At 73.2% G+C, this 57,066-nt stretch carries 49 protein-coding genes and 2 pseudogenes (1 of these 51 only partly in view); 31 read left to right on the top strand and 20 right to left on the bottom strand.

What is annotated here, in order from left to right; genetic code table 11:
* Nucleotides 1–556, bottom strand: the beginning of a protein-coding gene (locus ACI2LW_RS31070) for an N-6 DNA methylase (protein WP_404734582.1). Its footprint begins 1,436 nt before the window's first position; 556 of the gene's 1,992 nt are visible here — the first part of the coding sequence; the start codon lies at nt 554–556; the stop codon falls past the left edge of the window.
* A complete protein-coding gene (locus ACI2LW_RS31065; protein ID WP_404734581.1) occupies nt 553–2,757 on the bottom strand; it encodes an N-6 DNA methylase in 2,205 nt (734 codons plus the stop codon). The genes ACI2LW_RS31070 and ACI2LW_RS31065 overlap by 4 nt, the downstream gene beginning before the upstream one ends.
* A 332-nt stretch (nt 2,758–3,089) precedes the next feature.
* On the opposite strand from ACI2LW_RS31065, the gene ACI2LW_RS31060 reads away from it, so the two are divergent.
* Nucleotides 3,090–3,683: a hypothetical protein gene (locus ACI2LW_RS31060; RefSeq protein ID WP_404734580.1), complete on the top strand. Its 594-nt coding sequence runs from the start codon at nt 3,090–3,092 to the stop codon at nt 3,681–3,683.
* A 246-nt stretch (nt 3,684–3,929) separates the two neighbouring features.
* The gene (locus ACI2LW_RS31055) at nt 3,930–5,606 is read left to right on the top strand and encodes an RNase H family protein (RefSeq protein ID WP_404734579.1); all 1,677 of its coding nucleotides are present in this window, start codon (nt 3,930–3,932) and stop codon (nt 5,604–5,606) included.
* A gap of 63 nt (nt 5,607–5,669) precedes the next feature.
* On the opposite strand, the gene paaE is transcribed toward ACI2LW_RS31055, so the two are convergent.
* From paaE to paaA, 5 genes are all read right to left on the bottom strand, one after another.
* Complete coding sequence (gene paaE, locus ACI2LW_RS31050; protein WP_404734578.1) at nt 5,670–6,800, bottom strand: 1,2-phenylacetyl-CoA epoxidase subunit PaaE; 1,131 nt, start codon at nt 6,798–6,800, stop codon at nt 5,670–5,672.
* 4 nt (nt 6,801–6,804) lie between these two features.
* Nucleotides 6,805–7,332: a 1,2-phenylacetyl-CoA epoxidase subunit PaaD gene (gene paaD / locus ACI2LW_RS31045; RefSeq protein WP_404734577.1), complete on the bottom strand. Its 528-nt coding sequence runs from the start codon at nt 7,330–7,332 to the stop codon at nt 6,805–6,807.
* The gene (gene paaC / locus ACI2LW_RS31040) at nt 7,326–8,195 is read right to left on the bottom strand and encodes a 1,2-phenylacetyl-CoA epoxidase subunit PaaC (RefSeq protein ID WP_404734576.1); all 870 of its coding nucleotides are present in this window, start codon (nt 8,193–8,195) and stop codon (nt 7,326–7,328) included. The genes paaD and paaC overlap by 7 nt, the downstream gene beginning before the upstream one ends.
* A gap of 9 nt (nt 8,196–8,204) precedes the next feature.
* Entirely contained in the window at nt 8,205–8,471 is a 267-nt protein-coding gene (paaB, locus tag ACI2LW_RS31035) for a 1,2-phenylacetyl-CoA epoxidase subunit PaaB (protein ID WP_404734588.1), read from the bottom strand.
* Nucleotides 8,472–8,656: 185 nt separating this feature from the next.
* A complete protein-coding gene (gene paaA / locus ACI2LW_RS31030; RefSeq protein WP_404734575.1) occupies nt 8,657–9,643 on the bottom strand; it encodes a 1,2-phenylacetyl-CoA epoxidase subunit PaaA in 987 nt (328 codons plus the stop codon).
* A gap of 272 nt (nt 9,644–9,915) precedes the next feature.
* Here paaA and paaI point away from each other — a divergent pair, with 272 nt between their 5' ends.
* From paaI to ACI2LW_RS31005, 5 genes are all read left to right on the top strand, one after another.
* Complete coding sequence (gene paaI / locus ACI2LW_RS31025; RefSeq protein ID WP_404734574.1) at nt 9,916–10,314, top strand: hydroxyphenylacetyl-CoA thioesterase PaaI; 399 nt, start codon at nt 9,916–9,918, stop codon at nt 10,312–10,314.
* Entirely contained in the window at nt 10,314–11,732 is a 1,419-nt protein-coding gene (gene paaK, locus ACI2LW_RS31020; RefSeq protein WP_404734573.1) for a phenylacetate--CoA ligase PaaK, read from the top strand. The genes paaI and paaK overlap by 1 nt, the downstream gene beginning before the upstream one ends.
* Before the next feature lie 222 nt (nt 11,733–11,954).
* The gene (locus ACI2LW_RS31015) at nt 11,955–12,920 is read left to right on the top strand and encodes a DUF1152 domain-containing protein (RefSeq protein WP_404734572.1); all 966 of its coding nucleotides are present in this window, start codon (nt 11,955–11,957) and stop codon (nt 12,918–12,920) included.
* Between the two features lie 47 nt (nt 12,921–12,967).
* Nucleotides 12,968–13,813, top strand: coding sequence for a hypothetical protein (locus ACI2LW_RS31010; RefSeq protein WP_404734571.1), 846 nt, complete (start codon nt 12,968–12,970; stop codon nt 13,811–13,813).
* Nucleotides 13,814–13,839: 26 nt separating this feature from the next.
* A complete protein-coding gene (locus ACI2LW_RS31005; RefSeq protein ID WP_404734570.1) occupies nt 13,840–14,280 on the top strand; it encodes a hypothetical protein in 441 nt (146 codons plus the stop codon).
* 71 nt (nt 14,281–14,351) lie between these two features.
* Here the strand turns inward: ACI2LW_RS31005 and ACI2LW_RS31000 are convergent, their stop codons facing one another.
* Nucleotides 14,352–15,746 carry a serine/threonine-protein kinase gene (locus ACI2LW_RS31000; RefSeq protein WP_404734569.1) on the bottom strand — a complete coding sequence of 465 codons (1,395 nt, stop codon included), beginning with the start codon at nt 15,744–15,746 and terminating at the stop codon, nt 14,352–14,354.
* A 664-nt stretch (nt 15,747–16,410) separates the two neighbouring features.
* Between ACI2LW_RS31000 and fusA the strand changes: the two genes are divergently transcribed.
* A complete protein-coding gene (gene fusA / locus ACI2LW_RS30995; RefSeq protein WP_404734568.1) occupies nt 16,411–18,546 on the top strand; it encodes an elongation factor G in 2,136 nt (711 codons plus the stop codon).
* A 277-nt stretch (nt 18,547–18,823) separates the two neighbouring features.
* Here fusA and ACI2LW_RS30990 read toward each other — a convergent pair whose 3' ends face one another.
* A complete protein-coding gene (locus ACI2LW_RS30990) occupies nt 18,824–20,689 on the bottom strand; it encodes a coagulation factor 5/8 type domain-containing protein (protein WP_404734567.1) in 1,866 nt (621 codons plus the stop codon).
* A 502-nt stretch (nt 20,690–21,191) separates the two neighbouring features.
* Between ACI2LW_RS30990 and ACI2LW_RS30985 the strand changes: the two genes are divergently transcribed.
* From ACI2LW_RS30985 to ACI2LW_RS30970, 4 genes are all read left to right on the top strand, one after another.
* Nucleotides 21,192–22,508, top strand: coding sequence for an ABC transporter substrate-binding protein (locus ACI2LW_RS30985; protein WP_404734566.1), 1,317 nt, complete (start codon nt 21,192–21,194; stop codon nt 22,506–22,508).
* A gap of 14 nt (nt 22,509–22,522) precedes the next feature.
* Nucleotides 22,523–23,533 (top strand): carbohydrate ABC transporter permease, encoded by a 1,011-nt coding sequence (locus ACI2LW_RS30980; RefSeq protein WP_404734565.1) that lies wholly within the window; start codon nt 22,523–22,525, stop codon nt 23,531–23,533.
* Between the two features lie 112 nt (nt 23,534–23,645).
* Nucleotides 23,646–24,485: a carbohydrate ABC transporter permease gene (locus tag ACI2LW_RS30975; protein WP_404734587.1), complete on the top strand. Its 840-nt coding sequence runs from the start codon at nt 23,646–23,648 to the stop codon at nt 24,483–24,485.
* A 32-nt stretch (nt 24,486–24,517) separates the two neighbouring features.
* Nucleotides 24,518–25,882 carry a GH1 family beta-glucosidase gene (locus ACI2LW_RS30970; protein ID WP_404734564.1) on the top strand — a complete coding sequence of 455 codons (1,365 nt, stop codon included), beginning with the start codon at nt 24,518–24,520 and terminating at the stop codon, nt 25,880–25,882.
* A gap of 123 nt (nt 25,883–26,005) precedes the next feature.
* Here ACI2LW_RS30970 and ACI2LW_RS30965 read toward each other — a convergent pair whose 3' ends face one another.
* Both ACI2LW_RS30965 and ctaD read right to left on the bottom strand, forming a co-directional pair.
* Entirely contained in the window at nt 26,006–26,575 is a 570-nt protein-coding gene (locus ACI2LW_RS30965; protein WP_404734563.1) for a hypothetical protein, read from the bottom strand.
* Between the two features lie 6 nt (nt 26,576–26,581).
* Nucleotides 26,582–28,231, bottom strand: coding sequence for a cytochrome c oxidase subunit I (ctaD, locus tag ACI2LW_RS30960; protein WP_404734586.1), 1,650 nt, complete (start codon nt 28,229–28,231; stop codon nt 26,582–26,584).
* Nucleotides 28,232–28,919: 688 nt separating this feature from the next.
* On the opposite strand from ctaD, the gene ACI2LW_RS30955 reads away from it, so the two are divergent.
* From ACI2LW_RS30955 to ACI2LW_RS30930, 6 genes are all read left to right on the top strand, one after another.
* Complete coding sequence (locus ACI2LW_RS30955) at nt 28,920–30,287, top strand: Ig-like domain-containing protein (protein WP_404734562.1); 1,368 nt, start codon at nt 28,920–28,922, stop codon at nt 30,285–30,287.
* Between the two features lie 295 nt (nt 30,288–30,582).
* On the top strand, nt 30,583–31,764 hold the full coding sequence (locus ACI2LW_RS30950) for a helix-turn-helix domain-containing protein (RefSeq protein ID WP_404734561.1): 1,182 nt from the start codon (nt 30,583–30,585) through the stop codon (nt 31,762–31,764).
* Nucleotides 31,761–32,306, top strand: coding sequence for a hypothetical protein (locus tag ACI2LW_RS30945; protein WP_404734560.1), 546 nt, complete (start codon nt 31,761–31,763; stop codon nt 32,304–32,306). Before ACI2LW_RS30950 ends, ACI2LW_RS30945 begins: the two co-directional genes overlap by 4 nt.
* A 156-nt stretch (nt 32,307–32,462) precedes the next feature.
* Complete coding sequence (locus ACI2LW_RS30940; RefSeq protein WP_404734559.1) at nt 32,463–32,825, top strand: hypothetical protein; 363 nt, start codon at nt 32,463–32,465, stop codon at nt 32,823–32,825.
* Complete coding sequence (locus ACI2LW_RS30935; RefSeq protein ID WP_404734558.1) at nt 32,822–33,106, top strand: hypothetical protein; 285 nt, start codon at nt 32,822–32,824, stop codon at nt 33,104–33,106. The genes ACI2LW_RS30940 and ACI2LW_RS30935 overlap by 4 nt, the downstream gene beginning before the upstream one ends.
* Nucleotides 33,107–33,108: 2 nt before the next feature.
* A complete protein-coding gene (locus tag ACI2LW_RS30930; protein WP_404734557.1) occupies nt 33,109–33,672 on the top strand; it encodes a hypothetical protein in 564 nt (187 codons plus the stop codon).
* Between the two features lie 130 nt (nt 33,673–33,802).
* On the opposite strand, the gene ACI2LW_RS30925 is transcribed toward ACI2LW_RS30930, so the two are convergent.
* Nucleotides 33,803–34,615, bottom strand: a complete 813-nt coding sequence (locus ACI2LW_RS30925) for a CDP-alcohol phosphatidyltransferase family protein (protein ID WP_404734556.1) — start codon at nt 34,613–34,615, stop codon at nt 33,803–33,805.
* A gap of 108 nt (nt 34,616–34,723) precedes the next feature.
* Between ACI2LW_RS30925 and ACI2LW_RS30920 the strand changes: the two genes are divergently transcribed.
* The 5 genes and pseudogenes from ACI2LW_RS30920 to ACI2LW_RS30900 form a co-directional block, all read left to right on the top strand.
* The gene (locus ACI2LW_RS30920; RefSeq protein WP_404734555.1) at nt 34,724–35,719 is read left to right on the top strand and encodes a zinc-binding alcohol dehydrogenase; all 996 of its coding nucleotides are present in this window, start codon (nt 34,724–34,726) and stop codon (nt 35,717–35,719) included.
* Between the two features lie 232 nt (nt 35,720–35,951).
* On the top strand, nt 35,952–36,350 hold the full coding sequence (locus ACI2LW_RS30915) for a 6-pyruvoyl trahydropterin synthase family protein (RefSeq protein WP_404734554.1): 399 nt from the start codon (nt 35,952–35,954) through the stop codon (nt 36,348–36,350).
* Nucleotides 36,347–37,546, top strand: a complete 1,200-nt coding sequence (locus ACI2LW_RS30910; RefSeq protein ID WP_404734553.1) for a glycosyltransferase family 4 protein — start codon at nt 36,347–36,349, stop codon at nt 37,544–37,546. The genes ACI2LW_RS30915 and ACI2LW_RS30910 overlap by 4 nt, the downstream gene beginning before the upstream one ends.
* Nucleotides 37,547–37,791: 245 nt before the next feature.
* A complete protein-coding gene (locus tag ACI2LW_RS30905) occupies nt 37,792–38,778 on the top strand; it encodes a methyltransferase domain-containing protein (protein WP_404734585.1) in 987 nt (328 codons plus the stop codon).
* 56 nt (nt 38,779–38,834) lie between these two features.
* A pseudogene (locus ACI2LW_RS30900) lies at nt 38,835–39,995 on the top strand (YbhN family protein); the annotation flags it as partial.
* A gap of 311 nt (nt 39,996–40,306) precedes the next feature.
* Here ACI2LW_RS30900 and ACI2LW_RS30895 read toward each other — a convergent pair.
* On the bottom strand, nt 40,307–41,110 hold the full coding sequence (locus ACI2LW_RS30895; protein ID WP_404734552.1) for a creatininase family protein: 804 nt from the start codon (nt 41,108–41,110) through the stop codon (nt 40,307–40,309).
* Nucleotides 41,111–41,148: 38 nt separating this feature from the next.
* On the opposite strand from ACI2LW_RS30895, the gene ribA reads away from it, so the two are divergent.
* A complete protein-coding gene (ribA, locus tag ACI2LW_RS30890) occupies nt 41,149–41,808 on the top strand; it encodes a GTP cyclohydrolase II (protein WP_404734551.1) in 660 nt (219 codons plus the stop codon).
* A 236-nt stretch (nt 41,809–42,044) separates the two neighbouring features.
* Entirely contained in the window at nt 42,045–43,109 is a 1,065-nt protein-coding gene (locus ACI2LW_RS30885) for a saccharopine dehydrogenase (RefSeq protein ID WP_404734550.1), read from the top strand.
* Between the two features lie 85 nt (nt 43,110–43,194).
* Here ACI2LW_RS30885 and ACI2LW_RS30880 read toward each other — a convergent pair whose 3' ends face one another.
* The 3 genes from ACI2LW_RS30880 to ACI2LW_RS30870 all read right to left on the bottom strand — a co-directional run bounded on the left by ACI2LW_RS30880 (nt 43,195) and on the right by ACI2LW_RS30870 (nt 46,802).
* A complete protein-coding gene (locus tag ACI2LW_RS30880) occupies nt 43,195–44,424 on the bottom strand; it encodes a serine hydrolase domain-containing protein (protein ID WP_404734549.1) in 1,230 nt (409 codons plus the stop codon).
* Nucleotides 44,425–44,787: 363 nt separating this feature from the next.
* A complete protein-coding gene (locus ACI2LW_RS30875) occupies nt 44,788–46,188 on the bottom strand; it encodes an MFS transporter (protein WP_404734548.1) in 1,401 nt (466 codons plus the stop codon).
* A complete protein-coding gene (locus tag ACI2LW_RS30870; protein WP_404734547.1) occupies nt 46,185–46,802 on the bottom strand; it encodes a TetR/AcrR family transcriptional regulator in 618 nt (205 codons plus the stop codon). The genes ACI2LW_RS30875 and ACI2LW_RS30870 overlap by 4 nt, the downstream gene beginning before the upstream one ends.
* A 100-nt stretch (nt 46,803–46,902) precedes the next feature.
* Here ACI2LW_RS30870 and ACI2LW_RS30865 point away from each other — a divergent pair, with 100 nt between their 5' ends.
* From ACI2LW_RS30865 to ACI2LW_RS30845, 5 genes are all read left to right on the top strand, one after another.
* A complete protein-coding gene (locus tag ACI2LW_RS30865; RefSeq protein ID WP_404734546.1) occupies nt 46,903–47,391 on the top strand; it encodes a TIGR03618 family F420-dependent PPOX class oxidoreductase in 489 nt (162 codons plus the stop codon).
* Nucleotides 47,392–47,772: 381 nt separating this feature from the next.
* Entirely contained in the window at nt 47,773–49,263 is a 1,491-nt protein-coding gene (locus tag ACI2LW_RS30860) for a glycosyltransferase (RefSeq protein ID WP_404734545.1), read from the top strand.
* Nucleotides 49,264–49,371: 108 nt separating this feature from the next.
* Nucleotides 49,372–49,749 (top strand): DUF2267 domain-containing protein, encoded by a 378-nt coding sequence (locus ACI2LW_RS30855; RefSeq protein ID WP_404734544.1) that lies wholly within the window; start codon nt 49,372–49,374, stop codon nt 49,747–49,749.
* Between the two features lie 9 nt (nt 49,750–49,758).
* Entirely contained in the window at nt 49,759–51,966 is a 2,208-nt protein-coding gene (locus tag ACI2LW_RS30850; RefSeq protein ID WP_404734543.1) for a glycogen debranching N-terminal domain-containing protein, read from the top strand.
* Nucleotides 51,963–53,054, top strand: a complete 1,092-nt coding sequence (locus ACI2LW_RS30845; protein ID WP_404734542.1) for a glycosyltransferase family 4 protein — start codon at nt 51,963–51,965, stop codon at nt 53,052–53,054. Before ACI2LW_RS30850 ends, ACI2LW_RS30845 begins: the two co-directional genes overlap by 4 nt.
* Here ACI2LW_RS30845 and ACI2LW_RS30840 read toward each other — a convergent pair.
* Nucleotides 53,051–54,196, bottom strand: coding sequence for an NAD(P)-dependent oxidoreductase (locus ACI2LW_RS30840; protein WP_404734541.1), 1,146 nt, complete (start codon nt 54,194–54,196; stop codon nt 53,051–53,053). The two genes, ACI2LW_RS30845 and ACI2LW_RS30840, sit on opposite strands and share 4 nt — an antisense overlap.
* Between ACI2LW_RS30840 and ACI2LW_RS30835 the strand changes: the two genes are divergently transcribed.
* Complete coding sequence (locus ACI2LW_RS30835) at nt 54,089–54,712, top strand: TetR/AcrR family transcriptional regulator (protein ID WP_404734540.1); 624 nt, start codon at nt 54,089–54,091, stop codon at nt 54,710–54,712. The two genes, ACI2LW_RS30840 and ACI2LW_RS30835, sit on opposite strands and share 108 nt — an antisense overlap.
* A gap of 45 nt (nt 54,713–54,757) precedes the next feature.
* On the opposite strand, the gene ACI2LW_RS30830 is transcribed toward ACI2LW_RS30835, so the two are convergent.
* The 3 genes and pseudogenes from ACI2LW_RS30830 to ACI2LW_RS30820 form a co-directional block, all read right to left on the bottom strand.
* Nucleotides 54,758–55,423, bottom strand: coding sequence for a TetR/AcrR family transcriptional regulator (locus ACI2LW_RS30830; protein WP_404734539.1), 666 nt, complete (start codon nt 55,421–55,423; stop codon nt 54,758–54,760).
* 182 nt (nt 55,424–55,605) lie between these two features.
* Nucleotides 55,606–56,490, bottom strand: a complete 885-nt coding sequence (gene gnd, locus ACI2LW_RS30825; RefSeq protein WP_404734584.1) for a phosphogluconate dehydrogenase (NAD(+)-dependent, decarboxylating) — start codon at nt 56,488–56,490, stop codon at nt 55,606–55,608.
* A 15-nt stretch (nt 56,491–56,505) separates the two neighbouring features.
* Nucleotides 56,506–57,066, bottom strand: a pseudogene (locus ACI2LW_RS30820) (glucose-6-phosphate isomerase); the annotation flags it as partial.

Below are 57,066 nucleotides of genomic sequence, written 5' to 3'. Positions count from 1 at the left end.
GGATGACCTCACGCGGCGTGAAGTGCTCACCGGCCGTCTCGTTGGACTGCTCGGAGAAGCGGCGGATCAACTCCTCGAAGATGTAACCCATGTTGTGGTTGGGCACGACCTCGGGACGCAGGTCCAGGTCGGTGAACTTGCCGATGACCTGGTAGAGCAGCCCGGCGCCGTCCAGCCGCTTGATCTGCTGGGCGAACTCGAAGCGGTCCAGCACGCCGCGGGCGTTGTCGGAGAACGCGCCCACGTACACCGCGAGGTTCTTCGCCGCGTTCTGCGGGTCCGCGGCGATCTTCTTCAGGGTGAGCGTGGACGTGTTGTAGAAGGCGTGGCCGGAAGCCTTGCGGAGGAACTTGTCCGCGACGATGTCCTGGCCCTCGAACTTCGCCAGGGTCTCCGTGACCTTCTCGCGCGTGGGTTCCAGCACGCACTCCAGTCGCCGCAGCACCGTGAACGGCAGGATGACCTTGCCGTAGTCGGACTGCTTGTAGTCCCCCCGCAGGAGATCGGCGACGGACCACGCGTGGTTCGCCAACTCCGTGTGCTTGCTGCTGTTCAAGACTTCTTCCGCTTCCCTTCCGGGGCCGGTACGGGTGACTGTGAGTGAGGTGGGCGGGGATGATCCCCGGCAGGCTCCGGCACCAGTTGCCCGCCCGTGAGCCCCCGGCTCACGAGCCGTGCCGTCTCCTCGGCCAAGTCCCGCGCGCGCCGCGCCTGTTCACGCAGCGCCTCCACATGCCGGAAGGCCTCGCCGTACCGGCGCTGCTCCTCCAGCGGCAGCAACGGTACGCGCAGCCGCCCCGGGCTGAGGTGGAGTGACGAGCTGCCGGTCGAGGCGCCGGCCAGGTTGGCCTCGGAGCTGAGGAAGCCGAGGAGGAACCAGGGGTCCAGCCGTGCCGGGTCCGGACGGAACAGGTGGACGCCCGCGCCGAGCAGGGCGCCGGCCTCCGCCTCGCCCGCGACCCGGGCCACGGGGCCGGTGCCGCTGATCAGGTTGCGGACCAGGACGTCGCCCGCGGCGATCTCCGGCATCTGCTCCGCCTGCACATCCAGGGCCTGCCCTGTCGGCCCGGTCCCGCGGGCTATGTCGCCGCCCGTCAGAACGGGCGGGCGTTCCCCGCCGCCGGCCCCCGCCTCCGCGTCCTCCGCCTCGGCGGCCATCGCCCGAGGCGAGACCGGAACCGCGCGCAGGACCTTCAGCGCCCCGCCCCGGGCCAGGTCCGCGACCGTGGCCGTACGCCACTCGCGGGCCGAAGCGCCCGCCGCGTCCCACGAGGCCGTGCCGACCAGGTCGGTCACCGTCCGCACCGCCGCCGCCAGTCCTTCGCGGGCCGCCGCGGCCTCGCGGGCCAGGTCCTGCGGGTCGATGTCCGCCTGCGAGGCGCGCACGTGCCGGGCCGGGGTCACGTCGACGACCTCGTCGAGCAGGTCCACCACGCTCACCGCCCGCGCCACACCGGCCCGCGCCTCGAACCCGTCCGGGTCGGCGGAGTACGCCGTCCACGCGGAGAGGATCTGCTCGGTCACCCGTGCCCAGTCCACCGAACCCGAACGGCTACCGCCGCGTCCCGGCGCCGACGGCTCGCCCGCCGTGTCGACGAAGAGCACCGACTGGTACGCCGGGCGCGTCGGCTCCGGGCGTTGCAGCACCCACACCTGAAGGCCGATGTGGAGCGGGATCGCCGCCCCGGGCGGCAGGGCCGCCACCGCGCGCAGCGCGCCGCTGCGGATCAGCTCGGCGCGGATGCGGCGGCCGGAGGAGCGGGACGCCGTGGCCGGCGGGAGGAGCAGTACGGCGTGGCCGCCCGGTTCCAGGTGGGCCAGCGCGTGCTGCACCCAGGCCAGTTCGGACTCGGCGCGCGGCGGGAAACCGTACGCCCAGCGCGAGTCGTAGGCCAGTTCGTCGTGGCCCCAGTCCCGGTCGCCGTAGGGCGGGTTGCACAGTACGGCGTCGGCGGTGAGGTCGGGGAAGGCGTCGGCGCGCAGGCTGTCGCCCGTGCGCACGGTGACGTCCGTGCCCTCCCCGGCCGTCAGGGTCAGGCCGACCGCGGTGCGCCGGGCCTGGACGGGAAGGCTGTCCTGCCCGTACAGCTCGCGCGCGCCGCGCGCCGCCGCGGCCGTCAGCAGGGTGCCGCTGCCGCAGGCGGGGTCGAGGACGCGGGCGGGGGAGCCCGGGACCAGGCGGGCCAGCAGGTCGGCGAGCGGGGCCGGGGTGCGGTAGGCGCCGCTGGCGGCGCTGTCCTCCAGTTCCCTCTCCGCCAGTACGCCCAGCGCCGTCTGCGCGCTCTCGTCGCGGACGCACAGCAGCAGGGCGCGCAGGACCGCGGTGTCGGGGGCGGTGAACCGGACGGGTTCCGTGTCCGGCACCACGTCCGCGACCCCGGCCGCCGCGTCGTTGGCCTGCTTCACCAGGTCGGCGTCGGGCAGCGCGAGCAGCCGGGTCAGGTCCTCGGCGGGGCGGCGGGCCGCCGCCAGGACGAGTACGAGCAGGTCGGACGCGCCGGCGCCGGCCTGCTCACGCAGGCGCAGGGTGGTGCGCAGCTCCCCGCTGGGCGTGGCCGCCGTGTGCTGGCCGCGCGAGGCGAGCCAGGCGCGGACCTCCTCCAGGTCGTACAGCGGGCTGCTGTCCGTACCCCCCGAGGGGGCGGGGAAGTCGTCGTGCCGGCGACGCCAGTTGCTGACGGTGGCGCGCGTGACGCCCGCGATGCGGGAGATCTCGGCGGCTGTCACCTGAGCGAGTGGTGGGGGTGGCTGCGGCATGAATGAGTCCTGGCTCCGATGGTCGGCGTGGTCACACCCTACAGCGCGAGTCAACTCCTGAAAACTGTTGGACAGTGCTTTCACGGTCATGCTTTTATGGAGGCGCTTCCGAAGGTGAGCGGTCTCCCCGGCGTGAAGCGCTGCTTCGCATGCCGCAGCCATGTCCCGTGTCCGTGGTCCCGTGTCCGTGCACGCCCGGTTCCGCGTCCTGCCCGATCCCGATCCCGATCCCCGGCCACTTCCGCGTAATGCCGGGGGATGTGCGGGCTCTCTCTCCCGTCTCACGTCGTCCTCCCTCCTTGTCCACTCGTGTCCACAGAAGGAACGAACTCATGAGCCACCCGACCATCACCGGCAGAACCGTCATCGCCGTGGCCGCGGCAATCGTGGGCTGCTGCTCCCTGTCCGCCTGCTCCGGCATCGGCGGCCGGCAGACGGACACCGCGCCGCCGGACGCCGCCGTCACCGCCTCGCAGGACACCAAGAACAGCGACGACGCGCAGGACACGCAGGACGACTCCGACAGCGACACCTTCACCGTCGCCCTGGACAAGACCGCCACGTGGAACAACGGCGTCAAGGCGCACCTGAGCGGTTTCCGCCGGGGCACCTCCGGCGAGTACGCCAGCCCCTCCCGCAAGGCCTATCTGGCCTTCTCCGTGACCCTGCAGAACGGCTCCAAGTCCTCGGTCGACCTGAGCATGGTCAGCCTGTCCTGCCCGGACGGCGCGGAGGAGGTCTTCGACACGGACGCCGGCTTCAGTGGCACGCCGGACACCCACCTGCTGCCGGGCAAGTCGCAGACCTGGAAGGCGGCCTGCGTGTTCCCCAGGACGGCCAGGGACGCCCAGATCGAGATCATGCCGACCGACACCTCCGGATCGGGCTGGTACCGCACGGCCATCTTCACCGGCCAGGTGCGGTAGCGCGGACCGCGGACGGGCCCCCGCCGTGCCCGCCGTGCCCCGCCGTCGTCTCCGCACGGCCGTGGCTCATGCCCGCGGCCGGCATCGGGCGCACCCCGGTGCCGGCCCCACGGCCTCGCCCCGTCCCGTCCTGCCCCGTCCCGTCCCGCCCCGTCCCGTCCCGTCCTGCCCCGTCCCGCCCGGCCGGGCCCCATCACACGCCATGTGCGGCCCCGCTCTCCATCCCTCGCGACCCGGGAGGCCCTTGTGACGATCACCGAGCACACCGAGCACGCCGAGCACACCGAACTGGTCCGTCGCTTCGCCGACGACTTCACCGCCCTGCAGGAGGCCGTCCTCGCGCGAATGAACGGACTGTGCGCTCCGGAGACCGCCGCCGCCCTGGAACACGCCTCGCTCGCCGGTCCCATCACCATCGCCCTCGCCCACGCCGACGTCCTCGCCCGCGGAGCCGTCCGGCGCGCGGAGCTCTCGGCTCAGCCCCCCGAGCGGCTGCGCCGGCTGCGCGCGCACGCGCGCACCGTGCGCCGGGCCCGGTCACAGGCGGAGTCCGCGTACAAGGAGCGGCGTTCCGATCGCCTCAAGAACCGCGCCAGGCCGGCCGACACGCTGGAACTGAGGGTGGCGCGCAGGGCGTTCCCGGCAGCCTTCGCCGAGGCGCTGCGCCAGGAACTCCGCGACAGGGGGCTGCCGGACGGCACACCGCAGGCGCCGGAGGGCGAACTGGCCCGGTGGGCCTGGGACCGCGGAGCGGTGAGCGACGAACTGCCGGCACCCGTGCGCGAACTGCTGGACTGCGACGACGACACGTTCGTCCAGGCCCTGCTGCGCGATGCCCGGGAGGAAGAGAACCCGTACCTCCCGCACGACGCGGTGGTCGAACGGTGGAGCCGCCATGCCCGTGCCGCGCTGGCCTGGGGCCGCTACGCCATCGGCCGGACCGAACGCGCCGTACTCGCCTGCGCCCTTCCCGCACGGCGCACCCGGCTCGACGCGCTGGACGACGCCTACCAGGACGCCGCGATCCTCGCCGCCCGCTCACGCGAAGCCGTGCTCCGGGTCACGGACCTCCACGACCGGATGAGGGCCTGCCTGACCACGGGGCCCGCCGCGGAGCTCATCGCACAGTGCCGCGCCGCCGCCCTGGCGCGCTTCGCCGGCACCGAACCCGAGTCGTGGCGGCGTGTGCGTGAGCTGACCGTGACGCACCAGGCGCACTGCCCCGAACGGGCCGACGGCTGCCCGCACTGTCACGGTGCTCTCGCCGCCCTCCTCGCCGCTGCGCCTCCCGCCGATCCGGGCGACGACCCTGGCGACGACGGGGACGGCGATCACCCGGCGGCCGTGGATCCGGCGGCCGTGGATCCGGCCGACGCCGATCGCTACGCACTGCTCGCCGACCTGCCCGACACCGCCGTCGTGGCGGTCGCCGACGCCGCGGTCGGGGAGGAGTCCGCACTGTGCGGCTACGGCTGGGCCGCCGAGGACGGGACCACCGGATACGGCGACTCCCTGGCCTCGAGCAGCGGTGAGGCCGAGGTCATCGGTATCTGCGCCGCCGCCCTCGGCCTCCTCGAGCACCATCAGGACGCACCCGTGGTTCTCCTCTGCGACAGCGTCCAGGCGGTCGACGCGGTCGGCACGGTCCTGCGCTCCGCCGACCCGGCAGCCGCGCACCGCACCCTCCTGTTCCCGGAGAGCCGGCGGCTGATGGAACGCCTGCTGTGCCACCGCCACCGGGTTCAGGTCCGCTGGCTGAAGGGGCACATCGGGCACGACCTGAACGAAACCGCCGACGCCCTCGCCCGCCTCGCCCTCCGCCGCGCCGGCGGCCGCATCTCCGCCCCGGCCGCCCGCAAGGAGGAGGCACGCATCCTGCGCGCGCTCGACCCCGGGACCCGCCGCTTCCGGGCCGCCGCGTGAGCCCGTGGCCCGATCCACGATCGTGGCCCTCGTCGCGCACGCGGCCCCGGCGGCAGCGCCCCCTCAGCTGTCGAAGTCGACCGTCAGCGTCTCGGAGACGGGGTAGCTCTGGCAGGTGAGGACGTAGCCCGCGTCCACCTCGGCCGGTTCCAGAGCGTAGTTGCGGCGCATGTCCGCCTCGCCCTCGGTGATGTGGGCGCGGCAGGTGCCGCAGACGCCGCCCTTGCAGGCGAAGGGCAGGTCGGGGCGGACCCGGGAGGCGGCGTCGAGGATGGTGGTGCCGCGCGGGAGCGCGGAGGTGGTGGAGCGGCCGTCCAGGACGACGGTGACCTCGCTGACCGGTCCGTCGGCGCGCGGCTCCTCGTGGCGTACGGTCACGGGCTCCTCGCCGGCGAAGAACAGCTCCTGGTGGACGCGTTCCGCGGGCACGCCCAGTCCGGCCAGCACCCGGCGGGCGTCGAGGACCATGCCGTGCGGGCCGCACAGCCACCAGTGGTCGGCGTCGGTGACGTCGACCAGCGCGTCGACGAGCGCGGCCAGGCGCTCGGCGTCCAGGCGGCCGGTCAGCAGCTCGGCCTCGCGCGGTTCGCGGGACAGCACGTGCGCGAGCTGGAACCGGGCGGGGTGCAGGTCCTTCAGGTCGGCCAGCTCGTCGGCGAACATCACGGAGCCGGTGCGCCGGTTGCCGTAGAAGAGGGTGACCCGGGAGCGGTCGTCGGCGGCGAGGACCGACTCGGCGATGGAGAGCATCGGCGTGATGCCGGAGCCGGCCGCGATCAGCACATGGTGGCCGGGCGTGCTCAGGTCGGGGGTGAAGGCGCCGGTCGGGGCCATCACCTCCACGGTGTCGCCGGGCCGCACCTCGTGCACCAGCCAGGAGGAGAACAGGCCGCCGGGGACCGCGCGGACGCCGATCCGGGGCCGGGACCCCACGGGGGAGCAGATGGAGTACGAGCGCCGCTCGTCCCGGCCGTCCACCAGGCGCCGCAGGGTGAGCGACTGGCCGGGCGCGAAGGCGAACTCCGCGGCCAGTTCGTCGGGCACGTCGAAGCTCACCGCGACCGCGTCCTCGCACAGCCGGTCCACGGCCGCCACCCGCAGGGTGTGGAAGGCCGGGCGGCGGCGCGGGCGCCGGACCGCGGCGGGCGCGGCGTCGGCGCGGGCGGTTCCGGCGGGGGCCAACACGTCCTCCATCGGATCAGATCTCCTTGACGTACTCGAACGGTTCGCGGCAGGCCCGGCAGCGCCACAGCGCCTTGCAGGAGGTGGCGCCGAAGCGGGAGGTCTCCTCCGTGTCCGTGGCGCCGCAGCGCGGGCACGGCACCACGCGCCGGGTGGGGGACAGCACCAGCGGCACGGGCCCGGGCGCCGGGCGCGGCGCGGGCCCCGGGGGCGCGATGCCGTGCTCGGCGAGCTTGCGGCGGCCCTCGGCGGTGATCCAGTCGGTGGTCCACGGCGGGTCGAGGACCGTGCGCACCCGTACGTCCCGGTAGCCGGCGTCCTTCAGCCGGGCGGCCACCTCGGCCCGCATCTCCGCCATGGCCGGGCACCCGGAGTAGGTCGGCGTGAGGTCGGCGACGACCGTGCCGTCGTCCGTCACCGTCACCTCGCGCAGCACACCGAGGTCGGCGAGGGTGAGCATGGGCAGCTCCGGGTCGGGCACCTGCTCGGCGATGCGCCGGGCCCGCCGGGTGTCGGTGTCGGTGTCGGTGAGGGCGGTCACCATGTCGCCTCCGGGTGGGCGCGGGCCACGCTCTGCAGCTCCGCCAGCAGCGGGGCGAGGTGCTCGGTGTGCTCGCCGGCGCGTCCGGAGCCGGAGCCGACGCCGACGCCGGAGCCGATGCCGGAGCCGGCCGCCGCCGCGGGCACCTGGGGCAGCGGCAGGCCCGCGGCCCCGGCGACCTGCTCCAGCACGGCGAGCACGTTCTCCCTCGCGTCGTGGGCGGCGAACAGCTCGCCCAGGTACGGCGTCACCCGCTCCAGTCCGGCCCGCATCCGGCGGTGGGACTCCTCGGTGCCGTCGCCGAGCCGCACCACCCACTCGGCCGCGTACTGCCGGTGGTAGGTCAGTTCCTTCACGCCCTTGGCGGCGACGGCGGCGAGCACCGGGTCGGGACTGGCGGCCAGCCGCTCGAAGTGGTCCAGGCGCCAGGCCGAGAGCACCAGCAGCCGCGCCATGGAGAACGCGAAGTCCTCGTTGGGCAGTTCGGCCAGGTGTACGTTGCGGAAGTCGTCCGCGTCGCGGAAGTAGGCGTAGGCGTCCTCGCCGCGGCCGGTGCCGTCGACCTGGCCGCAGCGGGCGTACAGCAGCCGGGCCTGGCCCAGCAGGTCCAGCCCGATGTTGGCGAGGGCCACCTCCTCCTCCAGCTCCGGCGCGCGGGTGGTCCACTCGGCCAGCCGCTGGGCCGTCACGAGGGCGTCGTCGCCGAGCGCCAGACAGCACGCGGCCAGCTCCGCCCGGTCGACGCCGTCCGGCACCTCGGTGCTCACACCGTGCAGCGGGTCCTCGAAGCCGGTCCCGAACGCCCAGCGGGCGTCGCTGTCGTCGTGTCCCTCGGCCAGGGACAGGAAGACGTGATCGTCGCTCATGGCCCGCTCCTAGATGTGGGGGACGTCGTCGGGGATGTCGTAGAAGGTGGGGTGCCGGTAGACCTTGTCGGCGCTGGGGTCGAAGAAGGGGTCCTTCTCGTCGCGGGTGGAGGCGGTGATGTGCTCCGAGCGCACCACCCAGATGCTCACGCCCTCGTTGCGCCGGGTGTACAGGTCGCGGGCGTGGGTGAGCGCCATCCGGTCGTCGGCGGCGTGCAGGGAGCCGACGTGGACGTGGTTGAGTCCGCGCTTGCCGCGCACGAAGACCTCGTACAGCGGCCAGCCGTCCCTCTTCGCCGGCGTGCCGGTCGTGTGCGTGTGCGTGTGCGTGCCGGTCGTCTCCGTCGGCGTGCCGCTGGTGTCCTTCGGCGTGCCGGTCGTGTGCGTGTGCGTGCCGGTCGTCTCCGTCGGCGTGCCGCTCGTGTCCGTGTGCGCGTCGTTCGTGTTCGTGTGCGCGTCGCTCATGCCGCTGCTCCCTTCCCGGCCCGGGCGGCCTGCTTGGCGGCGTGCGCGGCCGCGGCCTCGCGCACCCAGGCGCCCTCCTCGTGCGCGGCCCGGCGCCGCTCCACACGTTCGGCGTTGCACGGCCCTTCGCCGCTGATCACCCGCTTGAACTCGGCCCAGTCGGGGGTGCCGAAGTCGTGCCGGCCGCGCTCCTCGTTCCAGCGCAGCTCGGGGTCGGGCAGGGTGACGCCGAGCTTCTTTGCCTGCGGCACGGTCATGTCGACGAAGCGCTGGCGCAGCTCGTCGTTGCTGTGCCGCTTGATCTTCCAGGCCATGGACTGCGCCGAGTTGGGGGAGTCGTCGTCGGGCGGACCGAACATCATCAGCGAGGGCCACCACCAGCGGTTCACCGCGTCCTGGACCATCTCGCGCTGGCCGTCGGTGCCGTGCATCATGGTCATCAGCAGCTCGTAGCCCTGCCGCTGGTGGAAGGACTCCTCCTTGCAGATGCGGACCATGGCGCGCGCGTACGGGCCGTAGGAGCTGCGGCACAGGGGGACCTGGTTGCAGATGGCGGCGCCGTCCACGAACCAGCCGATCACGCCGACGTCGGCGAAGGTCAGGGTCGGGTAGTTGAAGATCGACGAGTACTTCTGGCGCCCCTCGATCAGCCGCTCGGTGAGGTCCGTGCGCTCCGCGCCCAGCGTCTCGGCCGCGGAGTACAGGTACAGCCCGTGGCCGGCCTCGTCCTGGACCTTGGCGAACAGGATCGCCTTGCGGCGCAGGGACGGCGCGCGGGTGATCCAGTCGCCCTCCGGCTGCATGCCGATGATCTCCGAGTGCGCGTGCTGCGCGATCTGCCGGATCAGCGTCCTGCGGTAGCCCTCGGGCATCCAGTCCCTCGGCTCGATCCGCTGGTCGCGCGCGATCGTCTCGTCGAAGCGCTCCTGGAGCGCGGGCGGCGCCGCGTCCACCGCGGGCGATCCGGCCTGCCGTGCAGTCATTCCCACCACCTGTCCCAACCGACCGTTCGTTCGGTTGCATGATATGACGAGTCCCCCCGATTGGGGAAGTCAAGGCGGCGATCAAAGGCGAGGCGCCGAGGGGCCTCCCGGAGGGCCGTCAGGTCTCTTGACAAGCCTCTTCGAGCCTCTTGACACGGGTGGAAGCGGCCTGGATTACTTGGCCTCTGCATACAACCGAATGGTCGGTCGGGGCATTCATGTCGGATACACCTGTACGGGCCCGTCCTGCTGCGGAGGGCCCGGTCGAAACGATGTTCAGCGCGGACGCGGCGTCCCGCCGGCTGGGCATCGAGCTTGTGGAACACGGCGAGGGGACGGCCGTGCTGCGCATGAGCGTGACCGCGGCCATGGTCAACGGCCACGGGATCGCCCACGGCGGCTACCTCTTCCTCTTCGCCGACACCGCCTTCGCGTGCGCCTGCAACAGCCACGGCCCGGTGACCGTGGCCGCCGGGGCGGACATCGACTTCGTCGCCCCGGTGCACGAGGGCGACGTACTGACCGCCGTCGCCCGGGAGCGGACCCGGTTCGGACGCAGCGGCATCTACGACGTGACGGTGACGCGCGGCGGCGAGGTCGTCGCGGAGTTCCGCGGCCGCAGCCGCACGCTCAGGGGCGGTACGTCCGCCGGTACATCCAAGGAGTCGTGATGAACACGGAACAGCCGACGACGACGCCGGCCGCCGGGACTGCCGAGGCCACCGGGGCGGCGGGGACTACCGGGACTGCCAGGACCGCTGCTGGGGCCGCCGGGGCCGCCCGCCGGGCGGAACCCTGCCCCGGGGACCTGCTGGACGCCGCCGAGAACCTGTCGCGCGAGGAGCTGCTCGACCTGCAGCTGAGCCGGCTCAGGGCGACGCTGCGGCACGCCTACGACAACGTGGAGCCGTACCGGAAGAAGCTCGACGAGGCCGGTCTCGCGCCGGAGGACTGCCGCACGCCGGCCGACCTCGCCCGCTTCCCCTTCACCACGAAGGCCGATCTGCGGGACACCTACCCTTTCGGCATGTTCGCCGTCCCCATGTCCGACGTCCGTCGCATCCACGCCTCCAGCGGGACCACCGGCCGCCCCACCGTCGTCGGCTACACGGAGAACGACCTGTCCAACTGGTCGGACCTGATGGCCCGTTCGATCCGCGCCGCCGGCGGGCGCCCGGGCCACAAGGTGCACATCAGCTACGGCTACGGCCTGTTCACCGGCGGACTCGGGGCGCACTACGGCGCCGAGCGGGCCGGGTGCACCGTCATCCCCGCCTCGGGAGGCATGACGGCCCGTCAGGTCCAGATCATCCAGGACTTCCGGCCCGAGATCATCATGATCACCCCGTCCTACATGCTCACCCTGCTCGACGAGTTCGAGCGGCAGGGCGTCGACCCCCGCTCCACCTCGCTGCGGGTCGGCATCTTCGGGGCCGAGCCGTGGACGGAGGAGATGCGCCGCGAGATCGAGGAGCGCATGGACATCGACGCCGTCGACATCTACGGCCTGTCCGAGGTGATGGGACCGGGCGTCGCCCAGGAGTGCGTGGAGACCAAGGACGGCCTGCACGTGTGGGAGGACCACTTCTACCCGGAGATCGTCGACCCGATCACGGGTGAGGCGCTGCCCGACGGCGAGACCGGCGAACTCGTCCTCACCTCGCTCACCAAGGAGGCGCTGCCGATCATCCGGTACCGCACCCGCGACCTGACCCGGCTGCTGCCCGGCACGGCCCGCCCGGCCTTCCGTCGCATCGAGAAGATCACCGGCCGCAGCGACGACATGATCATCCTGCGCGGGGTGAACGTCTTCCCCAGCCAGATCGAGGAGATCGTCGTCCGCACGCCCGGCGTGGCCCCGCACTTCCAGATCCAGTTGAGCCGCAAGGGCCGTATGGACCACATAACGCTCCTCGTCGAGGCGCGTCCCGGCAGCGGCCCCGAGCAGCGCGAGGCCGCCGCGCAGACGATCGCCCGAGGGGTCAAGGACGGCGTCGGGGTGAGCGTGGAGGTCCGGATCGTGGACCCGGAAACCCTGGAGCGCTCCCTCGGCAAACTCCGCCGGGTGAAGGACCTGCGCACGTCCTGAGCGGGGGCGACCGGGGGACAGGGTGACGGCCGGAGGGCCGGGTGAGCGGGTGACGGCTGGAGGGCCGGGTGAGCGGGTGACGGCTGGAGGGCCGGGTGACCGGGTGAGCGGGTGACGGCCGGAGGGCCGACGGTCGCGTACGAGCACCGCCGGGCAGCACCGCCGGGCAGCACCGCCGGGCCTCCGGCCCGGTCACCGAGCGGGAGTTGTTAAAGTCCGGCGGTGTTCTCCCTCCGTGAGCCCGCCTTCTTCGCCCGACTGCGCGAGGCGCGCCGAATCCTCGTGGCCGGCGCGGGCGGAGGCTTCGACGTCTACGCCGGGCTGCCCCTGGCCCTCGCCCTGCGGTCGGCCGGCGCCGAAGTCCACCTCGCCAACCTCTCCTTCTCCGACCTGTACGGCCTCGGCCCCGACTCCTGGGTCGCGGAGGACGTCGCCGCCGTACGGCCGGACACGCCGCTGCGCGGCGACTACTTCCCCGAGCGCTCCCTCGCCCGCTGGCTCAACTCGCGGGAACTGCCCGACACCGTGTACGCCTTCCCCCTCACCGGCGTCCGGCCGCTGCGCGCCGCCTACCGCGCCCTGCTGGAACACCTGGGCGGCGTGGACGCGGTGGTGCTGGTGGACGGCGGCACCGACATCCTGATGCGCGGGGACGAGTCCGGGCTCGGCACCCCGGAGGAGGACATGGCGAGCCTCGCGGCGGTCGCCGGCCTCGAGGAGGTCCCGCAACGCCTCGTGGCCTGCCTGGGCTTCGGGGTGGACGCCCACCACGGCGTGAACCACTCCCTCGTACTGGAGAACCTGGCCGCCCTGGACCGCGCCGGCGGCTGGCTGGGCGCGTTCTCCCTGCCCCGGGAGAGCCCCGAGGGCGCCGCCTACCTCGACGCGGTGGCCCACGCCCAGAGCAGCCACGCGAGCCGTCCGAGCATCGTGCACGGGTCCGTGGCCGCCGCCGTCAGGGGCGAGTTCGGCGACGTACGGTTCACCGAGCGGACCCGCGGCAGCGAACTGTTCGTCAACCCGCTGATGACGCTGTACTTCTGCGTCGACCTGCCCGCCCTGTCCCGCGCGAACCTCTTCCTGGACCGGCTGGAGGACACGGTCCTGATGCGCCAGATCAGCTCGGCCATCACCGGTTTCCAGGACGAACTGCCCCGCCGGCGGCCGCCCCGGACCTACCCGCACTGATCGCCGGACCATGGAGCAACGGGGGTCCGGTGCCTCATCCTTGGGGCATGGTCTCCTTCAGCCACACGGTGGTCCTCGAACCCGTTCCGCGGCCATGGCTCGTCGGCGCCCTGTCCGCGGTCCGCGCCGAACTGGAGGAACTCCGGCCCGACGGACAGCGGTTGCTGTTACCGGACGGCCGGCCGGTCCCGGACGTCCGGCTCGTCCGCGGACGGCATCTGAACCCCGGCGCCGCGTACGCCGTCCAGGCCGTCCATGCCGGTTATGCCGGCCATGCCGTCCCGGACGAGGAGGACGGCAAGGAGGCCGTACGGGACCCGGGCGCGCCGGCACCGCTCGCGCACCCGGACGCGTCGGCGCGGATCACGGTCAAGGAGTGGAACCGGCACCGCGGTGTCCGGCTCGCGCTGGCCGTCACCGAGGACGAGTTCGCCGTCGATCTGAACGCGGCGCTGAAGACCCTGGACCGCCCGGAACTGCTGGAGCTCAGCGGCCGGGCCCGCTCCGAGGACGTACCGCTCGGCCTGTCCCGGCTGCGAGGCCGGGCGGCACTGCGGCTGGACGACTGGTGGTCCGCCGCGCACACCGGACACACCTCGCCCTCCGTCCCGCTGACGGCGCGGGCGGACCACTTCCTGCTCCGGGGGGAGATACGGGCCGCACCGCGTCCGGCCGCCGGGAACGGTCCCCGCTGGGAGGTGCGGGTCATCGTCACCGTGCGCGGCCGGTCGCTGCTGCGCCCCCTCGTCGCCGTCGTCCTCCGCGTGACGGCGGGCCGCCTCCGCCGGGCCGTCACCGGCGCCCTGGACACCGCGGCCGGCGAGTGGAACCGGACGGTGCCCCGCCTGGTCGCCATGGACGCGGACCAGCTGCGGAACGCCCTGCGCCGCTGACAGAGGCGACCGGTACCGTCCCAGCCGTGGCAGAGGAACGAGGAAGCGGCAGTCGCCGGATGCCGCGGTGCGAGGGAGCCGACCGCCTCGTCACCGCCCTCGCCCCGACCTTCGCGCCACCCGGCCGCGCCAGGACGGCGGACGGTGCCGGGCAGCCGGACGGCACCGGCGAGGCCGCGGGACGCCACGGCGAGTACGCCCGCCTCGCACGCTGGCTGGAACCCCGGACCCGCGAGTACCGGGAACTCCTGCACCGCTCGGGCATGCACAGCGTGCAGGAGCGCATGCACGCGACCGGCACCCCACCGGTCGCCGCCATCGTCATCACCCGGGAACTCCTCGGCCCGGCCCACCACAGCCTGGACGACGCCCGCGGGGTGGTCCTCGCCGACCCGGTGTGGGACCGGCTGTCCGGCCTGTACGCACGCACCAGCGGCTGGCTGGACGACGCGCTGAAGGCTCTGTGAGTGAAGGAGGACCGGAGCCACCGCCGGGCCACCGGAGACTTGGGCCGCCAGCCCGGTACAGCCGGTGGCCCTCACCGGCCCCCGTGGACGAACCGCCCCACCACGGCCGTCAGTTGCTGCGTCCAGTCGTCCAGCTCGTCCTCGTCGTGGGTGGTGACGCGGCACGACCGGGTGCCGCCGTCCCGCAGATGGACGGTGACGGTCAGGGCCGGACGCCGGCCCGCCGTGGCGGTGTGCGTGACGGCGTGGACGGCGTACCAAGGAAAGTCGGTGGGGCGGCCGTTGACGCCGAAGGAGACGCCGTGCGCGTCGGCGACGACGGCGTTCTTGTGGTCCATCGCCAGGAACTCCTGCCCCTCGGCCGCCGTCCCGGGCGGCGGCCCGAACCCCTGCTGCGGGGGCATGGGCGGAGCGACCGGGTGGGGCGGGTACGGGGAGGGCGCGGACACCGTCGGCAGGGCCGCCGCGGCGGCGTACGGCGGGGGAGTGGCGGAATGGGGACCCGCAGCCCCCGCCGGCCCCGCAGCCCCGGTCGCAGAGGGAACTGCAGGGCCGGTCGCCGCCGGAGTCGCCGGGGCCGTGGGGGCGTTCGGCGAAGGAGTCCCGGGGCCGTGCGCAGGGGTCGTCGGCACGGCGGGGGCGTACGCGGTCGGCGTGTACGCGGGCGGTGCGGGCGGCGCGGCGGCACCTGGCTCCAACGGGGCGAGCAGATCCAGCAGTTGGGCCGCGCTGGGCCGCTGCCCGGCGTCCTTGGCCATGCACGCGGCCACGATCGGCCGCAGCGCCGCCGGGACCGCCGACAGGTCGGCCTCGTGATGGACCGACCGGTACATCATCATCATGGGCGTGCCCTCGCCGAAGGCGCTGCCGCCCGCCGCGGCGACGAGGACGGCGCCCAGCGCGAAGATGTCCGCGGCGGCGGTGACCGGAAGCCCCTCCGCCTGTTCCGGCGCGAGGAACCCGGGGGTGCCGAGGGCGACCCCCGTGACCGTGAGCCCGGAGCCCTCCAGCGCCCTGGCGATGCCGAAGTCCACGACCCGGGGGCCGTCGTCCGCCATGATGATGTTGCCCGGCTTGAGGTCGCGGTGGACCAGGCCGCAGTCGTGGATGGCCTGCAGCGCCTCGGCCAGCGCGAGCCCCAGCCCACGCAGGGCGTTCTCGTCCATCGGTCCGTGCGCGGTGAGCAGTTCGGCGAGGTTGGGGCCGGGCACGTAGGCCGTGGCGAGCCAGGGCGTCGGGGCGTCCGGGTCGGCGTCGACCACGGGCGCGGTGTGGAAGCCGCCCACCGTGCGCGCGGCGGTGATCTCGGCGCGGAACCGTTCACGGAACCCGGCGTCCCGGGCCAGTTCCGGCTTGGCGACCTTCACGGCCACGCTCCGCCCGCCCCGCGACCGCGCGAGATAGACGGTGCCCATCCCGCCCTCGCCCAGCACCCGTTCGATCGTGTAGGCGCCGATCTGCTGCACCCGAACCCTCCCCCTGCGCATCGTCCCGGGCCACCTTAGAGCAGCAGCGGACCCGGCGGTGCACCATGTCCTGACCGGCGGGCGGTACGAGAGCGCCGAGCCGTCGGCGGGCTGGAGCCCGGAGCCCGGGGGCCGGGGGCCGGGGGCCGGGACCCAGGGGCCGGGCCAGTACCGGCACCACCACCCGCCCCGGTGGCACGGCCGGGCGCCGGGCCCGCCCCGCGTTTAATCGGTACCGGCCCGCCCCCACCCTTCCCTACACTCACCACGTCTCGCGCGCCGCCCGGATCGGGGCGGCGCGCTCCGTGACCAGTCGAGGGGAGCCCGGCCGTGCGTGATCGCGGTGCCGTCGTCGTTCCCCCTTCCCGGTCCGAGGTGATCCTGGTGTCCCCGGTGCTCCGGTGCCCGCCGCGCGGCCGGCACCGGATGCCCGCGTAGAGGATCCGACCCGACTCGACTCGATCGCCGTTGCAAGGCCGTCGACCGCGGCCCGCGTTCGTCCTGTCCTCCTCCTGTCCTCCTCCGCGGGGAATCGCGCTGCCCTTTTCCGGACCACCGGTCACCAAGCACTCGGTCACCAAGCACTCGGTCACCAAGCACTCGGTCACCGAGCGCTCGGTCGCCGGACGGCCGGATTACCCGATCGAACCGAAAGGCCCGGGCCGTGCGCGGCAACGACACCCCTCGCCCCAACACCCTCGCGACCATCCGCAACCTCGGCATCCTCGCCCATGTCGACGCCGGCAAGACGACGCTCACCGAGCGGATCCTCTACGCCGCCGGAACCACTCACAAGCGCGGCGAGGTGCACGACGGCACCACCGTCACCGACTTCGACCCCCAGGAGCGCGACCGGGGCATCACCATCTTCGCCGCGGCCGTCACCTGCGCCTGGGACGGACACCGGATCAACCTCATCGACACCCCCGGGCACGTCGACTTCGCCGACGAGGTGGAGCGTTCGCTGCGCGTACTGGACGGCGCGGTCGCCGTGTTCGACGCCGTGGCCGGCGTCGAACCGCAGAGCGAGTCGGTGTGGCGGCAGGCCGACCGGCACGGGGTGCCGCGGATCGCGTTCGTCAACAAGATGGACCGGGCCGGCGCCGACCTCGACGCCGCCGTGGCCTCCCTGCGCGAGCGGCTGCACCCTGCCCCGCTGGTCGTGCAGTTGCCCATCGGCGCGGAGGACGGCTTCACCGGCGTGGTCGACCTGGTGCGCATGCGGACGCTGGTCTGGCCCGACGGCGGCGACACCGTCGAGACCGGCCCCGTGCCCGACGGCGGCCTGCGCGACGAGGCCCTGCGCCGGCGCCGGCTCCTCGAAGAGGCGGTCGCGGAACGGCATCCGGCCGCGCTGGAGGAGTTCTGCGAGCGCGAGACGGTCACCGCCGACACCCTCGCCCGCGCCCTGCGCGACCTGACGCACAGCGGCGACGGCGTCGTCGTACTGTGCGGCTCGGCCTACCGCAACCGCGGCATCGAGCCGTTGCTGGACGCCGTCGTGGCGTACCTGCCCTCGCCGCTCGACGTCCCCGCGGTGCGCGGCGAGACGTACGACGGCACGCGGCAGGAGCGGGCCGCCGATCCGCGAGCACCGCTGGCCGCGCTGGCGTTCAAGGTGCACGCCACCCCCACGGGGCGGCTCACCCATCTGCGGGTGTACTCGGGCACCATCGAGAAAGGAGACACCGTGTGGGACGCGACCGCGCGCCGCACCGAGCGCGTCGCGCGGATCCTGCGGGTCCAGGCGGACCGGCGGACACCGCTCGACCGTGCGGTCGCCGGTGACATCGTGGCCGTCGTCGGGCCGAAGTCGGTCCGCGCGGGGGCCACCCTGTGCGATCCCGCCGCGCCGGTCGTCCTCGAACCGCCGGGCAGCGCCGAACCGGTGGTGTCGGTCGCCGTCGAGGCACGTCGCGGCACCGACACCGACCGGCTGGCCGCGGCCCTCGCCCGGCTCGCCGAGGAGGACCCCTCGCTGGTGGTGCGGACGGACCCGGAGACGGGGCAGACCGTGCTGTCGGGCCGGGGCGAACTGCACCTTGAGGTGGCCACGGAACGGCTGCGGCTCGACCACGGGCTCGAGGTGAACGTCGGCCGGCCGCGCGTCGCCCTGCGCGAGACGGTCGTCCGCGGGGTGTCCGGTGCGGTGTACCGGCACGTCAAACAGGACGGCGGGGCGGGGCAGTTCGCCCACGTCGTCCTCGACGTGGAACCGCTGAGCGCCGCCGAGCCGGGCGGTTCCGCGCACGGTGACGGGGAGGAGGGTGACGGCTTCGTCTTCCGGTCGGCCGTCGTCGGCGGGCGCGTGCCGCAGGAGTACGTGCGCGCCGTGGCGGCCGGCTGCCGGGACGCCCTGGCCGACGGTCCGCTCGGCGGTCATCCGGTGACCGGGCTGCGGGTGACGCTGACCGACGGCGCCACCCATGTGAAGGACTCCTCCGAGATGGCCTTCCGCACGGCGGGACGGCTCGGTCTGCGCCAGGCGCTGCGCGCCTGCGCGATGCGTCTGCTCGAGCCGGTCGCCGAGGTCACGGTGACCGTGCCCGAGGACGCCGTGGGCGCCGTGCTCGGCGACCTGGCCGCACGGCGCGGCCGGGTCACGGGACAGGCCGTCCGCGCGGGAACGGCGGTGGTCACCGCCACCGTCCCGGTGGCCGAGCTGTTCGGCTACGCCGGCCGTCTGCGCGGCCGGACCCACGGCCGGGGCACCTTCACCACCCGCCCCGCGGGCCACGCCCCGGCCCCGGAGGGCCCGACGGGCCGGGTCGAGGGCCGCACCGGCCTCGCGACCCGGTGAACCGAGCGGGCCCCGCGAGCCGGGCGGGCCTCGCGAGCCGGTGAGCCGCACCGGCGTCGCGGCCCCGTGAGCCGAGCCGGCTCCCCTCCCCGCGCACGGGGAGGGGAGCCGGCGCTCCGGCCGGCGCGCACCGGGGAGGCGTCCGCGCTCCGGCCGGCGTTCGCCGGGTTCCGCGTCCTCCCCCTGCCAGACGTACGACAGACGTACGACAGACGTACGACAGGCGTACGACAGGCGTACGACTACCAGGGGGAGGACTGCGCGAGTCGGTGTGACGTCAGGGGTACGACACCACCGTCGAAGGCGTCGTCGACGTGCCCGACGTCGGCGTCCCCGTCTCGTTGATCACGTGCTCGTACTGCCCGTTGCCGCCCAGCGAGACCACCAGCAGGTCGTGGAAGCGCACGCCCGGCCGGCGCGGTGCCGAGAAGCCGTGGTGCTGCACGATCGCCGGATCGACGTTGTAGTAGCAGTAGCTGCCCAGGCCCCAGCCCTCGTGGGCGGTGACGCGGTCGCCGACCTTGTAGGCGGCGTAGCCCTTGACCCGGCCGTTGCGGATCGCGGCCTGGTTCGGGGCGTCGTAGGCCTTCTCGTTCTGGAAGAAAATGGTGCGGCCCCGCTCGCCGTACCACTGCACGTCGTACTTGTTGAAGTGCTCCACGAACAGGCCGGTGCACAGCACGTCGTCGCCGTTGACGACGAGGCCGTGGTCGGCCCGGTTGGTCTCCCAGCCGACGCCCGTGCCGTGGTCGGCGCGCCAGATCCAGGTGTGGTCGACGATGGTGTGCCGGCTGTTGATCACCATGCTCGTGGTGGCCCGCCCGGCGCCCGCCCCGCCGATGCGGACGAACACGTCCTGCACCGTGGTCGGGTCGGCCGCGTGGCTGCGCCAGGCACCGGGCGGGCCGACCTCCAGCAGGGTGGCGGAGTTGACCGGTCCGGCGTCGATCAGGAATCCGGCCAGGCGTACGCCGTCGACGTCGGCGACCTTCATCACCGTGGTGCCGCCCTCGGGGACCAGGGTGGCGTAACCCAGGCCCAGGACCACGGTGTGGGGCCGGTTGACCCGGATCGGCCGGTCCACGGGGTAGATCCCCGGGGTGAGCAGGAGATGGAGTCCCCGCGCGAGGGCCCGGTTGAAGGTGGCGGCGGTGTCCCCGGGCCGGGCCACGTAGAAGCGCGACAACGGCAGGGACGTACCCCTCGGTGTGCCGTTGCCCCAGGTGACCCCGCGGGCGTGGGTGCGCTTGTGCGGCAGGAAGACGCGGAACTCGCCCCGGGCGCCCAGGTGCAGGAACGGCTTCTCGCGCGAGACCGGGGTGGTGTCGAGCGTGGTGTACGGGGGGCTCGGGAAGCTCTGGGCGGGGGCGCCCCGGACGCCCGAGAAGACCATGTTCCACACGCCGTTGAGCCAGCTGCCGATCGAGCTGTCGCGGGTGTACCACTGCTGCTGCGAGTACGGGCCGACCTGGCCGTCGATCCGGCTGTCGGCGATGTAGCCGCCGCTCGCCCAGCCGTAGCCGGACGGCGCGAGGTCGAGACCGCCGCGCACGTGCATCCGGCGGAACGGCGCCGCCTGGGCGACGGCCCAGCGGTTGGTGCCGCTCGCCGGGACCAGGGCGAGGTTCTCGGCCGAACGCCAGAAGTTCTGCGTGGCGTTGCCGCCGAACCAGCCCGCGTCGACCGTGACGTCGCCGTGGATGGTCGTGTCGTCGGGGCTCAGACCGAGGCCGGCAACGGACGTGTAGAAGCCGATCTGCGCGTTCAGTCCGTGATAGGTGCCGGGCTTGAACAGCAGGGCGTGGCGGCCGGTGCCGAACTGCGCCGACTCCTGGCGGGCGAAGACCTCGTCCAGCTTCGCCTGGATGCCGGGCGTGGACGGGTCGAAGACCAGGACGTTCGGGCCGAGGTCGCCGCCGCCGCACAGGGGCCGCGACCCGGGCCCCCTGCTGACCGCGGAGGAGTCGGCTCGCGGGGCAGGGGCGGAGGCGGCTCGTGGGGCAGGGGCGGAGGCGGCTCGTGAGGCCGCCGACGCCTGCGGCGCGGACAGGCCGGCCAGCAGGGGAGCGGCCGCCGCGGCGGCGCCGAGTACGGCTCTGCGGCCCACACTGGGCTCGGGGGACTCCGGGGAGACTGGGGGCATGCGGCGGCTCTCCTGGTTCGGGAAGTGAACGGGGTGGGGTCTGAGAGCGCTCTCTCGCCGGTGAATGCTTCATCCGTGTGAACGAAGCGTCAAGAGGTGCGGCACGGATTCCGCCGACGCGCGCCAGTGCTCTGATGGGCCGTCAGTTCCACTGCGCCGCATGGGAGATGGGTTGGCCGTCGCCCGCGGGTGCGTGAACGGGTTGCCGAGACCCAACCGTTGCACACCGTTGCCGTACCCCTCCGTCGGGCGTTCGCCGCAGGTCACCGGGCGCGCGGCCGCGGTGTGCCGGGGGTCGCGGAACCGCCGTGGTCCCGGGGTGCGGATTCACCCGTGCCGGATCCCTTGACGGGTCCTCCGCGGAGGGTTTAACTCACGTCCTAAATTAAGCCATGAGGTGCTTCGGGAACCGAAGGGGCCGGGCGCGCGGCGCGCGTCCCGCCGGCCGGCGTCCGGGGCTTTCCTCGGGGTTCTCCACTCCCGGAAAGGGACACCAGGAGCCATGCGCAGCATCCGAGCCGCGGCCGTAGGCGCCGTCGCCATGTCTCTCGCCCTTGCCGCCTCGGCCTGCGGAGGCGGTTCGCCGACGGGCGGCGGGGACAACGCCTCACCGAAGACCCTCACCTACTGGGCCTCCAACCAGGGCGCGAGCATCGAGGTCGACAAGAAGGTCCTGCAGCCCGAACTCGACAAGTTCCAGAAGCAGACGGGCATCAAGGTCAAGCTGGAGGTCGTGCCCTGGTCGGACCTGCTGAACCGGATCCTCACCGCCACCACCTCCGGCCAGGGCCCCGACGTCTTCAACATCGGCAACTCCTGGAGCGCCTCCCTCCAGGCCACCGGCGCCCTGCTGCCCTGGGACGCGAAGAACTTCGGCAGGATCGGCGGCAGGGACCGCTTCGTCGACTCCGCCCTCGGCTCCACCGGCGCCCCGGGCAAGGACCCGGCCGCCGTACCGCTGTACTCGATGGCGTACGCGCTCTACTACAACAAGCAGATCTTCGCCGACGCCGGCATCGCCGAGCCCCCGGCCACCTGGGCCGAACTGGTCGCCGACGGCAAGAAGATCCAGGCCAGGGGCAAGCAGGTGCTCGGCGCCGAGGGCTCCAACGTCTCGGAGAACATCCACCACGTCTTCGTCTTCGCCCAGCAGCACGGCGCCGGTTTCTTCACCGCCGACGGCAGACCCGACTTCACCAACGACGGCGCGGTGACCGCCGTCAAGCAGTACGTCGACCTGATGGCCAAGGACAAGGTCATCCCGGCCGGCAACGCCGAGTACGCGCAGAACCAGTCGGTGAGCGACTTCGCCAAGGGCCGCACCGCGATGCTGCTGTGGCAGTCCGCCTCCGCCAACCTCGCCTCCCAGGGCATGAGCGCGGACGCGTACGGCGTCGCCCCGGTCCCGGTGCAGTCCGGCACCCCCGGAAGCGGCACCCAGGTCAACTCCATGGCCGCCGGCATCAACGTCGCCGTCTTCAAAAGCACCCACAACCTCGACGGCGCCACGAACTTCGTGAAATTCCTGACCAGCGACGACGAGCAGAAGATCCTCAACAAGGCCTACAGCTCCATCCCGTCGGTCAAGGGCGCCCAGTCCGACCCGGCGTTCAGCGCCCCCGCGACCGCGGTCCTCAAGAACACCCTCGCCACCAGCGCCGCGGCCCTGCCCCAGGTGGCCGACGAGTCCCAGTTCGAGACGACGGTCGGCACCGCCGTCAAGGAGCTGTTCGCGGACGCCGCCGCCGGGCGCGCGGTGACCACCGCCTCGGTGAAGGCCAAGCTGCTCAAGGCCCAGCAGCAGATGCCGGCGAAGTGAGCACGGACCCCGTCATGACGACCACCGCCCTCAAGGGGGCCGGCACGACGGCGGCGCCGGGCGGTACCGCCGGTGCGGCGGCGGCGCGCGGACCGCGCCGGATCCGCCGCACCGGCCGGATCCGCCGCGCCGGACTGCCGTACCTGCTGCTCCTGCCCGCCCTCGTCCTCGAACTCCTGGTCCACCTGGTGCCGATGGTGATCGGCATCGTGATGAGCTTCAAGGAGCTCACCCAGTTCTACATCCGCGACTGGGGCAGCGCGCCCTGGTCCGGCCTCGGCAACTACCGCGTGTCGGTGGACTTCGACGCCCCCGTCGGCGAGGCGCTGCTGCACTCCTTCCTCGTCACCGTCGGCTTCACCCTGCTGTCCGTCGCCCTGTGCTGGCTGCTCGGCACGGTCGCCGCGATCTGCATGCAGGACGCCTTCCGCGGCCGGGGACTGCTCAGGGCGCTGTTCCTGGTGCCGTACGCGCTGCCCGTCTACGCGGCCGTCATCACCTGGGTGTTCATGTTCCAGCACGACAACGGCCTGGTGAACCACGTCCTGCACGAGCAGCTGCACCTCACCGACCGGCCCTCCTTCTGGCTGATCGGCGACAACAGCTTCCTGGCCCTGCTGACCGTGTCGGTGTGGAAGGGCTGGCCGTTCGCCTTCCTCATCGTGATGGCGGGCCTGCAGAACATCCCGGGCGAGCTGTACGAGGCGGCCGCCCTCGACGGCGCCGGCGTGTGGCAGCAGATCCGCCGTATCACCCTGCCCTCGCTGCGGCCCGTCAACCAGGTGCTGGTCCTGGTGCTGTTCCTGTGGACGTTCAACGACTTCAACACGCCGTACGTCCTGTTCGGCAGGGCCGCCCCCGCCGCCGCCGACCTCATCTCCGTCCACATCTACCAGGCGTCCTTCGTCACCTGGAACTTCGGCACGGGCTCCGCCATGTCGGTCCTGCTGCTGCTGTTCCTGCTCGTGGTGACGGGAACGTACCTGGTGCTCACCTCACGCGGACGGAGGTCCGCCGATGCCTGACTCCACCGGACCCGCCCCCGTCGCCCCTCACAAGTCCCCGGACGGGACGGCCCGCAGAGCGCCGGGCGCGGCCCCCCACCGGTCCGCGACCGCGGCCCCCCGCCGGTCCCCGATGGCGCCCCCGCGGTCCTTCCTCTGGTCCCGGCGGATCTTCCTCACCCTGCTCACCGGCTTCGTCCTGGTGCCCGTCTACGTGATGGTCTCCAGCTCGCTCAAGCCGCTCGCCGACGTCACCGGCACGTTCCGCTGGCTGCCCAGCGGCCTGACCGTCCGCCCGTACATCGACATCTGGTCGACGGTCCCGCTCGCCCGGTACTTCGTGAACTCGCTCGTGGTGGCGGGCGCGGCGACCGTCTGCTCGGTGGTGATCGCGGTCTTCGCGGCGTACGCCGTCAGCCGCCACGCCTTCCGCGGCAAACGCGTCTTCACGGTCACCGTCCTGTCCACGCAGATGTTCCCCGGCATCCTCTTCCTCCTGCCGCTGTTCCTCCTCTACGTCAACATCGGCAACGCCACGGGCATCGCCCTGTTCGGCTCCCGGGGCGGCCTGATCCTCACCTACCTCACCTTCTCCCTCCCGTTCTCCATCTGGATGCTGATCGGCTACTTCGACTCCGTGCCGCGCGACCTCGACGAGGCGGCCCTGGTGGACGGCTGCGGCCCGCTCGGCGCGCTGTTCCGGGTGGTCGTGCCGGCCGCGGTCCCCGGCATCGTCGCCGTCGCCGTCTACGCCTTCATGACCGCCTGGGGCGAGGTGCTCTTCGCCTCCGTCATGACCAACGACACCACCCGCACGCTCGCCGTGGGCCTGCAGGGCTACTCCACCCAGTACGACGTCTACTGGAACCAGATCATGGCCGCCTCGCTGGTCGTCAGCGTGCCCGTGGTCGCCGGCTTCCTGCTGCTCCAGCGCTACCTCGTCGCGGGCCTCACCGCCGGAGCGGTGAAGTGACCGCCCACACCCCGACTCCCGAAAGGGCTTCCGTGTCCGACGCCATCGACCTCGCCGCGTTCCCGGACGACTTCCTGTGGGGTACCGCCACCTCGGCGTACCAGATCGAGGGAGCCGTCGCCGAGGACGGCCGTTCGCCGTCGATCTGGGACACCTTCTCCCACACCCCGGGAATGACCGACAACAACGACCACGGCGACATCGCCTGCGACCACTACCACCGCTGGCGCGAGGACATCGGCCTCATGCGGCGGCTGGGCACCAACGCCTACCGGCTGTCGATCGCCTGGCCCCGCGTCCTGCCGGGCGGCGACGGCCCGGTGAACCCCAGGGGCCTCGCCTTCTACGACGAGCTGATCGACGGCCTGCTGTCGGCCGGCATCGCCCCGTCCGTCACCCTCTACCACTGGGATCTCCCGCAGGTCCTCCAGGACCGCGGCGGCTGGCCCGAGCGCGCGACCGCCGAGCACTTCGCGTCCTACGCCTCCGTCGTCGCCGAACGCCTCGGCGACCGCGTCACCCACTGGACCACCCTCAACGAGCCGTCCTGCTCGGCGTGGATCGGGCACCTCGAGGGCACCATGGCCCCCGGCCTGACCGACCTGACCGCCGCCGTCCGCGCCTCCTACCACCTGCTGCTGGGCCACGGCCTGGCCACACAGGCGATCCGCGCCGCGAGCCCCGGCGCGCAGGTCGGCATCGTCAACAACCTCTCCACCGTCTTCCCCGCCACCGACCGCCCCGAGGACGAGGCCGCCGCCCGCCGCCAGGACGGCCACCTCAACCGCTGGTGGCTCGACCCGGTGCACGGCCGCGGCTTCCCCTGCGACATGCGCGAGGTCTACGGCGTCGAACTGCCCGAACGCCCCGGCGACCTGGACACGATCGCCGCCCCCCTGGACTGGCTCGGCCTGAACTACTACTTCCCGGCCACGGTCGCCGACGACCCCACGGCCCCCGCGCCCCGCGTGCGCACGGTCCGCCGCCCGGGCGTCCCGCGCACCGGCATGGACTGGGAGATCGACGCGAGCGGCCTCGAGACGCTGCTGCTCCGCCTCACCGAGGAGTACGGCGCGCGGCGGATCCACGTCACCGAGAACGGCTCGGCCTTCCCGGACGTGGTCCGCCCCGACGGCACCGTCGACGACCCCCAGCGCCAGGACTACCTGGTCAGACACCTCGCCGCCTGCGCCTCCGCGCTCCGCAAGGGAGCCCCGCTGGCCGGCTACTTCGCCTGGTCGCTGCTGGACAACTTCGAGTGGGCGTACGGCTACGACAAGCGCTTCGGCCTGGTCCACGTGGACTACTGGACCCAGGCGCGCACCATCAAGGGCAGCGGCCACCGGTACGCGTCGATCGTGCGGGCCCACAGGAGGCGGACGCGGAAGGCGGCGTGAGGGGGGCTCCTTTCTTCTGGGGGCGGCGCCCCCCTGACGCCTGAACCACCTGAGCCGGGTGCCGCCCAGGGCTGCCGGGTGCCGCCGCCCTCTGACACCTGAACCACCTGAACCGGGCGCCGCCTAGGGCTGCCGGGCGCGCCGGTGACCGTTGCCCGCCGGTGCGGTGCGGCGGGTGGCGCGGGCGTAGCCGGCCGCCGTGGCGAGGAACACGGCGAGGACCGCGGACGGGGCGGCGGCCGTCACCCAGGCCGGGTCGCCCTCCGGCCCGGCCACGGCGTGCAGGGCCGCCACGGCCACGGCGGCGGCCACCCCGCAGCCGACGACGGCCGCGACGACGTACCGGGAGGGCCCGGCGCCGGACGACGGCGGGTTGTGGCCCAGCCGTGCCCAGTGCCGGGCGGTCTCCCGCGCCTCCCGCCGGCGCCGCACGGCGGCCTGCAGGCGCAGGCCGGCCGTCGCGGTGGCACCGACGACGGCCGCGCAGAACGGCGTCCACCAGCCGTCGGCCACCAGCAGCAGCACGGCGAGGACACCGGTGCCGGCCCAGCCGGTCAGGCAGGCCGCCGCGGCGAGACGGCGGGAGTCGGGCCGGTCGGCGCCGGCCCGCAGGTCGGCCAGGGCCGGCAGGTACCAGACGCAACCCGCGGCGGTCAGCGCCGCGGCTCCCAGGGCGGCGACGGCGTGCGACACGGCGGCCTACCTCGCCGCTTCCAGACCGGCCGCACCGGCCGCACCGGCCGCGCGCACCGCGTCGGTCTCGTCCGTCTCGTCCGCCCCGGCGATCTCCGGGTGGTGCAGGTCGAACGCCGGGGACTCGCTGCGGATGCGCGGCAGGGACAGGAAGTTGTGCCGCGGCGGCGGGCAGGAGGTCGCCCACTCCAGCGAACGCCCGTAGCCCCAGGGGTCGTCGACGTCCACCTTCTTGCCGTACTTGGCCGTCTTCCAGACGTTGTAGAAGAACGGCAGGATCGACAGGCCCAGCAGGAACGCGCCGATGGTGGACAGGGTGTTGAGGGTGGTGAAGCCGTCGGCGGCGAGGTAGTCGGCGTAGCGGCGCGGCATGCCCTCGACGCCCAGCCAGTGCTGGACCAGGAAGGTGAGGTTGAAGCCGACGGTGAGCGTCCAGAAGGTGATCTTCCCGAGCCGCTCGTCGAGGATCTTGCCGGTGAACTTCGGCCACCAGAAGTGGAAGCCGGCGAACATCGCGTACACCACCGTGCCGAACACCGTGTAGTGGAAGTGCGCCACCACGAAGTACGAGTCGGAGACGTGGAAGTCCAGCGGAGGCGAGGCCAGGATGACGCCGGTGAGACCACCGAAGACGAAGGTCACGAGGAAGCCGGTCGCCCACAGCATCGGCGTCTCGAACGACAGGCTGCCCTTCCACATGGTGCCGATCCAGTTGAAGAACTTCACCCCGGTGGGGACCGCGATCAGCAGCGTCATGAAGGAGAAGAACGGCAGCAGCACACCACCGGTGACGTACATGTGGTGCGCCCACACCGTCACCGACAGGCCCGCGATGGCGATGGTCGCGCCGATCAGGCCCACGTAGCCGAACATCGGCTTGCGGGAGAACACCGGGACGACCTCGGAGACGATCCCGAAGAACGGCAGCGCCAGGATGTACACCTCGGGGTGGCCGAAGAACCAGAACAGGTGCTGCCAGAGCAGCGCGCCGCCGTTGGCCGGGTCGAAGACGTGGCTGCCGAACCGGCGGTCCATCTCCAGCGCGAACAGCGCCGCGGCCAGCACGGGGAAGACGATCAGCACGAGGAGCGCGGTCAGCAGCACGTTCCAGGTGAAGATCGGCATGCGGAACATGGTCATGCCGGGCGCGCGCATGCAGATGATCGTGGTGATGAAGTTGACCGCGCCGAGGATGCTGCCGAACCCGGACAGCGCGACACCCATGATCCACAGGTCGGCGCCGAGGCCCGGCGAGTGGACGGCGTCCGACAGCGGCGCGTACAGGAACCAGCCGAAGTCGGCGGCCCCGTCGGGGGTGAGGAACCCGAACGCGGCGATCGACGAGCCGAACAGGAACAGCCAGAACGCGAGCATGTTCAGCCGCGGGAACGCCACGTCCGGGGCGCCGATCTGCAACGGCATGATCCAGTTCGCGAAGCCGGTGAACAGCGGCATCGCGAACATCAGCAGCATGATCGAGCCGTGCATCGTGAACGCCTGGTTGAACTGCTCGTTCGACATGAGCTGCAGCCCGGGCCGGGCCAGCTCGGCACGCATCATCAGGGCGAGCACACCGCCGATGGCGAAGAACACGAAGGCGGCGACGAGATACAGCGTCCCGATCTTCTTGTGGTCGGTGGTGGTCAGCCAGTCGATCCACGACGGCCGTGGGGCCGCGGTCTCCGCCCCGCCGGCCGCCTCCCGGCCCACCACCGGGGAAGCGGCCGGCGCCCCGTCCCGGTCCGACTGCCGCGCCTCCGCGGCCTTTGGTATCCGCACCTCGTCCACCGGACGGTGCCCTCCCGATCTGCTCGGTTCATCGACGAACGACGAGCCCGGAAGTGCTCAGGCGAGGAGAACGGACCCGGCCCTTCCCGGCCGCCGCCCCATGATCGCCGCAGGGGGGAGGGGTCCCCCTAGGGCCGAACAGCCCCCCACCCGCCCCGCCGCTCGGCCCCGGGGGCCCGGGACCTTCGCCGGGGGGAGGGGGACGGAGGGCCCTACCGCCGCCGAGTTGCGGCGGTCGCCGGACGGGCTCGCGGTCCGCGCGGGGTCTGTGGGCACGGCGTCCAGAGCCTGCGCCCCGCTCCTGAGCAGGGCCTCCGTGCACCTTGGCGGGGTTCTCCCGCCCACCTGCGGGGCGGTCTCTGGCGCACCCGTGGCGGTCTCACGCGCACCCACGAGGGCCTCTCACACCCCCCGCAGGAGGTCTCGACCACAGGTGGCCTTGGACACAATATGCCCATTTAGGGCGCATCACTGCGTATAAGTGGATGAGGCGCTGCTTGCGCTCCCCGTGCGAGCAGCCACATCGATTTCAGGCACCGAGGGCAAGGAGAGGCGTTTGATCACGGCGCGTACACGACGGACCAGGCTGGTGACCGCGGCCGGCGTAATCGGCGGCGTGCTCGCGGTTACGGCCCTCGGCGGCACCAGCGTGGCCGCCACCGGCGGCAACGACGCCGGAAAGCCCCCGGCCCCGGCCCCGCAGGTCGCCTCGCAGGCCACCCCGCAGGCGGCTGCGCAGGCGGCTTCGCAGGCCACCCCGCAGGAGGCTTCGCAGGCGGCTTCGCAGGCGGCCCCGCAGGCGGCCCCGCAGGCGGCTTCGCAGCCCTCGCCGGGCCCGGCGACCACCCAGGACGCTTCCGAGGCCCGGATAAAGATCAGGCCCGGCCAGGGCGCCCACAACGTCGGGATCAACGGCCCTGTCAAGGTCACCGTCACCGACGGCAAGCTCACCAAGGTGACCATGACCGCCGTGGCGACCGGTGCCGAGGTCAAGGGCTCCCTGTCCGCGGACGGCACGTCCTGGAAGCCGGACGGCCCGCTGAAGCGGGCCACCAGGTACCAGATCGCCGCGGAGGCGAAGGACGCCCAGGGCCGCACCGCCACCGAGAACGCGACGATCACCACGGTCTCCCCGGCCAACGACTTCGTCGGCCATGTGTTCCCGGAGAACGGCTCGACCGTCGGCGTGGGCATGCCGGTGTCGGTCACCTTCGGCACGGCGATCGCCAACAAGGCCGCCGTGCAGTCGAAGATCCAGGTCAGCTCCAGCAGCGGCCAGCGCGTCGTCGGCCACTGGCTCAACGACGGCCGCCTGGACTTCCGCCCCGAGAGCTACTGGAAGCCCGGCTCCACCGTCACCGTCAAGCTGAACAGCCACGGCGTCCGCAAGGCGGTCACCTTCAAGATCGGCCGGAGCCAGATCAGCACGGTCGACGCCAAGACCAAGAAGATGACCGTCGTGCGGAACGGCAAGACGATCAGGACCATCCCGATCTCGGCGGGCAGCCCCGAGCACCCGACGTACAACGGCCGGATGGTCGTCTCCGAGAAGTTCCGGCACATCCGGATGAACGGCGCGAGCGTGGGCCTGACCGAGAAGAACGGCAAGCCCTCCTACAACATCCAGGCCGTACCGCACGCCATGCGCCTGACCGACTCGGGCACGTTCATCCACGGCAACTACTGGGGCGCCCCCTCGGTCTTCGGCAAGGTCAACACCAGCCACGGCTGCGTGGGCCTGAAGGACGTCAGGGGCGGCGGCGACGCCAAGCAGCCCGCCGCGTGGTTCTTCGACAACTCGATGATCGGCGACGTCGTGATCGTCAAGAACTCCCAGGACAAGACCAAGCTGGCCCCCGACAACGGCTTCAGCGACTGGAACATGCCGTGGAGCGAGTGGGTCGCGGGCGGCGCGACGGGCTGACGCCGGGGCACGTCCACGCACCTGACAACGAGCTTCCCCGCCGGGTGGCGGCCGGCAACGCGCCGGCCGCCACCCGCGCTCGTCCTCGTGGGCGGGGCGTCGTGCGGCCTGTCCCGTGGGCACGGCCGTCCGGAGCTCCTCGGCCGGGCCGGCGGTCGGTGGTGACGACGTTGAACACTTCCAAGCCGTGGGGCGCGGAGGTGGTGGTGTGCAGCCGTTTGGCCGCCCATCTGCCTGAGGGCTGGGCGGCCGGCACGGCGTTGCGATTTTCGCAACCGTCCTCTATGGTGAATCCATGAGCGAGTCCGTAATCGATCGTGTGCGAACCGTCATGAAAGCGGCCTCGGTCAGCCAGGGAGCCTTCGCCGAAGCGATCGGACTGACGTCCGACAAGCTCTCCAAGTCCCTGGCGGGCGTCCGAAGATTCACGTCCTACGATCTGGCCAGGATCGCGGAGTACGGCGACACCACTGTGGACTGGCTGCTGACCGGCCGTGAGCGGCAGCGCCCGGCTTTCGCGGCCCGTACGAGTTCGTCGGCGCTCGGCGAGGGGGGCCGCGGGAGGCTGAAGGACCTGGTCGAGCGCTTCACCACAGCGTACGAAGTGATCGGTCTCCTCGGCCGGTCCCCCGAGCTGCCCGAGCTGCCGCGGGTGCGACCGGACCTCCGGCGCTACGTCGATCAAGGCATGGCCCTGGCGGAGGACGTGCTCGCCCGCTTCAGGGCCGAGGGCGTGCCGAAAGTCGGCGAACTGGACACCGCGGATCTGCTGCAGCTCATCGAGCGCGTGTTCGGTGTGGACGTGTCGAAGACCGGCCTGCCCGACGGACTCGACGGCGCCGCCTGGCAGGCCGACGGCTTCCGGCTCATCATGATCGCTCTGACCGACGTGCCGACCCGCCAACGCTTCACCCTCGCTCATGAACTCGGGCACATCCTGGCCGGCGACGCTCAGGATTTGCTGACGGAGTCGCATCTTTCCCCGGGCCACCAGAAGGACCTGACCGAGGTGCGCGCCAACGTGTTCGCCGCCAACCTCCTCATGCCACGAAGCGAGATCATGTCGGCGGTGGAGAAGGGTGAGCTCACGGATGAGCGACTCACCCGGCTGGTCGTGCGTTTCCAGGTGTCACCCAGCGCGCTCGCGGCACGGCTGAGCCAACTCGGCGCCATCACCGCGGTGACGGCGAGCAGACTCCGTGGGCTCACGACACAGACCTGTCACTGGCTCACCGGTCAGAGCGACCTTTACGAAGCACGCAAGTCGTGGTCACGAGCCAAACGGCTACCGTTCCGGCCGGCCCACATTCTTTACGAGGCGTACCTGGCCGGAGACACGACCCTCCGTCCACTGGCCGCGTACACGGGCCTGGACGTCGACGCGGTCCGCGCCATGCTGGAACCGGAACCCGTCCCGCAGGACGAGGCGGCCTCGAGCGTGACCGTCGCTGAAGGGGATCTGGCCTTCCAACCATGACGCGCCACTGCTGGTTTCCCGACAACACGGTGCTGTGCAACTTCGCCGCCGTGAACCGCATGAGTCTGCTGGAAAAAGTCCTCGACGGCCGCGGCCGCTGGACACAGGCCGTCGCGGCCGAGGCCGAGCAGTCGAAGCGGTACTTACCGAGGCTCGGTGAGGTCATCGACGGCGGATGGCTCGGTGCACCGATCGAGATCGACGACCCCACCGAAACAGCCCTGGTCGACCGCATCCGCCGTATGGTCTTCGCGGGATCACCGTCCCAGCCGCTGAAACACCTGGGTGAGGCCGAGACACTGGTCGTCATCGAACACCGCGGTGAGTTCGCGCATTCGGTGTGGATCACGGACGACGGCGAAGCGGGGCACTATGCCCGCCGCAGGGGCATCCGGGTCAAGAACACCGTCGATGTCATGAGGGAGGCCGTGGTGGACGGCCTTGTCCCGGCCGACGACGGCCACGGCCTCCTGCTGAGGATGCAGCAGTCCGGCCGTCATCTGCGCGGCGTTCCCCCGAGACCGGCGGATCTGCTGCGTTAAGGGAGCACGGTCGGCCGGTTCGTCCACGCGACCACGAGATGGCCGTCGGGTGAGGTGACGGCGCAGTCCTTCCCGCACCTGTCCTACTCCCGGCACAACGCCGGAGGCGGCGCGTCTTCGGGCCGGTCAGCCGACTCAGGGGGAGCAGAAGACGCCATGGGCGACCACAGCGACGGCAGGATACCCGACATCAAGATCGCCGATCTGAAGACGACGGCCCCGCATTTCCATACACACAGCTCCGACCTCGCCAAGGCGCTGACCAAGCTCAAGGCCGGTCTGGCGGCGGCCGGTTCGCCGTGGGGTGACGACGAGCAGGGGAAGAAATTCCACGAGCACTACGGCCCGCACGTCAAGAGGATGGAGGCCGCTGCCGGGATTCTCACGCTCGGCCTGGCCAGTATCGAAGCGGCGATGACCGACATGGCCGACGGTCACATCGACAACGAACAGCTGGTCCGCTCGATGTTCAGCAAGATCCGCGTCGCCCCGCACGACGGCGAGGGGACCGCGCGGTGAGCGCAGCCGACAAGGCCAAGGAGATCGTCCAGGACTTGACCGGCATGTGGTGGCCGGACGCCGACGAAGGGGGCCTGCGCGACGCGGCCATGGCCAAGGCCCTCGACCAGTACGCCGACGCCGTCCACAAGGCCGTCAAGCATCTCGAACACGAGCTGGAGAGCGTCGGCGCCACCATCTCACCGGCACCGCCCTCGCGGTCTTCACGCTCGGCATCTCGGAGGGCGCCGCGGCAGCCGCCACCGCCTCGATCCTGGGGCTGTCCGCCACGCTCGGCGTGACCGTGTCCACCGAGATCGCCACCATCGCCGGCACCACCCTCGCCACGGCCGCCATCGGGGGACTCGAGTCCAAGACCGCCGGCATCTCCGCCGCGCACCCGCTGACCCATGCCCTCTTCGGATTCCGCGAGACGCCGGCCGGAAACCGTGAGCCGCTGATGGGTGAGGCCGCCGCCCTGGCCGACGATCGGTACTCGAGGATCGAGTTCACCTGCTGGAAGGGCTACGACCAGTCCCTGACCGGCATCGTGCGCCGCACGGACGAGACGACGCAGAGCATCACGCTGCGCCTCGCCGACGTCCCCGTGCCCGACCGGGAGGAGGCGGTCGCCGCACTGGTGCGCACACTCGACCAGGACGCGGCCGTCTGCCGCGGGTTCGTCATCGACCGAGCCGGCGTTTCGGCCTCCCAGGACTGGGACCGCATCCTCGTCGGCGACGGAGGGCCTTTCACCGTGTGGCCCGACACCGTCGGCATCCTCCGGGACCGCGTGGGCAGCCATCCCGAGCCGGCCGACAGCGAGCCGACCGCTTACGGCCCACTCGACGTGTTCCACCGCGCCTGAACCGTCCGCCGGCGGGACACGCCCGGTGGGGTCTCGTTGTTCCCCGTGTACGGGGCGCGGACGAGGGTGCGGGGCGGTGTGCGAGGCCAGGGCCGGCTGCCGGCCTCGGCCGTTCCCACGTCGTACGCCCTCACGCCGCCCGCGCCGACTCCGCCAGGGCCTCCTCCACCGAGGCCTTCAGGGCGTCGTCGACCTGTGCGGTGTCCGTGGGGACGGACGTGATCACGTGCATCCGCGACCGCCGCCACAGCCACGCCACGTCGCGGCCGAAGGACCACACCAGCAGGGTCAGGGCCAGCAGGACCACCGCGAAGGTCGCCGGCTCGGGCAGGAGGGCGGAGCCGGCCAGCAGCAGGAGGATGCCCTGGAGGGCGGCCACCGTCTTGCGGGCGGTGCTCGGGGGGAGGGGGGCGTTCAGCCAGGGCAGGACGCGGGCGGCGGCGACGAAGGCGTAGCGCATGGCGCCGATCAGCAGGACCCACGGGCCGAGCGTCATGGAGACGTAGACGCTCAGGACCAGGATCAGGAAGGCGTCGACCTCCATGTCGAAGCGGGCGCCGAGCGCCGTGCACGTGCCGGTGCGGCGGGCCACCTTGCCGTCGACGCCGTCCAGGACGAGCGCCACCGCGGTCAGGCCGACCAGCACCGACACCGGCGGCGCGCTCTCGAAGGAGTCGGCGACCAGCGCCGTCACCCCGCCGACCAGGGTCGCCCGGCCGAGGGTCACCCGGTTGGCCGCGCCGAAGGAGCTCAGCCGGGAGCGGTGCAGTGCCCGGGAGAGCACCGCCCAGGTGGCGACGGCGAAGACGAGGCCGGTCACCCAGCCCGCCGGCCCCATGCCGATCGCCGAGCCGAGCAGGGCCAGCAGCAGGATCTGGATGCCCGCTCCCACAGCGGTCTCCTGCTGAGCCGGCCTCGCATCGTAAGTGTTGTTCAGGGCCACCGCACACCCTCCGGCCGAGTGACATAGTCGATCAACGCCGCGTACTGTGCGCGGCCTGTGCACACCTCGGTACGTGAACTGCTTCCCGATCGTTCAGGGAGACTCTGGATGAAAAACTCCGCCCGCGCCTTCTGGCTCAACGCGCCCGGTCATGGCGAGATACGTGAGGTGAGCCTTCCGGACCCGGGCGAGGGAGACGTCGTCGTCCGGGCGCTGTACTCCGGGGTCAGCCGCGGCACGGAGACCCTGGTGTTCCGCGGCGGGGTGCCGGCCGGCCAGTACGAGGCCATGCGGGCGCCGTTCCAGGAGGGCGACTTCCCCGGGCCGGTGAAGTACGGCTATCTGAGTGTGGGGGAGGTCGAGGAGGGGCCCGAGGGGCTGGTCGGGCGCACCGTCTTCTGCCTGTATCCGCACCAGAGCCGGTACGTCGTTCCGGCGAGCGCCGTCACCGTGGTGCCGGACGGCGTGCCCGCCGGGCGGGCCGTGCTCGCGGGCACCGTGGAGACCGCGGTCAACGCGCTGTGGGACGCCGCGCCCCTGGTCGGGGACCGGATCGCGGTGGTCGGCGGGGGCATGGTGGGCTGCTCGGTGGCCGCGCTGCTGGCCCGTTTCCCCGGTGTGCGGGTGCAGCTGGTGGACGCCGATCCGGCCCGGGCGCGGGTCGCCGAGGCCCTCGGGGTCGCGTTCGCGTCACCCGATCGGGCCCTCGGCGAGTGTGATCTCGTCGTGCACGCCAGCGCCACCGAGCAGGGCCTGGCCCGCGCCCTGGAACTGCTCCGTCCGGAGGGCACGGTCGTCGAACTGAGCTGGTACGGCGACCGGCGGGTCACCCTTCCGCTGGGCGAGGCCTTCCACTCGCGCCGGCTGGTCATCCGCAGCAGCCAGGTCGGCACCGTGTCCCCGCGCCGCGCGAACCGGACGTACGGCGACCGGCTCGCCCTCGCCCTCGACCTGCTCGCCGACCCGGCCCTGGACGCCCTCGTCACCGGGGAGAGCGCGTTCGAGGAGCTGCCGGAGGTGATGCCGCGGCTGGCCTCCGGGGAGCTTCCCGCGCTGTGCCACCGGATCAGGTACGAGCGGGGGCGGGGGCGGGGGCGGGGGTGAGCGGGCCGGGGGCCGGGTTCGGTGCGGGGCGGTGCGGGCCTGCGGGTCCGGGTGCGGTGCGGCCGGGGCGATGGTTCGTTCCGGTACTACCGCGCCGGTACTGCAAGAGTGCCTGACCTGAGAAAAGAGTGAGACGGGGCTGAACAACGGGAACCGGTGAGCCGTACTACACGGCATCCCCCGGCAGGTATCGGCCGGGGGGCCAGACGCGCCGCACCTGGAGGGTCGTCCGTTGTTCAGCATCACCGTCCGTGATCACATCATGATCGCCCACAGCTTCCGAGGCGAGGTCTTCGGACCGGCGCAACGGCTGCACGGAGCCACGTTCCTCGTGGACGCGACCTTCCGGCGCGAACAGCTGGACGACGACAACATCGTCGTCGACATCGGGCTGGCCACCCAGGAGCTGGGCGCGGTCGTGAGCGAGCTGAACTACCGCAACCTGGACAACGAGCCCGACTTCGCCGGGATCAACACCTCCACCGAGTTCCTCGCCAAGGTCATCGCCGACCGGCTCGCCGACCGGATCCACAAGGGCGCCCTGGGCGAGGGCGCCAAGTCGCTCGCCGGCCTGACCGTCACCCTCCACGAGTCGCACGTCGCCTGGGCGAGTTACGAGCGTGCGCTGTGACCGACACGACCATCCACCGGGCGCCGGCCGAGGCGGCGCCGTCCCTCGCCTTCGTGCCCGCCCAGCGCGCGGGCCTGGACAACGTCGGGATCATCCCCATGTCCCTGCGCACCGTGCACTTCGTCCTGCCGGGCGGCGTCGACGACCCGGCCACCCCGAGCGGCGGCAACGCCTACGACCGCCGCGTCAGCCTGGACCTGCCCGGCTTCGGCTGGCAGGTCGTGCCGCACGCCGTGGACGGCACCTGGCCCCGGCCCGGGGCGCACGCCCGCACCGAGTTCGCCCGCGTGCTGCGGGAAATGCCCGACGGCGCGGTCGTCCTGGTGGACGGGCTGGTCGCCTGCGGCGTCCCCGAGATCGTCGTCCCCGAGGCCGAACGGCTCCGCCTGGCCGTCCTCGTCCACCTCCCCCTCGGCGACGAGACCGGCCTGGACCCGGCCGTGGCCGCCGAGCTGGACGCCCGGGAGCGCGAGGTGCTGCGGGCGGTGCCCGCCGTCGTCGCCACCAGCGACTGGGCCGTACGCCGGCTCGTCTCCCACCACGGCCTGGCCCCCGAGCGGGTCCACGTCGCCGCCCCGGGCGCCGACATCGCGCCGCTCGCCCCCGGCACCGACGGGGTCTCGCGGCTGCTGTGCGTCGCCGCGGTCACCCCCCGCAAGGGGCAGCACCGGCTGGTGGAGGCGCTGGCCACGGTCACCGACCTGCCGTGGAGCTGTGTCTGCGTCGGCGGACTCACCCAGGACCCCGACTACGTCGCCCAGCTGCGCGCCCTGATCGGCAAGCACGGCCTGCAGGACCGTTTCCACCTGGCCGGACCGCGCTCCGGCGCCGCCCTCGACGCCAGCTACGCCGCCGCCGACCTGATGGTCCTCGCCTCCTACGCCGAGACGTACGGGATGGCCGTCACCGAGGCGCTGGCGCGCGGCATCCCGGTGCTGGCCACCGACGTCGGCGGGGTCCCCGAGGCGGTCGGGCGCGCCCCCGACGGCGGAGTGCCCGGCATTCTGGTGCCGCCGGAGGACCCCGCGGCCCTCGCCGCCGAACTGCGCGGCTGGTTCGGCGAGGCCGACGTACGGCGCCGGCTGAAGGCCGCCGCGCGTGGCCGGCGCGCCGCTCTCGGCGGCTGGGCCGCGACCGCCCGCAGCCTGGCCGGCGTCCTGGGCCGGTTGCCGGAGGAACCCCGGAGGGCGGCATGAGCAGGACGACGACCACCGAGGCCGGCGCCGAGGGGCGCGGCGGCGCCTCCCCGGCCGCTCCGGCCGCTCCGGCCTCCCCGGTCGGCCCGGCCGCTCCGGCGGTTTCCGCGGGGCCTGCCGGACCCGCGATGCCCGCCGGACCCGCGATGCCCGCTGTCGCCGCGGTGCCGGCCGTTCCCGCCCAGCCCGGGCCGCGCGACGTCCCGGACGCGGCGATCCGCGCCACCGAACTGGAGTTGCCCGCCATGACGTCCGCCGCAGATCGCACCGACCGTCTCACGTCCGCCGCCGACCGCGGCGACCACCTCGCGTCCGCCTCCGTGATCCCGGGGGCCGGTCCCGCCGCCCGCCCGGGCGAGCGGGCCACCCTGCGGCTGCGGGATGACGCGCCGCAGGAGGAGCCGCCGCGCTACGCGCCCGAGTGGCTCCAGCTCAGGGAGCCGGCCGACGCGGCCGCGCGGGCCACCGAACTGCTGGACCCGCTGCGCATCCGGCTCGCCAACCTGCCCCAGCTGCACGGCGGGCTCGTCGTGCACGACCTCGGCTGCGGCACCGGGTCCATGGGCCGCTGGCTCGCCCCCCGGCTCGACGGCGCCCAGCACTGGATCCTGCACGACCGCGACCCCTACCTGCTGCACTTCGCCGCCGTGGCCTCGCCGCGCGCGGCGGCCGACGGCAGCCGGGTCACGGTCGAGACGCGACGCGGCGACGTGGCCCGGCTGACCCCGGACGCGCTCGCCGGCGCCTCGCTGGTGACCGCCTCCGCCCTGCTGGACGTCCTCACCCACGAGGAGGTCGCCACGCTCGCCGCCGCCTGCGCGGGCGCCGGCTGCCCGGCCCTGCTGACGCTGTCCGTGGCCGGCCGGGTCGACCTCGACCCGGTCCACCCGATGGACGCGGAGATCACCGAGGCGTTCAACGCCCACCAGCGCCGCGGCGGTCTCCTCGGGCCGGACTCGGTGACGGTGGCCTGCGAGGCGTTCGGTGAGCGCGGCGCGACCGTGCACGTGGTCCCGAGCGCCTGGCGGCTCGGCCCCGACGAGCGGGAGCTGACCGCGCAGTGGCTGCGCGGCTGGGTCGGCGCGGCCGTCGAGCAGCGCCCGGAACTGCGGGAGCGCGCCGACCGCTATCTCGCCGAGCGTCTCGAGGCGTGCGCGGCGGGAGAGCTGCGGGTCGTCGTCCACCACAGCGATCTGCTGGCGCTGTCCCGGCCGACGGGCGGTGCCGCGTGAGCGTGCCGACGGCGGACGCCGGGCTCGTGGACGGCGGGCTCGTGGACGGCGGGCTCATGGCTGCCGGGCTCGGCGTCCTGCCGTCCCCGGCGGCCGGAGCGGAGCCGGACGGCGGTGACGCCGGGGCCCGGGTCCGGGAGGAGCGCGGTGCCGGGGCCCGCGGGCGCGAGCGGCGCGGCCTCGGTGCACTCAGCCGCCGACCGGCCGTCGCGCCCGCCGTCGCGCAGGCCGCCGCGCCACCGGCCGACGCGCCACCGGCCGCGCAGGCCGTCGCGCCCGCCGTCGCGCAGGCCACCGCTCGCGTCGTACCGGCCCCGCGCGGCGTGCGGCAGGTGCCGGAGGTGCCCGAGGTGCCGGAGGTGCCGGAGGCGCGCGGGGCGCGCAGGCTGCTCGCCCCGCTCAACTCCCGCGCCGTACGCACCCACTTCGGCACGGTCGCCGGCGCTGCCATCCTCGCCGTGCTGCTGTGGCGGCTGGGCACCGGCGTCTTCCTGGACGGGCTGCGCCGGATCGACGCCCGCACGCTGGCCGCCGCGCTCGGGATCGGGATGGTCACCACCGTGTTCAGCGCCTGGCGCTGGCAACTGGTCGCCCGGGGGCTGCGCATCCGGCTGCCGCTGGGACCGGCCGTCGCGGACTACTACCGGGCGCTGTTCCTCAACGCGGCGCTGCCCGGCGGTGTCCTGGGCGACGTGCACCGGGCGGTGCGCCACGGACAGAGCGCCGGCGACATCGGCCGCGGGGTGCGGACCGTGGTCCTCGAGCGGGTGGCGGGCCAGATCGCGCTCGCCGTCACCGGGGCCGCGGTGCTGCTCGTCCTGCCCTCCCCGGTCCGGGCCCAGACCCGGCAGCTCGCCCCGCTCCTCGCCCTCGCGGTCGTGGGCGCCCTCGCCGTCCTGCTCGCCCTGCGGATGAACCGCCCCTCCGCGGGCCGCGGGAGGGCCCTGCGCCGTACCCTCGGCGAGATCCGCGAGGGGCTGCTGTCCCGCCGCAACGGCCCGGGCGTCGCCCTGTCCTCGCTCGTCGTCCTGGCCGGCCACGTCGCGATGTTCGTGGTCGCCGCCCGGGTGGCCGGCTCCGGCGCGACGGTGGCCGTGCTGCTGCCCCTGGCGGTCCTCGCCCTGCTCGCCATGGGACTTCCGCTCAACGTCGGCGGCTTTGGTCCCCGCGAGGGCGCCACCGCCTGGGCGTTCGGCGCCGCGGGCCTCGGCGCGAGCACCGGGCTGGCCGTGGCGGTGGTGTACGGGGTGCTGAGCTTCGTGGCCGCGCTGCCCGGCGCCCTCGTCCTCGTCGCCCGCTGGTACACCGGCCTGCGCGCCCGGTCCGCGGGCGGTGTGCGTGCGGAGCCCGTGGCGGGCCCGCCCGCCGGGTCCGCGGCCGGGGCGCCCGCCGGGTGCGCCACCTCCACCGCGGGGGACCGCCCCGCAGCCACCGCAGGGGACCGCCCCGCAGCCGGGGCCGGCGCAGCCGTGAACATCCCGGCCCCCACGAGCCCGGAGTCCGTCCGCCGCGCGGCCCCCGGCGGCGTTCACTCCGGGGAGGCGCCCGCCGGCGAGGACGGCGTGCGCGCACCCGGCTCCGCCGCCGAGGTCAGCAGCGAGAAATACGGGCGGAAGGAGTCGGTCAGACTCGCCAGCAGTTCCGCGCCCTTTTCCGCGGAACCCAGGGAAGGACGGCCGATGACGCCCGATTCGGTATAGGCGGACATTCCGGTGGTGAGCAGATGGCGCCGGTCGTCCGCCACGAAATCGGCGGACTCGTAACCGGCCCGCACCATTTCGGGATGAGCGTGCAGCAGAATGGAGGTCTCGATTTCCCCCGCGTGCATGTCGGTGAGCAGCGAGGTGGCCACCCCGGCCCGCCCCAGGGCCGTCTCCCAGTCCTCCACGGCCGGGAAGAGGGCCATGCGCTCACCGCGCGCGGACGCTTCCTGGACGACGTTGCCGAGCACGTAGTTCCCGCCGTGGCCGTTGACGACCACCAGGGCCTCGACGCCCGAGCGGCGCAGCGAGTCCGCGATGTCCCGTACCACCGCATGAAGGGTCACGGAGGAGATGCTGACCGTCCCGGGCCAGGCCGCGTGCTCGTGCGAGCAGGAGATCGTCACCGGTGGAAGGAGGTGTACGGGGTACGCGTCGGCGATGCGGCGGGCGATGGCACAGGCGACGAGCGTGTCGGTCGCCAACGGCAGGAAGGCGCCGTGCTGTTCGAAACTGCCCACCGGCAGGACCGCGACCCGCGTTGAGAGGTCCGCTCCCCGCGTCCGTACGTCTTGTGTGGTGTCCGCCGGCAATGGACCATGTGCCGTCGGCCGCGTTCCCGAACCACTCATTGTTTTCCGGCCTTTCGTCTCTGCTTAGGATCCAGATCATGACAGAAAACCTCGGCGTACTCGGCAAGAAGACCCCACGGCGCACGGGCGTGGAACGCGTCGTGAATGCCCCGCTGCCCACCGTGTACGGCAAATTCCAGGCGGTCGGCTACATGGACCACGACCGCGGCGACGAACAAGTGGCCCTGGTGCACGGCGACATCGGCGCCGAAGGGGTTCTGGTCCGGCTGCACTCGGAGTGCCTGACCGGCGACGCGTTCGGCTCGCAGCACTGCGAGTGCGGCGACCAGCTCGCCGCCGCGCTGCGCGCCGTCGTGGCCGAAGGCAGCGGCATCGTCGTGTACTTGAGGGGCCACGAGGGCCGGGGCATCGGACTGCTCGCCAAGCTGCGGGCCATGGCGCTGCAGGCGGACGGTCTGGACACCGTGGAGGCCAACCTCGCGCTGGGCCTCCCGGTGGACGCCCGCGACTACGGTGTCGCCGCCCGCATCCTGGACGACCTCGGGGTGCGCTCGGTGCGGCTGATGTCCAACAACCCGCTCAAGCGGGAGGCGCTGGTGCGCCACGGCATCGAGGTCGCCGAGCAGGTGCCGCTGCTGATCCCGCCGTGCGAGAGCAACATCACGTACCTGCGCACCAAGCGGGAGCGGATGGACCACCACCTGCCCCACCTGGACGCGGTGGCCCACCTGTCCTAGCGGGCGCACCGGCGGCGGCGGGCGAGTGGGAGCGGCCGGCGCCCGGCGCGGAACCGCCGCGGCGGCGCGGCCGTACGCGCACAGGGCCTGTCCGGCGCGGCCGTACGCGCACCGGGCCTGTCCGGCGAGGTCGTACCCGCACGGGGTGTGCCCGGCCGCGTACCCTTCGGCACGTCAGACCGCTCCGCGCCGGCCGGTCCGCGGCCGGCGCCCCGCGCCCCGGAGGCCCACCAGGTATGACCGAGCTCCATCTGTGGCTGCGCCACGAGGTCCGCGAGACCGAGCGACGTACCCCGATCGTGCCCCAGGACGCCCGGCGCCTGGTGGCGGCCGGGGTGACGCTGACCGTGGAGAGGTCCCCGCAGCGGATCTTCCCCGTCGAGGAGTACGAGGCGGCGGGCTGCCGCGCCGTCGAGCCGGGCTCGTGGGTGTCGGCGCCGCCCGAGGCGGTGATCGTCGGCCTGAAGGAACTTCCCGACGAGCCCGCCGAGCTGGTGCACCGTCACATCTTCTTCGGGCACGCCTACAAGCGGCAGCCCGGGGCGGCCGCGCTGCTGCAGCGGTTCCTCGCCGGGGGAGGGGCGCTGCTGGACCTGGAGTACCTGGTGGACGACAGCGGGCGCAGGCTGGCCGCCTTCGGTTTCTGGGCCGGTTATCTGGGCGCGGCCCTGGCGGTGCTCCAGCAGCGGGGCCGGCTGGCCGCGCCGCTGACGCCCACGTCCAAGGAGGAGCTGGACGACACGCTGCGGCCCGCCGCCGGTGACGAGGACTTCACCGCGCTGGTGGTCGGCGCGCTGGGCCGCAGCGGACGCGGCGCCCGGGTCGCCTTCGCCGCCGCGGGTGTGGAACCGTCCTGCTGGGACCTGGCCGAGACCCGTGACCTGGACCGCCGGGCCCTGATGGACCACGACGTCATGGTCAACGCGGTCCTGGCCACCAGCCCGGTGCCGCCCTTCCTGCGGGCGGAGGACCTCGACGACCCGGACCGCCGGCTGCGCACCCTGTGCGACGTCACCTGCGACGTCGGCTCCCCGCTGAACGTCCTGCCCGTCTACGACCGCACCACCGACTGGACGCACCCCGTGCGCCGGCTGCACGAGAAGCCGCCGCTCGACCTGATCGCCATCGACAACCTGCCCTCCCTGCTGCCCCGCGAGTCCAGCACCGACTTCTCCGCCGCCCTCCTGCCCCAGCTGCTGGACCCCGGTTTGCTGGACTACGGCGCCGGCGGCCCGTGGGCGCGCTGCCTGGACACCTTCCGCCGGGCCTGCCGCGAGCTGGGACTGGCGGAACGGGGATAGGGCGGGGGCATAACGGGGGCAGCCGAGCCGGAGCCGCAGGAGCCGCGGGAGCCGCCGGGAGACGGAGGAGCCGCGGGGGCCGGGCTCACTCCACGATCGCCTCGTGCAGCAGGCGCTTGAGCTCCGGGTAGAGCCGCAGCGAGGACTTCGGCCGTACCTGGGTCATGAACTGGAAGGTCAGATCGCGTCCGGGGTCGACCCAGAACGTCGTCGTCGCCACCCCGCTCCAGCCGTAGGTGCCGAGGCCGGACGGGGCCTGGGTGCGGGCGGGGTCGACGACGACGGAGACGTTGAAGCCGAAGCCCACGCCGTCGTTGCCGGGTTCGTCGTGGGCGGGACGGCTGCCGAAGGAACGCAGGTCGGCGTTGCCGGGGAGGTGGTTGCGGGTCATCAGGTCCACCGTGCCCGGGGCGAGCAGGCGGGTGCCGTCGAGTTCGCCGCGCCGGCGCAGCATCTCCATGAAGCGGTGCAGGTCGTACGCGGTGGCGACCAGGCCGCCGCTGCCCGAGAGGAACCGCGGGCGGCCGTGCACGGGCAGGCCGGGGATCGGCTCGAGGCCGCCGGCGTCGCTCTGTCCGTACAGCTCGGCCAGCCGTCCCGCCTGCTCGTCCGTGACCTGGAAGCCGGTGTCGGTCATCCCGAGCGGGCGCAGGATCCGTTCGGCGAAGAAGGCGTCCAGCGGCTGCCCGGAGGCCACCTCCACCACCCGGCCCAGGACGTTGCTCGCGACGGAGTAGTTCCACTGCGTTCCCGGGTCGAACTGGAGCGGCAGCCCGGCGTACACCTCCACCGCCTCCGCGAGACCGGCGCCCGGCGGCACGGGGGTGGTCAGGCCGGCCGCGCGGTAGAGGGCGTCGACGGGATGGGTGCGGTAGAAGCCGAAGGTGAGCCCGGCGGTGTGGGTGAGCAGGTGCCGGACCAGGACGGGGCCGGCGGCGGGGCGGGTGACGACCCGGTCGCCGGAGCCGTTCACGTACACCCGCGGATCGGCGAAGGCCGGCAGATGGCGCTCCAGCGGATCGTCCGGCGACAGCCGCCCCTCTTCCATCAGCAGCAGCGCCGCCACCGCCGTGACCGGCTTGGTCATGGAGTAGATCCGCCACAGCGTGTCGCTCTCCACGGGCAGCCCGGCGGCCACGTCCCGCAGACCGCGGGTGGTCAGGTGCGCGACCCGGCCGCCGCGCGCCACCGACACCAGAAACCCGGGGATGCGCCCTTCCTCGACGCACCCCGTCAGATACCGGTCGAGGCGGCCCAGCGCCTTCCCGTCCAGCCCGGCCTCACCCGGCTCGACGTCCTGCCGCAACCGCGCCATCACCCACCTCCGGCCCCTGCCACACCCGGCTCCCGCCGAACCGCACCCGGCTCCCGGCGGATCGGGTCCGGCCCGGCCCGCCCGGCTGCGTGACGGGCCCGCATGCGGCCGCTTCCGCCCCACCACGCGGCGGACTCGCTCCGGCCCGCCCAGCTCCAGCTCCCGGTGGACCCGCTCCGGTCCGTCCCGCTCCTGGGGTACCCGGCGCCCGGCGTACGGGAACCACGGCGGCCCGATTCCCGGCCCGCTGCTCCGGGTCCGATCCTCAGGCACGGCCGGGAAGCCCCGCCTGGAGGCCCGGCCCGGCCCGCGGGCCCGCTCGCGGGGCGGGCCCCTCGCCCCCTTGCCCGTCGCCCCTTCCGCTCAACGCCGCGCGGCAGCGGCGGGCTCGTGGCCTGACGGGTCCAGGCCCGACGGGTCCCCGCCGGCCGTGGCCGCGCGCCCCGGCAGTGCCCGGCCGGCGAGCGCGCCCGCGGCGGCCACTCCGCCGAGGACCACCAGCGGCAGCCCCGCCGGGCCGCCGGACTCCCGCAGGGTTGCCGCCGCGGCGACGCCCAGCGCCGGTCCCGCGTTCATAGCGGTCTGCTGAAGCCCGCCCGCCACACCGGCCGAGGCCACGGCGGCGGTCCGTACGATCACCTGCGTGGCCGCCACCATCGCCGTCCCGAACCCCGCGCCGACCAGCGCGAACCCGCCGCACACGGCGGGAGTGGCGGTCGTCCCCGCCAGGACCAGGACGCCGAGGGCGAGTACGGCCGTCGCCGCGACCGCGGTGCGCCGGGCCCCGTAGCGGCGCAGCCAGACCGGGCACACCGGCGCGGCCGCCACCATCAGCGCGGCCAGCGGCAGGGCGCGCAGCGCGGTCGCCAGCGGTGTGAGGCCGAGGCCGTCCTGGAGGACGTAGGTGGTGACGAACAGCGTGCCGGACAGAGCCGCCGACGCGGCCACCAGCATCCCCAGCGCCGAGGCCACGGCCGTCGAGCCGATGACCTCCTTCGGCAGCAAGGGGTGTGCGGCACGGCGCTCGTGGCGCACGAAGGCGGCCCCCGCCAGGACGGTCACCGCGAGTCCCGGCCGGCTGAGGTGCGGCAGCCCGGCCAGGGTGTGGACCGCCCCGCCGAGGGCGGCGGCCAGCAGCAGCGCGCCGGGCAGCCCGAGCGGCACCCGGGCCGTGGCACGCGGCCGCCCGGGCCGGGGGAGTGCCGTAGCGAGCAGGCCGAACACGAGGCAGGGCCCGACGTTGAGCAGGAACACCGCACGCCAGCCCAGCGCGGTCGCCAGCGCGCCGCCCAGCACTGGCCCGGCCGCCGCCGCCAACGCGATGGCGGCCGTGCGGACGGCGATGGGCACGGCCAGCCGTTCGGGCGGGAACGCTGCCCGCAGCATGCCCAGCGTGGCCGGTTGCAGCAGCGCCCCGCACACCCCCTGCGCCACCCGCAGGCCGATCAGTGAGCCGGCGCCGGGGGCCAGGGCGGCACCGGCCGAAGCGGCCCCGAAGCCGAGCATCCCGGTGACGAACAGCCGCCGGTGCCCGTAGCGGTCGCCGAGACGTCCGGCGAACACCAGCAGGGCGGCCACCGCGACGAGATACCCCGTACTCGTCCACTGCACCTGGGTGAGCGAGGCTCCCAGGTCGTGCTGGAGCGCGGGCTGGGCGACGGTGAGGACCGTGCCGTCCAGGGCGACCACCACCGCTCCGGCGACGCTGCTCGCGAGCGCCACCGTCCGTCGGGAGCTGCCCCCGGCCGTCCGCTCGTCGCTCATCGGCCGGCCTCCTGGCCGAGGTGGGTCTCCAGGACCGTACGCAGCAACGGATCCAGCTCCTGTGCGCCGGTGGCCAGTTGGAGGCTGCCCCAGCTCCACAGTTGTGCGACGCCGTGCAGGTTCGCCCACAACGAGCCCGCCAGCAGGCGGGCGTCGGCGCCGGGGCGGGCGCGGCCCGCCAGGTCGGTCAGGATGGCGAAGAGCGGCAGGCTGGTGTCCCGGAGGCCGAGGTGGCCGCTCTCCAGCAGGTCGTGACGGAACATCAGCTCGTACATGCCGCGGTTGTCCAGGGCGAACTCCAGGTAGGTCCGCGCCAGCCCGGCCAGTCGTGCGCGAGCCGCCGCCGGGGTGTCGTCGGCCGGCTCCCGCCCTGGTTCCCACGCCGGTTCGCCCAGCCGCTCCCGCGTACGCTCGCCCAGCTCGGCGAAGCCGCGGCGTGCGATGGCGGAGAGCAGTTCCAGATGGGTGGGGAAGTAGCGGCGGGGCGCCCCGTGCGACACTCCCGCCCTGCGGGCGATCTCCCTGAGGGTCAGCGCCTGCGCCCTCTCCTGGGCCACGAGTTCCACCCCGACGTCCACGAGCCGCTCCCGCAGCCCCTTCTCCGAGTTGTCCATGGACACTGTCTACCGCCGGCGAGTAGACAGTGTCTACTCGCTTTCCGGTCACTCCGGCCGGCCGGGAATGCGCGGCTTGCCCAGGGCCGTTGGGCCGGGTATGACGACTCACGACACGACGCACGACCCGGCGGCGGACGCCGGGCGCGACCGGAGCCAGGAGGCGCTGCTGTCCCTGCTGGGCGAGGTGCACGGCGGGGTGCTGGTGACGCTGAAGCGGGACGGCCGGCCGCAGTTGTCGAACGTCAGCCACGCCTTCTACCCGGACGAGCGGGTCATCCGCGTCTCGGTCACGGACGACCGGGCCAAGACCCGCAACGCGCGCCGGGACCCGCGGGTGTCGTACCACGTCACCACCCCCGACCGCCGGGCCTACACGGTCGCCGAGGGCACCGCCGAGCTGTCGCCGGTGGCCGCCGGCCCGCACGACGACACTGTCGAGGAGCTGATCCGCCTCTACCGCGACGTCATCGGCGAGCACCCCGACTGGGACGACTTCCGCGCCGCGATGGTCCGCGACCGGCGGCTCGTGCTGCGGCTGCGGGTGGAGCGGGCGTATGGCGTTCCCGAGGGGGCCGGCGGGGGCTAGTCCAGGGCGGCGCCCCCGGGCCGCCCCAGGGCCCGAGGGTGCCGTACGGTTCCGCCCGCGGACCCTCCCCCCGTCGGACACGGACCCTCCCGGCACGGGGAACCTGTCCTCTGCATGCCGGCACACCGTGATCATGTCGGCACACCGTGATCGCTGCCCGCCCGGTCCCGGGCTTCGGCACCGACAGCGGCACCTGGATCGGCACGGGCGTGCCCCGGAGGCCGACGCCCGCCTTCGCCGGGCCCCGCCGCCGCTCGCCCTGGCGGGTCTAACGCGTTCCACGGCTTTGGTAGCGCCGGGGGCATGCGGCGGACTGCCCGTGACCGGAGCCTCGACAACGGGCAGAGGCCTCGATCGCTCCGGCCGATGTGCGGAGGCACCATGGCATACACCGGCACCCCACAACCTCTGACCGTCCTCGCCCAGGGACCGGATGCCGCGCCACCGGTGCTGCCGGAAGCCCACGTCACCGGCGCCGATCCGCTCCTGCTCAGCGGCACGGTCGGGCCCGCCCGGGCCGACGAGCTGGACACCGCCTTCCACGGGGTGAGAGAAGCGCTCGCCGGCCGCCGGATCATCGACGTGAACTCGACGATGAACGGTGGCGGTGTGGCCGAGATGCTGCACCGGCTGCAGCGGTACTCCCGCGGTGCGGGGCTCGACGCCCGTTGGTTCACCATGCGGGGAGATCCCGCCTTCTTCGCCCTGACCAAGCAGTTGCACCACTTCCTGCACGGGGCCGACGCCTCCGGCCCCCCACTCGACCGGGCCGGAGCCGAGCACTACGCGGCCGTCTGCGAGGAAAATGCACGCGCCCTGCTGTCCGCGGTACGGCCGGGAGACGTGGTCACCCTCCACGATCCGCAGGCCGCCGGCCTCGTCGCCCACCTGCGGCAAGCCGGGGCGCGGGTGGTCTGGCGGTGCCATGTCGGCACGGACGACCCCAACGCGTACACCGACCGGGCGTGGGCGTTCCTGCGCCCCTGGCTGGAGACGGCCGATGCCTACGTGTTCTCCCGGGAGCAGTACGTTCCCGGCTGGCTCGCCGGGCGGCGGGTCGCCGTGATCCGGCCGTCGATCGACCCCCTGTCGGCCAAGAACTGGCCCCTGACCCCCTCGGCGGCCGCGGCCATCGTGAGCCGGGTCGGTCTGCGCGCGCCCGCGGACCGGGACGGGCCGGCGGTCTACCGGCGAGGCGACGGTTCGGTGGGCCGGGTACGGCGGAACTCGACCTGCCTGTGCAGCGCCTCGCCACCACCCGCTGACGCGCCGCTCATCGTGCAGGTCTCCCGCTGGGACCCGCTGAAGGACATGGCCGGCGTGCTGACGTCGTTCGCCGAGGCCGGCGACAGCCTGGACGGGGCCCACCTGGCCCTGGTGGGCCCGGATGTCACCGGTGTCACCGACGATCCCGAGGGCGGGCGGGTCTTCGCGGAATGCGAGGCGCTGTGGCACCGGCTGCCGGATCAGGTGCGTGCTCGGGCGCACCTGGCCTGCCTGCCGATGGCCGATTCGGAGGAGAACGCGGTGATCGTCAATGCCCTGCAGTGCTCGGCGGCGGTGGTGACACAGAAGAGCCTGGCGGAGGGATTCGGCCTCACCGTCACGGAGGCCATGTGGAAGGGACGCCCGGTCGTCGCCAGCGCCGTCGGTGGCATCCGTGACCAGATCGAGGACGGAGTCCACGGCATTCTGCTCGACGATCCCAGCGACGGCGTGTCCTTCGCCGCGCAGACGAGCAGTCTGGTGGGTGATCGCTGCCTGGCGGGCGCACTGGGGGCCGGTGCCCGGTGCCGGGTCAGGGACAACTTCCTGGACGACCGTCAACTGCTGCAGCAGATCTCGCTCTACCGGAACGTGGCCCGCGTGTGACCCGGCCGGGTCACATGCGGGCGCTCCCTGCCGGGTCCGGTGCCCCGGGACCCCCTTCCCGGAACGAGAGCAGCGGGACAGGGCGACGAGAACACGAGGAGACAGCTCATGGATTACGAAGACTTCATCGACACGGTGTCCCGGCGTTCCCACGTCCCCCGGGACAAGGCGGAGACCCTCACCCATGCGACGTTGGAGACCCTGGCCGAGCGGCTCACCAAGGGCGAGGCGGACGATCTCGCGTCGGAGCTGCCCAAGCCGCTCAAGACACCCCTCATCTCCCCGACACCGGAGGCGGAGGGCTTCGGACTGGAGGAGTTCGTCGACCGGGTGAGCCGGCGTTCAGGCCTCAGCCCGGACGAGGCCCGCGAGGGAGTGCGTGCCGAACTGAGCACCCTGCGCGACGCGGTCAGCGGCGGCGAGTTCCGTCATGTACTGGCCCAGCTGCCCACGGAGTTCGGCGAGCTCGTCGACGCCAGGGGCTAGGGAGGCGACATGACCGAGGAGACCGGCACGGTCGTCGAGGAAAGCGAACCGGCCCTGCTCACCCCGGCCACCGTCACCCTGGTCGAGGGGCCGACGTTCTGCGTCTCCAGCGCCTCCGGTGACATGGCGGCCGAGGTCCCGCAGGGTCTGTTCTTCCGGGACATGCGGGTCATCTCCGACTGGCAGGTGCGGGTGGACGGCGTCCGCCCGCACCATCTGACCGTGATGTCCCACGACCCCTACCGGACGACGTTCCTGGCCCGCGTGCCACCCCACGGCTCGCAGAGCGAACTGCTGGTGGAGCGCACACGCTACGTGGGTGAGGGGATGCGCGAGGACCTGAAGGTGCGCAACCTGAGCCCACGAGCGATGACCGTGGCGGTGTCCCTGGACATCGGCGCGGACTTCGCCGACCTCTTCGCCGTCAAGGAAAGCCGAGTACGCCGGCAGGGCGAGGTGACGGCCAGGCCCGACGGTTCGGTCCTGGAGTTCGACCTCCGCTCCGGTTCGGCATGGCGCGGCGTACGGGTGGAGAGCGAGGGCGCCCGCGCCCGCCCGGACGGCCTGGACTTCCGGGCCGAGGTGCCGGCCCGCGGCCAGTGGCGCACCACGCTGCTGGTGCGGCCCAGCGTCGACCAGGAGCACGCCGTCGGCGTCTTCCCGGTGGGCGTGGAGCCGGCCGAGTCCGCGCCGGCGCGCCGCCTGCGTGCCTGGCGCGAGAACACTCCGCGCATCACGAAGATCGAGGACCCGGAACTGCACCGGACGATGCGGCGCAGCCTGGAGGACCTGGGCGGGCTGCGCATCTTCGATCCGGCCCACCCGGAGGACACGGCAGTGGCCGCCGGCGCGCCCTGGTTCATGGCCCTGTTCGGCCGGGACTCCCTGCTGTCCTCCTACATGGCCCTGTCCCTGGACCAGAACCTGGCCCTGGGGACCCTGCAGACGCTGGCGCGGGCCCAGGGCCGGGTGGTCGACCCCGCCACCGAGGAACAGCCGGGACGCATACTGCACGAGACGCGCTTCGGCCTGGACTTCCCGCTGGCCCGCGGCGGCGGCAGCGCGTACTACGGGACCGCCGACGCCACACCGTTGTTCGTCATGGTCCTCGGTGAGCTGAGCCGCTGGGGCATATCCCCCGAGGCCGTCGAGGCGCTGCTGCCGAACGCCGACCGAGCGCTCGAGTGGGTCGAGAAGTACGGCGACCGAGACGGTGACGGCTTCGTCGAATACCAGCGCATGACCGGCAACGGTCTGCTCAACCAGGGCTGGAAGGACTCCTACGACGGTGTCAACTTCGCCGACGGCAGCCTCGCCGAGCCGCCGATCGCCCTGTGCGAGGTGCAGAGCTACGTCTACGCGGCCTACGTCGTCCGGTCGCACTTCGCTCACGAGGCCGGTGACCTCAAGGCCGTCGAGCACTGGTGCGGTCGGGCCGCCGCGCTGAAGGAAGCCTTCAACGAGAGGTTCTGGCTGCCCGAGCGGGGCTGGTACGCCGTCGGTCTCGACCGCGACAAGCGCCCCATCGACGCGCTGGCCTCGAACATGGGCCATTGCCTGTGGACAGGGATCGCGGACCGCGACAAGGCCGAGCGGGTGGCCGAACGGCTGCTGTCCCCGGAGATGTTCACCGGCTGGGGGGTGCGCACCCTGGCCACGACGATGGGTGCGTACAACCCGATGAGCTACCACAACGGGTCGGTGTGGCCGCACGACAACGCGATCCTGGCCACCGGGCTGATGCGCTACGGGTTCGTCGACCAGGCCCAGCGGGTGGCCACCGGCATCCTCGACGCCGCCGAGACCTTCGGCGGCCGGCTGCCCGAGCTGTTCTGCGGCTTCGACCGCGGCGAGTACGACGCGCCGGTGCCGTATCCCACCTCCTGCTCCCCGCAGGCCTGGGCCGCCGCCACTCCGGTCCAGTTGATGCGGGCGCTGCTGCGCATCGATCCGTGGATGTCGCACGGCCAGGTATGGGTGGCGCCGGCCTGGCCCGCCCGCTACGGACACCTGTCCATTCACAACATCCCGCTGGCCGGTCGGCGCGTGGAACTGGAGGTCGACGGGGCGTCCACCCGCATCAGCGGGCTGCCCGACGACGTGGAGATCGTGCACCAGCCTCGCCGTCCGCCTTCTCCCGCGCCCAACCACCACGAGCAGCACCCCGGCCCGGACATGCCGTCGGCTCCCGGATCACCCCGAGGGCGGACCCCATGAGCCCGAATGCACCGCTCGACATCACCATGATCACCACGCCCTGGTTCGCCCTGCCGCCCGTGGCCTACGGCGGGATCGAGGCGATGTGCGCCGAGCTGGTCGACGGCCTCGTCGAACTGGGGCACCGGGTGACCGTCATCGGAGTGGGCCGCAACGGGACCAAGGGCCGCTTCATCGCCACGGACGACAGTCCCGCCGGCTCGCAGAGGCTGGGGAACTCCGGCCCGGAGGTCCTGCACGCCGCGCGTGCGGCGCGCGTGCTGCGTTCCCTCGACTCCGATGTGATCCACGACCACAGCACGGTGGGTCCGCTCCAGGCCGGGCAGCGCCGGGCGCCGACCGTGGTCACCGCGCACGGCCCCGTGACCGGGGAGACGGGCCGCTACTACCGGGCGCTCGGCGACACCGTGCACATGGTGGCGCTCTCGCGCGCGCAGCAGGCACAGGCTCCGGACATCCTCTGGTCCGGACAGGTGCACAACGCGCTGCGCACCGCCCACTATCCCTACCGCGACCGCAAGGGGGACCACGTGCTGTTCCTCGGCCGGATCGCCGCGGACAAGGGTGTCCATCTGGCCATCGACGCGGCCCGGGAGGCAGGGCTGCCGATCACCGTCGCCGGCTCCCGCAACGACCCCGCCGAGCAGCCCTACATCGAGGGGGAGCTCCGGCCCCGGACGGGCGATGACGTGCGCTGGGTCGGGGAGGCCGACCAGCGCACCAAGCTGGACCTCCTGGCGAGCGCCCGCTGCCTGCTGTTCCCGATCCAGTGGGAGGAACCCTTCGGGATGGTGATGATCGAGGCGATGGCCTGCGGCACGCCGGTCGTCGCACTCCGCCGTGGATCGGTGCCCGAGATCGTCGAGGAAGGCGTCACCGGCTTCATCTGTGATCACCCCGCCGAACTGGCCCAGGCGATCGGCTCGGTGGACCGGCTGGATCCCGTCGCCTGCCGAGGACGAGTCCACCGTCACTTCGACACCGATCGGATGGCGGCCGCCTACGCCGCCCTCTACCAGCAGCTTCGCTGGGGGCACCAGCACCCGCGCAGCGAACCGGCCGCCCGCATCGTCCCTCTGCTGCGCTAGGGGTCCTCGGCCGGGACATCCGGCGATTCCCGGCGTGGGTGGGCGGCGGTGCGGGCCTCGATGGCCCGCAGGACGGCCACCATGTCCTCCGCGCCGTGCCCGAGCGAGACCGTCTCGCCGAACAGGGTGTGGCACACGTCGAGCAGCGGGGAGGCGATGCCCGACGCGCGGGCGGCCTCGGCGATCAGCCGGTTGTTCTTCAGGACGTCCAGCGCCCCTGCCTGCACCGAGAAGTCCCCCGCCAGCAGCTTGGGCGCCTTCATGCGGGAGACGGCGCTGGCCATCGGGCCCGCGCCCAGTACGTCCAGGAACAGCCGGCGGTCCAGGCCCTGGCGGTCGGCGAAGTGGTACGCCTCGGTCAGCCCGGTCACCAGGGTGATCAGGAAGAGGTTCACCGACAGCTTCATCAGCAGCGCCCCGGGCGCGGGCCCGCACACGAACGTCTCGCGGCACATCGGGGCCAGCAGCGGCCGCACCGCGGCGACGGTCTCCTCGGCGCCGGCCAGCAGCGCCACCAGCTCACCGTTCTCCGCGGGGACGCGCGAGCCGGACACCGGCGCCTCGGCGTAACGCCCGCCCACGCAGAGGACGTCGGCCTCCAGCGAGCGGGAGTACTCCGGTGAGGTGGTGCCCATGTGGACCACCGTCCGGCCGCTCACCCGCGCGGCGAAGCCGGGCCCGCCCCGGCCGAGTACGGCGTCCGTGGCCCGCTCGTCGGCCACCATCAGCAGCACCACGTCCGCCCGTTCGAACACCTCGGCCGCCTCCGCCGCCACCTCGGCGCCGGCCGCGCGCAGCGGCTCCGCTCTCGCGGCGGTGCGGTTCCACACGATGAGACCGGTGCCCGCGCGGGCGAGCCGGAGCGCCATGGGTGCGCCCATGACTCCGAGACCGATGAAGCCGACGTCCATCCCGGGAACCTCCTCACCGCCGGCGCGCGGCGACGCGGTCGTACGGCTATGACGCTCGTCATAGTAGCCGTCCTTATGACCGGAGTCATACGGTGGGAGGCGGCGGAAGCGGGAGGAGAGGGCATGAGCGAGTCCCAGCGGGGGCCGCGCGAGCGGATGGTCTTCAGCGCGGCGCAGCTGATCCGGCGCGACGGCGTGGGCGCCACCGGCATGCGGGACGTCGCCGCCCATGCGCAGGCGCCCCGCGGCTCGCTCCAGCACTACTTCCCGGGCGGCAAGGAGCAGCTGGTCAGCGAGGCGGTGGCGTGGGCGGGGCGGTACGCGGGCCGGCGCGTGGCGCGCTTCGTGGCGGGCATGGCCGAGCCGACGCCGAGCGGCCTGTTCGCCGCCATGGTCCGGCAGTGGACCGAGGAGTACGAGACGGCCGGTTCCCTGGCCGGCTGTCCGGTCGCGGCCGCGACCGTGGACTGCGCCTCCTCCGGGACCTCGGCCCGCGAGGCGACCGGGGCCGCGTTCGAGAGCTGGCGCGGGGCGGTGGCCGGGGCCCTGACCGGGATGGGCGTGCCGGGCGAGCGCGCCGACGCCCTCGCCACGCTGATGATCAGCTCCCTGGAGGGCGCGATCATCATGGCCCGCGCGGAGGGAAGCGTACGGCCCCTGACGACCGTGGCCCGGGAACTCGGACCGCTCCTCGACGCGGCGGTCACCGGCCACGCGAGCCGGGACGCCGCGGGCGACGGCGCCTGACCGGCCCGGCGGGGGCTCAGTCCTCCACTGGCTCAGTCCGCCGGCTCAGTCCGCCGGCGGCTTCGCGGTCAGATAGGCGATCACCAGGTCGCCGAGCATCGTGCGGTAGTGCTCGCGCCGGGCGGGGTCGGCGAGGTCGCGGCCGAACAGGGCGCCGAAGGTGCGCCGGTTGGCGATCCGGAAGAAGCAGAAGGAGCTGATCACCGCGTGCAGGTCGACGGCGTCCACGTCGCCGCGGAACACGCCCGACCGCTGCCCCTCCTCCAGCGTCCGGCGGATCACCTCGAGGGTGGGCGGGCCGATCCTGGACAGGCGCGCGGCGGCCGCCACATGGTCGGCGCCGCGCAGGTTCTGCATGCTGACCAGGCGGATGAAGTCCGGATGCCGCTCATGGTGGTCGAAGATCAGCCCGGCCAGCCGCCGGACGGCCGCGACCGGGTCGAGGTGCTCGACGTCCAGCCGGCGCTCGGCGTCCCGGAGGACGCCGTAGGCCCGCTCGAGGACGGCCGTGAACAGCTGCTCCTTGCCGCCGAAGTAGTAGTAGATCATCCGCTTGGTGGTGCGGGTGCGCGCGGCGATCTCGTCCACCCGGGCGCCGTCGTAGCCGGCCCGTGCGAACTCCTGCGTGGCCACGTCGAGGATGTCCGCACGGGTGCGCGCGGAGTCATGGCCGCGCCCGCCGTGACGTGCCGGTTCGTCGACGCTGGTCATCACGTTCCTCGGGCCGGGAGTGCGGTTGCGGGCTCGTGATTGTAGAACTCGTGAGGGCAGAGGAAGCAGTGGCGGAAGCGGTGGGCCGCACGAGGCGCCAGGACCGGCCGGGGGGCATCGAAGCGGCCGGGTGGCGCCGGGCGGGGGCCCTCGGAACCCCGCCCGGTGCCAGCGGCGCGCGGTCAGTCCTTCTTCGCCGACTCCACGGCGTGGCCGCCGAACTGGTTGCGCAGTGCGGCGACCATCTTCATCTGCGGGGAGTCCTCCTGCCGGGAGGCGAACCGGGCGAACAGCGAGGCCGTGATCGCGGGCAGCGGTACGGCGTTGTCGATGGCGGCCTCCACCGTCCAGCGGCCCTCGCCGGAGTCCTCCGCGTAGCCGCGCAGCTTGTCCAGGTGCTCGTCCTCGTCCAGCGCGTCGACGGCGAGGTCGAGCAGCCAGGAGCGGATGACGGTGCCCTCCTGCCAGGAGCGGAAGACCTCGCGGACGTTGTCCACCGACTCGACCTTCTCCAGCAGCTCCCAGCCCTCGGCGTACGCCTGCATCATCGCGTACTCGATGCCGTTGTGGACCATCTTGGCGAAGTGGCCCGCGCCCACGCTGCCCGCGTGGACGAACCCGTAGGGGCCCTCGGGCTTGAGCGCCTCGAAGACGGGCCTGAGCCGGTCCACGTGCTCCTTGTCGCCGCCCACCATCAGGGCGTAGCCGTTCTTCAGGCCCCACACGCCGCCGGAGACGCCCGCGTCGACGAAGCCGATGCCCTTGGCGCCGAGCTCCTTGGCGTGCCGCTCGTCGTCCGTCCAGCGGGAGTTGCCGCCGTCCACAACCAGGTCGCCGGGTTCGAGCAGGGTCGCCAGCTCGTCGATGACGCCCTGGGTCGCGGCGCCGGCCGGCACCATCACCCACACCGTGCGCGGCCCGTCCAGCCGGCCGACCAGGTCCGGCAGGCCGTCCGCGTCGGACAGTTCCGGGTTGCGGTCGTATCCGACCACGGTGTGGCCGGCGTTGCGGAGCCGCTCCCGCATGTTGCCGCCCATCTTGCCGAGGCCGACCAGGCCCAACTGCATTGCTGCCATGTCAGTTCACTTCCTCAGGGTGCGGTAGGCGGCCACGAGGGCGGCGGTGGACGGGTCGAGACCGGGCACGTCGGCGCCCTCGGTGAGCGCGGGCTCGACGCGCTTGGCGAGCACCTTGCCCAGCTCGACGCCCCACTGGTCGAAGGAGTCGATGTTCCACACCGCGCCCTGCACGAACACCTTGTGCTCGTAGAGCGCGACCAGCTGCCCCAGGACCGACGGGGTCAGCTCGGTGGCGAGGACGGTGGTGGTGGGGTGGTTGCCGTGGAAGGTGCGGTGCGGCACCTGCTCCTCGGGCACCCCCTCCGCCCGCACCTCCTCGGGCGTCTTGCCGAACGCCAGCGCCTGCGTCTGCGCGAAGAAGTTGGCCATCAGCAGGTCGTGCTGCGCCTTGAGTTCCCCGCTCAGCTCGGCCACCGGGTTGGCGAAGCCGATGAAGTCGGCCGGGATCAGCTTGGTGCCCTGGTGGATGAGCTGGAAGTAGGCGTGCTGGCCGTTGGTGCCGGGCGTGCCCCACACCACCGGCCCGGTCTGCCACTGCACCGGCTCCCCGTTGCGCTGCACGGA

This window comes from Streptomyces sp. NPDC004065, from assembly GCF_044903565.1.
Classification (GTDB): Bacteria; Actinomycetota; Actinomycetes; order Streptomycetales; family Streptomycetaceae; genus Streptomyces.
The sequence above is the reverse complement of the archived record's forward strand: the minus strand, read 5'-3'. Positions and strand labels throughout refer to the sequence as shown.

Excerpts from the sequence above, each read along its gene's own strand:
- ACI2LW_RS31065 (WP_404734581.1), bottom strand. The coding sequence starts at position 2,757 with ATGCCGCAGCCACCCCCACCACTCGCTCAGGTGACAGCCGCCGAGATC.
- ACI2LW_RS31060 (WP_404734580.1), top strand. The coding sequence starts at position 3,090 with ATGAGCCACCCGACCATCACCGGCAGAACCGTCATCGCCGTGGCCGCG.
- paaE (WP_404734578.1), bottom strand. The coding sequence starts at position 6,800 with ATGGAGGACGTGTTGGCCCCCGCCGGAACCGCCCGCGCCGACGCCGCG.
- paaD (WP_404734577.1), bottom strand. The coding sequence starts at position 7,332 with ATGGTGACCGCCCTCACCGACACCGACACCGACACCCGGCGGGCCCGG.
- paaC (WP_404734576.1), bottom strand. The coding sequence starts at position 8,195 with ATGAGCGACGATCACGTCTTCCTGTCCCTGGCCGAGGGACACGACGAC.
- paaA (WP_404734575.1), bottom strand. The coding sequence starts at position 9,643 with ATGACTGCACGGCAGGCCGGATCGCCCGCGGTGGACGCGGCGCCGCCC.
- paaI (WP_404734574.1), top strand. The coding sequence starts at position 9,916 with ATGTTCAGCGCGGACGCGGCGTCCCGCCGGCTGGGCATCGAGCTTGTG.
- paaK (WP_404734573.1), top strand. The coding sequence starts at position 10,314 with ATGAACACGGAACAGCCGACGACGACGCCGGCCGCCGGGACTGCCGAG.
- ACI2LW_RS31010 (WP_404734571.1), top strand. The coding sequence starts at position 12,968 with ATGGTCTCCTTCAGCCACACGGTGGTCCTCGAACCCGTTCCGCGGCCA.
- ACI2LW_RS30990 (WP_404734567.1), bottom strand. The coding sequence starts at position 20,689 with ATGCCCCCAGTCTCCCCGGAGTCCCCCGAGCCCAGTGTGGGCCGCAGA.
- ACI2LW_RS30985 (WP_404734566.1), top strand. The coding sequence starts at position 21,192 with ATGCGCAGCATCCGAGCCGCGGCCGTAGGCGCCGTCGCCATGTCTCTC.
- ACI2LW_RS30980 (WP_404734565.1), top strand. The coding sequence starts at position 22,523 with ATGACGACCACCGCCCTCAAGGGGGCCGGCACGACGGCGGCGCCGGGC.
- ACI2LW_RS30975 (WP_404734587.1), top strand. The coding sequence starts at position 23,646 with ATGGCGCCCCCGCGGTCCTTCCTCTGGTCCCGGCGGATCTTCCTCACC.
- ACI2LW_RS30950 (WP_404734561.1), top strand. The coding sequence starts at position 30,583 with ATGAGCGAGTCCGTAATCGATCGTGTGCGAACCGTCATGAAAGCGGCC.
- ACI2LW_RS30945 (WP_404734560.1), top strand. The coding sequence starts at position 31,761 with ATGACGCGCCACTGCTGGTTTCCCGACAACACGGTGCTGTGCAACTTC.
- ACI2LW_RS30940 (WP_404734559.1), top strand. The coding sequence starts at position 32,463 with ATGGGCGACCACAGCGACGGCAGGATACCCGACATCAAGATCGCCGAT.
- ACI2LW_RS30920 (WP_404734555.1), top strand. The coding sequence starts at position 34,724 with ATGAAAAACTCCGCCCGCGCCTTCTGGCTCAACGCGCCCGGTCATGGC.
- ACI2LW_RS30905 (WP_404734585.1), top strand. The coding sequence starts at position 37,792 with ATGACGTCCGCCGCAGATCGCACCGACCGTCTCACGTCCGCCGCCGAC.
- ACI2LW_RS30895 (WP_404734552.1), bottom strand. The coding sequence starts at position 41,110 with ATGAGTGGTTCGGGAACGCGGCCGACGGCACATGGTCCATTGCCGGCG.
- ribA (WP_404734551.1), top strand. The coding sequence starts at position 41,149 with ATGACAGAAAACCTCGGCGTACTCGGCAAGAAGACCCCACGGCGCACG.
- ACI2LW_RS30885 (WP_404734550.1), top strand. The coding sequence starts at position 42,045 with ATGACCGAGCTCCATCTGTGGCTGCGCCACGAGGTCCGCGAGACCGAG.
- ACI2LW_RS30880 (WP_404734549.1), bottom strand. The coding sequence starts at position 44,424 with ATGGCGCGGTTGCGGCAGGACGTCGAGCCGGGTGAGGCCGGGCTGGAC.
- ACI2LW_RS30875 (WP_404734548.1), bottom strand. The coding sequence starts at position 46,188 with ATGAGCGACGAGCGGACGGCCGGGGGCAGCTCCCGACGGACGGTGGCG.
- ACI2LW_RS30870 (WP_404734547.1), bottom strand. The coding sequence starts at position 46,802 with ATGGACAACTCGGAGAAGGGGCTGCGGGAGCGGCTCGTGGACGTCGGG.
- ACI2LW_RS30865 (WP_404734546.1), top strand. The coding sequence starts at position 46,903 with ATGACGACTCACGACACGACGCACGACCCGGCGGCGGACGCCGGGCGC.
- ACI2LW_RS30860 (WP_404734545.1), top strand. The coding sequence starts at position 47,773 with ATGGCATACACCGGCACCCCACAACCTCTGACCGTCCTCGCCCAGGGA.
- ACI2LW_RS30855 (WP_404734544.1), top strand. The coding sequence starts at position 49,372 with ATGGATTACGAAGACTTCATCGACACGGTGTCCCGGCGTTCCCACGTC.
- ACI2LW_RS30850 (WP_404734543.1), top strand. The coding sequence starts at position 49,759 with ATGACCGAGGAGACCGGCACGGTCGTCGAGGAAAGCGAACCGGCCCTG.
- ACI2LW_RS30845 (WP_404734542.1), top strand. The coding sequence starts at position 51,963 with ATGAGCCCGAATGCACCGCTCGACATCACCATGATCACCACGCCCTGG.
- ACI2LW_RS30835 (WP_404734540.1), top strand. The coding sequence starts at position 54,089 with ATGAGCGAGTCCCAGCGGGGGCCGCGCGAGCGGATGGTCTTCAGCGCG.
- ACI2LW_RS30840 (WP_404734541.1), bottom strand. The coding sequence starts at position 54,196 with ATGGGCGGCGACGTCCCGCATGCCGGTGGCGCCCACGCCGTCGCGCCG.
- ACI2LW_RS30830 (WP_404734539.1), bottom strand. The coding sequence starts at position 55,423 with ATGACCAGCGTCGACGAACCGGCACGTCACGGCGGGCGCGGCCATGAC.
- gnd (WP_404734584.1), bottom strand. The coding sequence starts at position 56,490 with ATGCAGTTGGGCCTGGTCGGCCTCGGCAAGATGGGCGGCAACATGCGG.